At 59.0% G+C, this 56,235-nt stretch carries 56 protein-coding genes (2 of these 56 running past the window's edge); 28 read left to right on the top strand and 28 right to left on the bottom strand.

The window, feature by feature from the left end:
* On the bottom strand, positions 1 to 345 hold the beginning of the coding sequence (locus tag RDA78_RS18965; protein ID WP_434051378.1) for an outer membrane protein. 417 nt of this gene lie to the left of the window's left edge; 345 of the gene's 762 nt are visible here — the first part of the coding sequence; it begins with the start codon at positions 343 to 345; its stop codon lies beyond the left edge, outside the window.
* A 177-nt stretch (positions 346 to 522) separates the two neighbouring features.
* On the opposite strand from RDA78_RS18965, the gene RDA78_RS18960 reads away from it, so the two are divergent.
* Positions 523 to 1,101 (top strand): DUF2975 domain-containing protein, encoded by a 579-nt coding sequence (locus tag RDA78_RS18960; RefSeq protein WP_434051377.1) that lies wholly within the window; start codon positions 523 to 525, stop codon positions 1,099 to 1,101.
* A 32-nt stretch (positions 1,102 to 1,133) separates the two neighbouring features.
* Entirely contained in the window at positions 1,134 to 1,346 is a 213-nt protein-coding gene (locus RDA78_RS18955; RefSeq protein WP_434051376.1) for a helix-turn-helix domain-containing protein, read from the top strand.
* A 63-nt stretch (positions 1,347 to 1,409) separates the two neighbouring features.
* Here the strand turns inward: RDA78_RS18955 and scpA are convergent, their stop codons facing one another.
* Together scpA and RDA78_RS18945 are read right to left on the bottom strand one after the other, a co-directional pair.
* Positions 1,410 to 3,575 carry a methylmalonyl-CoA mutase gene (gene scpA / locus RDA78_RS18950; protein WP_434051375.1) on the bottom strand — a complete coding sequence of 722 codons (2,166 nt, stop codon included), beginning with the start codon at positions 3,573 to 3,575 and terminating at the stop codon, positions 1,410 to 1,412.
* Positions 3,572 to 5,581, bottom strand: a complete 2,010-nt coding sequence (locus RDA78_RS18945; protein ID WP_434051374.1) for a methylmalonyl-CoA mutase family protein — start codon at positions 5,579 to 5,581, stop codon at positions 3,572 to 3,574. The genes scpA and RDA78_RS18945 overlap by 4 nt, the downstream gene beginning before the upstream one ends.
* Positions 5,582 to 6,076: 495 nt before the next feature.
* Between RDA78_RS18945 and RDA78_RS18940 the strand changes: the two genes are divergently transcribed.
* Positions 6,077 to 6,778 carry a LuxR C-terminal-related transcriptional regulator gene (locus tag RDA78_RS18940; protein ID WP_434051373.1) on the top strand — a complete coding sequence of 234 codons (702 nt, stop codon included), beginning with the start codon at positions 6,077 to 6,079 and terminating at the stop codon, positions 6,776 to 6,778.
* A 112-nt stretch (positions 6,779 to 6,890) separates the two neighbouring features.
* Here RDA78_RS18940 and RDA78_RS18935 read toward each other — a convergent pair whose 3' ends face one another.
* Positions 6,891 to 7,298, bottom strand: a complete 408-nt coding sequence (locus RDA78_RS18935; RefSeq protein ID WP_434051372.1) for a DUF4332 domain-containing protein — start codon at positions 7,296 to 7,298, stop codon at positions 6,891 to 6,893.
* Positions 7,299 to 7,342: 44 nt separating this feature from the next.
* Positions 7,343 to 7,735 (bottom strand): DUF2780 domain-containing protein, encoded by a 393-nt coding sequence (locus RDA78_RS18930; RefSeq protein WP_434051371.1) that lies wholly within the window; start codon positions 7,733 to 7,735, stop codon positions 7,343 to 7,345.
* A gap of 168 nt (positions 7,736 to 7,903) precedes the next feature.
* Between RDA78_RS18930 and RDA78_RS18925 the strand changes: the two genes are divergently transcribed.
* The 8 genes from RDA78_RS18925 (at position 7,904) to RDA78_RS18890 (ending at position 16,347) form a co-directional block, all read left to right on the top strand.
* Positions 7,904 to 9,463, top strand: a complete 1,560-nt coding sequence (locus RDA78_RS18925) for a helicase HerA-like domain-containing protein (RefSeq protein WP_434051370.1) — start codon at positions 7,904 to 7,906, stop codon at positions 9,461 to 9,463.
* 6 nt (positions 9,464 to 9,469) lie between these two features.
* Complete coding sequence (locus RDA78_RS18920; RefSeq protein WP_434051369.1) at positions 9,470 to 10,423, top strand: cation transporter; 954 nt, start codon at positions 9,470 to 9,472, stop codon at positions 10,421 to 10,423.
* 98 nt (positions 10,424 to 10,521) lie between these two features.
* A complete protein-coding gene (locus tag RDA78_RS18915) occupies positions 10,522 to 11,910 on the top strand; it encodes a dipeptidase (protein WP_434051368.1) in 1,389 nt (462 codons plus the stop codon).
* 69 nt (positions 11,911 to 11,979) lie between these two features.
* Entirely contained in the window at positions 11,980 to 12,561 is a 582-nt protein-coding gene (locus RDA78_RS18910) for a TIGR00730 family Rossman fold protein (RefSeq protein WP_434051367.1), read from the top strand.
* A 141-nt stretch (positions 12,562 to 12,702) separates the two neighbouring features.
* Complete coding sequence (locus RDA78_RS18905) at positions 12,703 to 13,296, top strand: DUF1131 family protein (protein WP_434051366.1); 594 nt, start codon at positions 12,703 to 12,705, stop codon at positions 13,294 to 13,296.
* A gap of 330 nt (positions 13,297 to 13,626) precedes the next feature.
* Complete coding sequence (locus RDA78_RS18900; protein WP_434051365.1) at positions 13,627 to 14,400, top strand: DUF4886 domain-containing protein; 774 nt, start codon at positions 13,627 to 13,629, stop codon at positions 14,398 to 14,400.
* Between the two features lie 343 nt (positions 14,401 to 14,743).
* A complete protein-coding gene (meaB, locus tag RDA78_RS18895) occupies positions 14,744 to 15,742 on the top strand; it encodes a methylmalonyl Co-A mutase-associated GTPase MeaB (RefSeq protein ID WP_434051364.1) in 999 nt (332 codons plus the stop codon).
* Positions 15,739 to 16,347 carry a peptidase C15 gene (locus tag RDA78_RS18890; protein WP_434051363.1) on the top strand — a complete coding sequence of 203 codons (609 nt, stop codon included), beginning with the start codon at positions 15,739 to 15,741 and terminating at the stop codon, positions 16,345 to 16,347. Before meaB ends, RDA78_RS18890 begins: the two co-directional genes overlap by 4 nt.
* 940 nt (positions 16,348 to 17,287) lie before the next feature.
* On the opposite strand, the gene RDA78_RS18885 is transcribed toward RDA78_RS18890, so the two are convergent.
* Positions 17,288 to 17,875, bottom strand: coding sequence for a TetR/AcrR family transcriptional regulator (locus RDA78_RS18885; RefSeq protein WP_434051362.1), 588 nt, complete (start codon positions 17,873 to 17,875; stop codon positions 17,288 to 17,290).
* A 221-nt stretch (positions 17,876 to 18,096) separates the two neighbouring features.
* Here RDA78_RS18885 and RDA78_RS18880 point away from each other — a divergent pair, with 221 nt between their 5' ends.
* Positions 18,097 to 18,570, top strand: a complete 474-nt coding sequence (locus tag RDA78_RS18880; RefSeq protein WP_434051361.1) for a YHS domain-containing (seleno)protein — start codon at positions 18,097 to 18,099, stop codon at positions 18,568 to 18,570.
* A gap of 265 nt (positions 18,571 to 18,835) precedes the next feature.
* The gene (locus RDA78_RS18875) at positions 18,836 to 20,206 is read left to right on the top strand and encodes a TIGR03808 family TAT-translocated repetitive protein (RefSeq protein WP_434051360.1); all 1,371 of its coding nucleotides are present in this window, start codon (positions 18,836 to 18,838) and stop codon (positions 20,204 to 20,206) included.
* Positions 20,207 to 20,220: 14 nt separating this feature from the next.
* Here RDA78_RS18875 and RDA78_RS18870 read toward each other — a convergent pair whose 3' ends face one another.
* Entirely contained in the window at positions 20,221 to 21,027 is an 807-nt protein-coding gene (locus RDA78_RS18870; RefSeq protein ID WP_434051359.1) for a dimethylarginine dimethylaminohydrolase family protein, read from the bottom strand.
* Between the two features lie 85 nt (positions 21,028 to 21,112).
* Here RDA78_RS18870 and RDA78_RS18865 point away from each other — a divergent pair, with 85 nt between their 5' ends.
* On the top strand, positions 21,113 to 21,490 hold the full coding sequence (locus RDA78_RS18865; RefSeq protein WP_434051358.1) for a GNAT family N-acetyltransferase: 378 nt from the start codon (positions 21,113 to 21,115) through the stop codon (positions 21,488 to 21,490).
* Between the two features lie 19 nt (positions 21,491 to 21,509).
* Here the strand turns inward: RDA78_RS18865 and RDA78_RS18860 are convergent, their stop codons facing one another.
* A complete protein-coding gene (locus RDA78_RS18860; protein ID WP_434056175.1) occupies positions 21,510 to 22,538 on the bottom strand; it encodes an asparaginase in 1,029 nt (342 codons plus the stop codon).
* Between the two features lie 35 nt (positions 22,539 to 22,573).
* Positions 22,574 to 23,752, bottom strand: coding sequence for an aminotransferase (locus tag RDA78_RS18855; RefSeq protein WP_434051357.1), 1,179 nt, complete (start codon positions 23,750 to 23,752; stop codon positions 22,574 to 22,576).
* A gap of 276 nt (positions 23,753 to 24,028) precedes the next feature.
* Between RDA78_RS18855 and RDA78_RS18850 the strand changes: the two genes are divergently transcribed.
* Both RDA78_RS18850 and RDA78_RS18845 read left to right on the top strand, forming a co-directional pair.
* Complete coding sequence (locus RDA78_RS18850; protein ID WP_434051356.1) at positions 24,029 to 25,612, top strand: SulP family inorganic anion transporter; 1,584 nt, start codon at positions 24,029 to 24,031, stop codon at positions 25,610 to 25,612.
* A 154-nt stretch (positions 25,613 to 25,766) separates the two neighbouring features.
* Positions 25,767 to 27,602 carry an adenylate/guanylate cyclase domain-containing protein gene (locus tag RDA78_RS18845; RefSeq protein WP_434056174.1) on the top strand — a complete coding sequence of 612 codons (1,836 nt, stop codon included), beginning with the start codon at positions 25,767 to 25,769 and terminating at the stop codon, positions 27,600 to 27,602.
* Positions 27,603 to 27,626: 24 nt separating this feature from the next.
* On the opposite strand, the gene RDA78_RS18840 is transcribed toward RDA78_RS18845, so the two are convergent.
* Positions 27,627 to 27,911: a phosphopantetheine-binding protein gene (locus tag RDA78_RS18840; protein WP_434051355.1), complete on the bottom strand. Its 285-nt coding sequence runs from the start codon at positions 27,909 to 27,911 to the stop codon at positions 27,627 to 27,629.
* 110 nt (positions 27,912 to 28,021) lie between these two features.
* Positions 28,022 to 28,363, bottom strand: a complete 342-nt coding sequence (locus tag RDA78_RS18835) for a hypothetical protein (protein WP_434051354.1) — start codon at positions 28,361 to 28,363, stop codon at positions 28,022 to 28,024.
* A gap of 416 nt (positions 28,364 to 28,779) precedes the next feature.
* Between RDA78_RS18835 and RDA78_RS18830 the strand changes: the two genes are divergently transcribed.
* Positions 28,780 to 29,169, top strand: coding sequence for a DM13 domain-containing protein (locus tag RDA78_RS18830; protein ID WP_434051353.1), 390 nt, complete (start codon positions 28,780 to 28,782; stop codon positions 29,167 to 29,169).
* A 99-nt stretch (positions 29,170 to 29,268) separates the two neighbouring features.
* Here RDA78_RS18830 and RDA78_RS18825 read toward each other — a convergent pair whose 3' ends face one another.
* Positions 29,269 to 30,654 carry a homospermidine synthase gene (locus RDA78_RS18825; RefSeq protein ID WP_434051352.1) on the bottom strand — a complete coding sequence of 462 codons (1,386 nt, stop codon included), beginning with the start codon at positions 30,652 to 30,654 and terminating at the stop codon, positions 29,269 to 29,271.
* 145 nt (positions 30,655 to 30,799) lie between these two features.
* Between RDA78_RS18825 and RDA78_RS18820 the strand changes: the two genes are divergently transcribed.
* Positions 30,800 to 31,642, top strand: coding sequence for a hypothetical protein (locus RDA78_RS18820; protein WP_434051351.1), 843 nt, complete (start codon positions 30,800 to 30,802; stop codon positions 31,640 to 31,642).
* 150 nt (positions 31,643 to 31,792) lie between these two features.
* On the opposite strand, the gene RDA78_RS18815 is transcribed toward RDA78_RS18820, so the two are convergent.
* The 3 genes from RDA78_RS18815 to RDA78_RS18805 all read right to left on the bottom strand — a co-directional run bounded on the left by RDA78_RS18815 (position 31,793) and on the right by RDA78_RS18805 (position 34,933).
* Positions 31,793 to 32,347 (bottom strand): GNAT family N-acetyltransferase, encoded by a 555-nt coding sequence (locus tag RDA78_RS18815; protein ID WP_434051350.1) that lies wholly within the window; start codon positions 32,345 to 32,347, stop codon positions 31,793 to 31,795.
* A gap of 11 nt (positions 32,348 to 32,358) precedes the next feature.
* Positions 32,359 to 33,489, bottom strand: a complete 1,131-nt coding sequence (locus RDA78_RS18810; protein ID WP_434051349.1) for a type III PLP-dependent enzyme — start codon at positions 33,487 to 33,489, stop codon at positions 32,359 to 32,361.
* 553 nt (positions 33,490 to 34,042) lie between these two features.
* The gene (locus RDA78_RS18805; protein ID WP_434051348.1) at positions 34,043 to 34,933 is read right to left on the bottom strand and encodes a LysR family transcriptional regulator; all 891 of its coding nucleotides are present in this window, start codon (positions 34,931 to 34,933) and stop codon (positions 34,043 to 34,045) included.
* Between the two features lie 97 nt (positions 34,934 to 35,030).
* On the opposite strand from RDA78_RS18805, the gene RDA78_RS18800 reads away from it, so the two are divergent.
* The 5 genes from RDA78_RS18800 (at position 35,031) to RDA78_RS18780 (ending at position 38,094) form a co-directional block, all read left to right on the top strand.
* The gene (locus RDA78_RS18800; protein WP_434051347.1) at positions 35,031 to 35,321 is read left to right on the top strand and encodes a putative quinol monooxygenase; all 291 of its coding nucleotides are present in this window, start codon (positions 35,031 to 35,033) and stop codon (positions 35,319 to 35,321) included.
* Positions 35,322 to 35,392: 71 nt separating this feature from the next.
* A complete protein-coding gene (locus RDA78_RS18795; RefSeq protein WP_434051346.1) occupies positions 35,393 to 36,403 on the top strand; it encodes a zinc-binding alcohol dehydrogenase family protein in 1,011 nt (336 codons plus the stop codon).
* A 72-nt stretch (positions 36,404 to 36,475) separates the two neighbouring features.
* Complete coding sequence (locus RDA78_RS18790; protein ID WP_434051345.1) at positions 36,476 to 37,027, top strand: thioredoxin family protein; 552 nt, start codon at positions 36,476 to 36,478, stop codon at positions 37,025 to 37,027.
* Positions 37,028 to 37,041: 14 nt separating this feature from the next.
* On the top strand, positions 37,042 to 37,422 hold the full coding sequence (locus RDA78_RS18785) for a VOC family protein (RefSeq protein ID WP_434051344.1): 381 nt from the start codon (positions 37,042 to 37,044) through the stop codon (positions 37,420 to 37,422).
* 84 nt (positions 37,423 to 37,506) lie between these two features.
* Entirely contained in the window at positions 37,507 to 38,094 is a 588-nt protein-coding gene (locus RDA78_RS18780; protein WP_434051343.1) for a YceI family protein, read from the top strand.
* A gap of 7 nt (positions 38,095 to 38,101) precedes the next feature.
* Here RDA78_RS18780 and RDA78_RS18775 read toward each other — a convergent pair whose 3' ends face one another.
* Positions 38,102 to 39,100, bottom strand: coding sequence for a hypothetical protein (locus tag RDA78_RS18775; RefSeq protein ID WP_434051342.1), 999 nt, complete (start codon positions 39,098 to 39,100; stop codon positions 38,102 to 38,104).
* A 157-nt stretch (positions 39,101 to 39,257) separates the two neighbouring features.
* Complete coding sequence (locus RDA78_RS18770) at positions 39,258 to 40,229, bottom strand: EF-hand domain-containing protein (RefSeq protein ID WP_434051341.1); 972 nt, start codon at positions 40,227 to 40,229, stop codon at positions 39,258 to 39,260.
* A 225-nt stretch (positions 40,230 to 40,454) separates the two neighbouring features.
* Between RDA78_RS18770 and RDA78_RS18765 the strand changes: the two genes are divergently transcribed.
* Positions 40,455 to 41,210 (top strand): response regulator, encoded by a 756-nt coding sequence (locus RDA78_RS18765; RefSeq protein ID WP_434051340.1) that lies wholly within the window; start codon positions 40,455 to 40,457, stop codon positions 41,208 to 41,210.
* Positions 41,207 to 42,649, top strand: coding sequence for an ATP-binding protein (locus RDA78_RS18760; RefSeq protein ID WP_434051339.1), 1,443 nt, complete (start codon positions 41,207 to 41,209; stop codon positions 42,647 to 42,649). The genes RDA78_RS18765 and RDA78_RS18760 overlap by 4 nt, the downstream gene beginning before the upstream one ends.
* 4 nt (positions 42,650 to 42,653) lie before the next feature.
* On the opposite strand, the gene RDA78_RS18755 is transcribed toward RDA78_RS18760, so the two are convergent.
* The 5 genes from RDA78_RS18755 to RDA78_RS18735 all read right to left on the bottom strand — a co-directional run bounded on the left by RDA78_RS18755 (position 42,654) and on the right by RDA78_RS18735 (position 46,266).
* Positions 42,654 to 43,853: an alpha/beta fold hydrolase gene (locus tag RDA78_RS18755; RefSeq protein WP_434051338.1), complete on the bottom strand. Its 1,200-nt coding sequence runs from the start codon at positions 43,851 to 43,853 to the stop codon at positions 42,654 to 42,656.
* 393 nt (positions 43,854 to 44,246) lie between these two features.
* A complete protein-coding gene (locus RDA78_RS18750; RefSeq protein ID WP_434051337.1) occupies positions 44,247 to 44,654 on the bottom strand; it encodes a (R)-mandelonitrile lyase in 408 nt (135 codons plus the stop codon).
* Positions 44,655 to 44,670: 16 nt separating this feature from the next.
* The gene (locus tag RDA78_RS18745; protein WP_434051336.1) at positions 44,671 to 45,582 is read right to left on the bottom strand and encodes a DMT family transporter; all 912 of its coding nucleotides are present in this window, start codon (positions 45,580 to 45,582) and stop codon (positions 44,671 to 44,673) included.
* A gap of 10 nt (positions 45,583 to 45,592) precedes the next feature.
* Complete coding sequence (locus RDA78_RS18740) at positions 45,593 to 45,937, bottom strand: antibiotic biosynthesis monooxygenase family protein (RefSeq protein WP_434051335.1); 345 nt, start codon at positions 45,935 to 45,937, stop codon at positions 45,593 to 45,595.
* A complete protein-coding gene (locus tag RDA78_RS18735) occupies positions 45,934 to 46,266 on the bottom strand; it encodes an NIPSNAP family protein (protein ID WP_434051334.1) in 333 nt (110 codons plus the stop codon). The genes RDA78_RS18740 and RDA78_RS18735 overlap by 4 nt, the downstream gene beginning before the upstream one ends.
* 79 nt (positions 46,267 to 46,345) lie before the next feature.
* On the opposite strand from RDA78_RS18735, the gene RDA78_RS18730 reads away from it, so the two are divergent.
* Both RDA78_RS18730 and RDA78_RS18725 read left to right on the top strand, forming a co-directional pair.
* Positions 46,346 to 47,050: an ArsR/SmtB family transcription factor gene (locus RDA78_RS18730; protein ID WP_434051333.1), complete on the top strand. Its 705-nt coding sequence runs from the start codon at positions 46,346 to 46,348 to the stop codon at positions 47,048 to 47,050.
* A gap of 105 nt (positions 47,051 to 47,155) precedes the next feature.
* A complete protein-coding gene (locus tag RDA78_RS18725) occupies positions 47,156 to 47,797 on the top strand; it encodes a LysE family translocator (protein WP_434051332.1) in 642 nt (213 codons plus the stop codon).
* 131 nt (positions 47,798 to 47,928) lie between these two features.
* Here RDA78_RS18725 and RDA78_RS18720 read toward each other — a convergent pair whose 3' ends face one another.
* From RDA78_RS18720 to RDA78_RS18705, 4 genes are all read right to left on the bottom strand, one after another.
* A complete protein-coding gene (locus tag RDA78_RS18720; RefSeq protein WP_434051331.1) occupies positions 47,929 to 48,072 on the bottom strand; it encodes a hypothetical protein in 144 nt (47 codons plus the stop codon).
* A gap of 213 nt (positions 48,073 to 48,285) precedes the next feature.
* Positions 48,286 to 52,014, bottom strand: a complete 3,729-nt coding sequence (gene metH, locus RDA78_RS18715) for a methionine synthase (RefSeq protein ID WP_434051330.1) — start codon at positions 52,012 to 52,014, stop codon at positions 48,286 to 48,288.
* A gap of 168 nt (positions 52,015 to 52,182) precedes the next feature.
* On the bottom strand, positions 52,183 to 53,094 hold the full coding sequence (gene metF / locus RDA78_RS18710) for a methylenetetrahydrofolate reductase [NAD(P)H] (RefSeq protein WP_434051329.1): 912 nt from the start codon (positions 53,092 to 53,094) through the stop codon (positions 52,183 to 52,185).
* Position 53,095: 1 nt separating this feature from the next.
* Entirely contained in the window at positions 53,096 to 54,106 is a 1,011-nt protein-coding gene (locus tag RDA78_RS18705) for an ArsR/SmtB family transcription factor (RefSeq protein WP_434051328.1), read from the bottom strand.
* A gap of 285 nt (positions 54,107 to 54,391) precedes the next feature.
* On the opposite strand from RDA78_RS18705, the gene RDA78_RS18700 reads away from it, so the two are divergent.
* Complete coding sequence (locus RDA78_RS18700) at positions 54,392 to 55,030, top strand: VOC family protein (protein WP_434051327.1); 639 nt, start codon at positions 54,392 to 54,394, stop codon at positions 55,028 to 55,030.
* A 38-nt stretch (positions 55,031 to 55,068) separates the two neighbouring features.
* On the opposite strand, the gene RDA78_RS18695 is transcribed toward RDA78_RS18700, so the two are convergent.
* Together RDA78_RS18695 and RDA78_RS18690 are read right to left on the bottom strand one after the other, a co-directional pair.
* Positions 55,069 to 55,932, bottom strand: coding sequence for a hypothetical protein (locus tag RDA78_RS18695; RefSeq protein ID WP_434051326.1), 864 nt, complete (start codon positions 55,930 to 55,932; stop codon positions 55,069 to 55,071).
* A gap of 23 nt (positions 55,933 to 55,955) precedes the next feature.
* Positions 55,956 to 56,235, bottom strand: partial view of a hypothetical protein gene (locus RDA78_RS18690; RefSeq protein WP_434051325.1) — the end only. The gene runs 728 nt beyond the window's last position; the window shows 280 of its 1,008 coding nt (coding positions 729–1,008); the start codon falls outside the window, past its right edge — the gene reads right to left on this strand; its stop codon occupies positions 55,956 to 55,958.

The raw sequence follows: 56,235 nt of genomic DNA, 5'->3' as shown, positions 1-56,235 counted from the left end.
GGCGAACAGCCCGAACGCGGCATCTACCCGGGACAGTTCCTCAGTCCGGTCGTTGGCCTTGACCTCCGTCAGGGTATTCGAAACGCCGCCTTCCAGCCCGAGATACGGCCCGGACCAAAGCTTTTTCGCCGGTTTGGCCGTGACGAAGATCGGTGCGTGACCGGTTCCGAGATCTGCAGCGCGTGCACCTGTTACAAGCACAGCGCTCACGGCACAAAGGAGCAACGGCTTCCAGAGCCAACGCAGAAAGGATCGGCCCGCAGGCTGACCGGCAACGTCAGTCACGCAGGTGCGCAGGCCATCATGGGGCGAAGAGATTCCACAATAGGCAAAGGGACTTGGCATTCGTACACTCACTTCAGGGCTTGGGAAAAAGTCAACTGAGACTCATATATTTATTATCGTAAAACGATAATTTAAAAATTGCCGCCAATAATTTTTTTGTCAATAGCAATATTTTAAATTTGCAAATCCCGATCGATTGGCATAGACATCCTGACGGGCGGGTACCTGGAGTTTGCAATGACCAAGCTGGAAGAAGTTGAGCGCGCAAAGCGCCTGTCGCGCATCCGTCGGCTGTCGACAGCCATGAAATGGTTTGTCACCGTCGTGCTGATACTTGTTGCGGTTTTCGGTGCTCTGCTGATCGCCCTGCTTCTCTTGCCCGTCGCGCTTGAAGCGGTAACCGAAACGCTGGAACTTGCGGACCTTGAACGTCCGCTCGGAGAAATCCCGTTCGGCCAGCGATTGGGCATGGGCGTTGTGATCGGCTGCGCATTCTGCCTCTTGATGGGCATCTGCTGGAACACCAGGCAGCTGTTCGACCAGTTCCGGCAAGCCGCGTTTTTTGCGCCGGAGACACTATCGCGCATCATCAAGATCGGCAGCTGGCTGCTCGCCTACGGTGTCTTCGATATCCTGAGCGATCCGATTCTCTCTGCGCTGCTGACGTGGGACTATCCCAAGGGCGAGGGAGAGATCGAGGTAGCCCTCGACGGCGGAGAGACCTTTTTCCTCATCTTTGGCGCCCTGATGCTTGTCTTCGGCTGGATCATGCGCGAAGCGGCGACTATTGATGAAGAAAACCGACAGTTCGTATGAGAGGCTCAAACACTTGGCAGAGTGGTCCTTAAATGCCGATCATCATTGAACTTGACGTCATGCTTGCCCGCAGGAAGATGCGGTCGAAGGAGCTGGCCGAGAAGATCGGCATTACGGAACAGAACGTTTCCCTGCTGAAATCCGGCAAGGTCAAGGGTGTCCGATTCGACACCCTTGAGAAGATCTGCGAAGCGCTCGACTGCCAGCCGGGCGATATCCTGGTTTTTGAACGAAACGAGGACTGACACTCAGGTTTCCTCGGCCGTGGCTGAAAAACATCAGCACACGGCAACGGATCTGCTCAAGCCTTACTCGGCTGCCTGTGCCGGACCGTACCCGAGTTGCTCGTTGAGTTTTCCGATCAGTCCGACTGCGGCTTCCGCGATCACGGTTCCGGGAGGAAAAATCGCCGACGCGCCGGACTTGTAAAGCGCGTCATAATCCTGCGGAGGAACAACGCCGCCAACGACGATCATGATGTCTTCCCGCCCCTCCTCGGCGAGCGCAGCCTTGAGCGCGGGCACGAGCGTAAGGTGACCGGCAGCGAGCGAAGACACGCCGACGACGTGAACGTCGTTTTCGACCGCCTGACGGGCGGCTTCCTCCGGTGTCTGGAACAGGGGTCCGATATCGACGTCGAACCCAAGATCTGCGAACGCGGATGCAATCACTTTCTGACCGCGGTCGTGACCGTCCTGCCCCATCTTGGCGACAAGTATGCGCGGCCGGCGGCCATCGTTCTCCTCGAATGCCTCCACCAGTTTCTGGACCTTTTCCATGGTTCCGGACATGGCTCCTGCCTCACGTTTATAGACCCCGGCGATCGACTTGATTTCAGCCTTGTGCCGGTCGAACACCTTTTCCATCGCAAGTGAAATCTCGCCAACCGTCGCCTTTGCCCGCGCCGCCTTGACGGAGAGATCCAGGAGATTGCCTTCACCGGTACGCGCGCACAATGTCAGCGCGTCGAGGCAAGCCTGCGTTTCAGTTTCATTGCGCTCTGCGCGCAGGCGCTTCAGTTTGTCGATCTGGGCAGCGCGCACCTGGGCGTTGTCGACCTTGAGAACGTCGATCGCCTCTTCGCTGTCCGGCTTGTACTTGTTAACGCCGACCACGGTCTGCGTGCCGCTGTCTATCCGCGCCTGCGTCTTGGCCGCCGCCTCTTCGATCCTGAGCTTCGGAATGCCCTTTTCAATCGCCTTGGCCATACCGCCGAGTTCTTCCACCTCGCGAATATGCGACATGGCCTTTTCTGCAAGATCGGCGGTCAGTTTCTCAACGTAGTAGGACCCGCCCCACGGGTCGATCACCTGGGTGGTGCCGCTTTCCTGCTGCAGGAACAGCTGCGTGTTCCGGGCGATGCGCGCAGAGAAATCCGTCGGCAAGGCGAGGGCTTCGTCAAGCGCGTTCGTGTGAAGCGACTGGGTATGCCCCTGCGTCGCGGCCATCGCCTCAACACAGGTCCGGATGACGTTGTTGAAGACGTCCTGCGCGGTCAACGACCACCCGGACGTCTGGGAATGCGTCCTGAGCGAAAGGGATTTCGGATTCTTGGGCTGAAAATTCTCCTGCATGAGCGTCGCCCAGATCAGGCGGGCCGCTCTCAGCTTGGCCACTTCCATGAAGAAGTTCATGCCGATTGCCCAGAAGAACGACAGGCGCGGCGCGAACTGGTCGATATCCATGCCGGCCGCAACCCCGGCGCGTGCGTACTCGATGCCGTCGGCGATCGTGTAGGCCAGTTCCAGGTCGGCCGTCGCGCCGGCCTCCTGCATGTGATAGCCGGAAATCGAAATGGAGTTGAACCGCGGCATGTTCTGCGAGGTGAACTTGAAGATGTCGGATATGATCCGCATTGAGTGCTGGGGCGGGTAGATGTAGGTGTTCCGGACCATGAACTCCTTCAGAATGTCATTCTGGATGGTTCCCGACAGGTCCTTCTGGGCAACACCCTGTTCTTCAGCCGCAACAATATACAGCGCGAGAACCGGCAGCACGGCGCCATTCATGGTCATCGAGACGCTCATCTGGTCGAGCGGAATGCCTGAGAAGAGCGTACGCATGTCATAGATGGAATCGATGGCAACACCTGCCATGCCGACATCGCCTGAAACACGCGGATGATCGCTGTCATAACCGCGGTGCGTTGCAAGGTCGAAGGCAACAGAAAGCCCTTTCTGGCCCGCCGCCAGATTGCGCCGGTAGAACGCGTTCGAGTCCTCGGCTGTCGAAAAGCCGGCATATTGCCGAACGGTCCAGGGTCGCTGAACATACATTGTCGGGTATGGTCCGCGCAGAAACGGCGGCAATCCGGGCCATGTTTCAAGATGAGTGAGATCCTCAAGGTCCTTTGCACCGAAGACACCGGGAACGGCAATGTCTTCCGGCGTCTGCCAAACCTGCGCGCCTCCGCTCTTGGCTTCGTTCAGGCAATTGCGGAACGGCTTTTGCGAAAAATCAGGGATCCTGCTCATGATCGGACCTCACGGTCTGTTTGCTCAAGGCCCTCCGCCTCGGCCAGTTTGCTATGGGCGTCGCTGAGCAAGTCCAGAAGATTGCCCCCGGCGAACAGAAAACTGTCGACGCCTGCATTCTTCAATTCGGGTTCGCGCTCTCCCGGCCGCCCCGCCATATAGAGATGGCTGACACCAGCCGCCTTCAGCGCTCCGGCGGCTTCAATCGCCATTGTCTCGTAAACACCATCCGATGATACCAGACATGCCAGCTTTGCGCCGCTCTTTGTGTATAAGGCAACAAGATCGTCGATGGACGACACCTCACCGGCTTCAACCGTTTCGAAACCGCCCGCCGCAAAGGCATTGGAACTCCAGGTCGCACGCGCCGAGAACTGCGCGAGAGTTCCGAGCGTTGCCAGGAACACGGACGGCTGTCTTCCGGTCTCCTGCGCAATTCGGACGGCCACGTCGCGCAGGGCCTCGTAGGGTTCGGACAGGCGAGCCGTGCTCAGATCACCTTTTTGCGGAGGAGCCGCGCTGCTCAGACCGGGCGCGGCCTTGCCCTCCAGTATCGCCTGTTTCAAAGCCTCGGCCCAAAGGCCGGATCCGGCTTCAGGCAATTCTGTCATTTCAACGAAACGGCCCTCGGGCTGCACCGTGTCACCGATACTCAGGACAGAGACCGGTTTCTCCGCGACATTGGGAAATTCACTGACACCCGTAACGGGTCGCTTCCTGCGTGCAATGTCTTTGGAGCGCTCGCCCCGCGCCTTGGCAATGTTCGCCTGGACCAGGCCCTGATCGAGCGCAGCAGCCAGACCGCCCACCGCCTCGATTTCCTGGAAGAAGCTCCACGCGGTTTCGGAAAGCTGTTCGGTTCGATCCTCGATTGCACCGGCGCCGGCGGATGGATCCATGACTTTCGCCAGACTGCTTTCTTCCAGCAGAATGGCCTGCGTGTTCCGAGCAAGCCTGCGGGCAGCCGCATCGGGAAGCCCGACGGCCAGCGTATGCGGCAGAACACAGACACTGTCTGCGCCGCCGATCCCCGCGGCAAAAGCTGCAACCGTGTTGCGCAGAAGATTGACCCAGGGATCGTTGCGCGTCAGCATCCGGTATGAACTGGCCATGTGCACATGGGCGGATGTCTGTGGAAGATCAGCACCATCCAGGACGCTGGACCACAATGCCCGGATCGCACGCGCTTTGGCGATCGTGCCGAATTGATCCGCCTCAGCAGCCAGCGTCAGGGAGACAAACGCCGCCCAGCTCTCAGGCGGCAGAGCTGTTTCGCTCAAGGCCCTCATTTGAGCTGTCGCGGACGCCAGGACAAGACCGAGTTCCTGCGCCTGCGTTGCTCCGGCATCGTGCCACATTGCGCCGTCCGCGTTCATCGGCCTGAACGATCCGCCTGTCGCGCCACCTCCCGCATACATGACGGCAAGGTCGGCGCATTGGCGGAGCATCGACTCCGGTACACCGGAACCGGTCTCTCTGCCCGCACTCCACGCGGACGGGTCATTTCCGGACGAAATGCTGATATTCGAAAGATCGGTTCCAAGCGAGCCGGCATACGCAAGAAGCAGCGCCAACGCCTGTGGTGTTCCCTCGCCCGCATTCACGCGAACATCAATGAGATCAAGCTGGACGTCTTTCAAAAGAGTACCCAGACGGTTCATGTCCGCCGCCACAATCCCCGCGCCGCCAGGCTCCGCTACAGAGGAGAAGACAAGCTCCAGGCCACCCGCACCACCTTGCAGGTCTTCCAGGATCTGGACATTCGCTCCAGACGGGTCCGGAATGTCGATCCGCTGCATGATGGTCCAGCCGTCGCTGTCAGAGCGCAAGCTGCGCGCGGGACTGTCGGTGCGGCGCTCATAGATCGGGGCGATCTCCAGACCGTCCTCGGTTGTTCCGAAAAGCTTTTGCCTCGGCACACCCTTCAGGGCCTTGTCAACCGAATCCCACCAGCTTTCCTCGCTGGCGGAAGTGAAGTATTCGGGTCCGGTAAAGCTGAGCGGCATGGCTATGGTCTCCCTCGCGCAACGTTTTAGTCCTCACGCAGGAAGCTTGGCAACTCAGCACAAAGGGTAAGCAAACGGTTTTGCCGACTGGAATACACCAATGAAGTCACCCGAAAAAGCCGAACAAGTGTGACTATGGCCGAATTATGTTGAGCGCTCTACAAACCATGTCAAAAAACGTCCAAGCGCTTACCTAAAGGTAATTTTGAAGGCATTTGCGCATACATTAGGCACTTATCACCGGTTAAATGCCAAATTTCTGGCGTAATTAGTCAATTCTCCGAATTTTCCCTATTGGTACGATCGTCAATTGTATTGTAGCGTGAAGACGCTGACGCATGGGAATTAATACCGCCTCACAAAACGCGCAGCGTCAGGTGTCGTCTCTTTCACATGGATCTGACGAAACCTGAGTTTAACCCATCTACGGTCTGAACCGGCGCACCCGGAATGACCGGAAAGCAGCGGTGTGTTAGGCCGCGAAGGATGTGCACAATGCTTGACCAAGCTGAACTGAAGAGCAAACTGAGGGCAATATCGGAAGCAAACGCAGCCCATCATGTTCTCGACATACTGGAATCAAATCTCCGGCGCCTGGGCGCCACCAATATTCTTATTACCGGTCTGCCGATGCCAAACCGGCCGATCGACAATCTTGTGCAGCGGTTCCGCTGGCCCGACCAGCGAAATGACGGCATCGAGAGCACGTCTCTGTCTGCAAACGACAGCGCCCTCATGCTCGGCCTCGGCTCGAACCGGGCGCGCGTCTGGACGATCACGGCAGGCGACATGGAACACTCAGACCTTCTGGCATCTGCCGGTGAAGGCAGCCAGATCGTCATCGTGCCGGTAACCGAGCTCTACCCCTTCCAGGCTTTCGTATTTGCCAGCGGCCCGTCTCTGCAGGTCAACAAGTACGACCTTGCAAATCTTGAAGCCATCTCGGCAGCCGCCTTTTCCCGCCTGCGCGAACTCGGCGTCGTCTCCGGTCAGCGTCCCGGCGCGCTTTCGAGCCGCGAACGCCGGGTCCTGGAACTGACCGCCTACGGCAAGACCGCGGGCGAGATCGCAGACGTTCTGGACATATCGCAGAGAACGGTTCACGCACATCTTCAGAACGCCAGCGTCAAGCTGAACGCATCGAACAAGACACATACCGTGGTCGAAGCTCTGCGTTACGGACAGATCAGCGTCTGACCAGCCGTCCCGGCGCTAGCAGCGGAGCGGGAGCACATCCGGTTGGATCTCATAAGAAAGGCGCGCCACCGGCGCGCCTTTTCAATTTTGTTTCAATGCCCTGAATTGTTGGTCAGTAGGTCATCATCGGCGGAAGTTCTTTCGCCTGCTCCACCCACTTCGTGACCTGGCTTTCGCTCGGCACCTGGCGGACGAGGCTTTTCTCGTCGTTTACTTCCTTCATCTTGGCGGCAAGGTTGGCGGCATTGCGATGCTTCAGTTCCTTCACCGTGTCGACGCCGGCCGCTTCAAGCAGCTCCGAATACTCTTCACCGACCCCGCTGATACGCATCAGATCTGCCATGTTGGCCCACTTCAGGATGCGTTTTCCCTCGATACCGGTTTCTTCTTCGAGGGCCTTGCGTCCCTTCGGATCCTTCGCACGCTCAAGATAGGCCTCGGTCGTCTTGATCCCCGCTTCACCCAGTTTCGCAGCGTAAGTCGGGCCAATGCCCTCGATTTCGTCTATCGAATAAGACATGCGCAATGAACTCCCTTTAAGACCGTAGCCGAACCCTGGGGCAGCTAGACGACTTGGTTCAACCCCGGAATTTGTGAAATTACTTCATCCACAACGTCGTCCCCTGCTTTTTCCTTAGCATAGGAAACCAGTTCTTTGACAACACTTTGAACGCCGCCCATGTCGAGGCCTGCACTGTTCAGTTCGCTCAAGGCTCCCATCGCCCCCATGCTGCCACCCATCATGCTGCCGAGACCGCCCAGAAGCCCGCCTCCGGAACCGGCGCTTTCCCTCGCGCTGACAAGTTCGGAAGCCCCTGGAAGCGCGTCGAATATGAGCTGCATCTTGTCTTCCGGCCCTTCCTTGTTGAGGAAGCTCAGAATAATCCCGACGGCGTTTGTCGCCAGTTCCTGATCGATACCGGCGGCGGCCATGATTCGGTTGATGAGTTCTTCCATAAGGATCTCCGGAAATGAATTTTGGTGCGGGGCCGGTTATTGAGCCCGATTCGCCGCTTATCTAACCGTTTTGAGCACCGCCCGTCGACCGAAACACGAACGACAGGCGCGCATTTTCGACAGGCCTTTGTTAGGTTCGACAAAAGCCAGCGAGATTCGGGGGGCACAGTGAAGGGATCAGACAGCATTTTCATCGGCGCGAGTGAGAAGGACGAGACGCTGGCCTTGAAGCTCGCCAACCGCCATGGATTGATTGCGGGGGCCACCGGAACAGGCAAGACGGTGTCGCTTCAGATCCTTGCGGAAGGGTTCTCCAAAGCCGGAGTCCCGGTCTTCTGCGCAGACATCAAGGGCGACCTGTCCGGGCTGGCGGCCGAGGGCGTTTCCAAGGATTTTCTTGAAAAACGGGCAAGCGATGTCGGCATCGCTGACACTTACGAGTATCAGGCTTTTCCAACCGTCTTCTGGGACCTGCTCGGCAAGCAGGGACACCCGATCCGCACCACGGTGTCGGAAATCGGTCCCCTGTTGCTGTCCTCCCTGCTCGAACTGAACGACACCCAGGAAGGTGTTCTCAACGTGCTGTTCGAGTTGGCGGATGACGAGGGGTTGCTGCTGCTCGACCTGAAGGATCTGCGCGCGATGCTTGCCCACGTGGCTGAACGCGCCTCCGAGCTCTCCACGCTTTACGGGAACGTATCCAAGGCATCCATCGGCGCGATCCAGCGCAGGCTCCTGGTTCTGGAGCGCCAGGGCGGCGAGAATTTCTTCGGCGAACCGGCCCTCGACATCCGCGACTTCATCAGAACCGCGCCTGACGGACGGGGCGTCGTCAATATCCTGGCAGCAGACAAGCTTATGACGTCTCCCAGGCTCTACGCGGTTTTTCTCCTGTGGCTGCTGTCGGAACTCTTTGAAGAACTTCCCGAGATCGGCGACCCCAAGAAACCCAAGCTGGTGTTTTTCTTCGACGAGGCCCACCTTCTGTTCAGCGGCGCGCCGAAAGCCCTCGTCGAGAAAGTCGAACAGGTTGTCCGCCTGATCCGCTCGAAAGGCGTCGGCGTTTATTTCGTGACCCAGAACCCGCTCGACATCCCCGAAACCGTCCTGGCGCAGCTCGGCAACCGTGTCCAGCATGCCCTGCGGGCGTTCACGCCCCGGGACCAAAAGGCTGTCAGAGCGGCCGCTGAAACCTTCAGGCCCAATCCGGATCTGAACACCGAGCGGGTCATCACCGAACTCGGTGTCGGAGAAGCGCTTGTGTCGACTCTCGAAGGCAAGGGCATCCCCTCGGTGGTCCAGCGGACCCTGATCAGGCCTCCGTGTTCGCGCCTGGGCCCGCTCAAACAGGCCGAGCGTAGGGCGCTGATCCAGTCGAGTGCTGTCTTCGGCCTTTACGAGCGCGCGAAGGACCGCAAGTCGGCTTACGAGATCCTGATGAACCGGGCAGACGAAGAACACCGGCAGGAACAGCGCAGCCGCGAACGGGAGGAAAAGCATGCCCACAAGCATGGCGAGCCGCGCCGCTCCCGTTCCGGCTTTCAATTGCCCGATTTCGGCCGGGATGATCGCCCCAAAAAGGAAAGCATCGAACGGCGCTCCAGGCGCAAGAGCCAGCGGGACACCGTCCTCGAAGCGGGTTTGAAGTCAGCGGCCAGAAGCCTTGGCACATCTCTCGGACGTGCGCTCGTGCGCGGTTTGATGGGATCTCTCAAACGCGGAAACTGATCTCCGATGGACGACAGCCGTGAGATAGAACGACGGGCATTGGCCGTTGGCAAATGGTCCAATCTGTTCATGGCGTTCGCCGGTATTCTGACGGCCTGGCTCTCTCGCTCGGACGCCATGCTGGTGGATGGCCTTTATTCCGCGGTCAATTTTGTTTCCGCCATTGCTGCGGCGCGCATCGGCGCGCGCGTCGGATTGCCGCCGACCAAAAGTCGGCCCTGGGGGCATGACTTCGACGAGGTTCTCTATGTCACCTTTCGCAGCCTCGTCCTGATCGGCATTCTGGTCTTCGCCGCCGTCGTGGCCGGCATCAAGATATGGACATTCTTCTCCGGCGGTGACGTGCCGGAACTGGTTTTCGGACCGATCGTCTTCTATTCGGTCACCATCGTGGCGATCTGCCTCGCACTTGCGTTCAACTATCACCGCGCCTTCCGGAAAACCGGAAAACGAAGCGCGCTCTTGAAGACCGAGGCCCGCGCTGCCCTGATCGACGGCGCTTTGAGCGTCGGTGCCGGAGCCGCCCTGCTCTCCCTGCCCTTCCTGGAAGATACCCCGCTTGGACCATATGTGCCGATCGGCGATGCGGTCATTGTCCTTGTCCTGATCCTGGCGATCATCTGGCAACCGCTCGCAGCCTTTCGCACCACGCTCGCCGATCTGGCAGGGGTCAGCGCTCCCGGCAGCACACATGCAAAAGTACTGCGTGCCGCTCGTGACCTGTGCCGCAGCCATGGATACACACTCCATCGCGTGGCCGTCTTGCAGGCAGGACGCATGCACTACGCGGCAATCTATCTGGACCCTGAAAAAGCCGTGCTTGCAGAGGAAATTGACGGCTTTCAGAGCGAATTGTCCGAGCGTCTTGAAAATTCGCTCGGTCCTACGCGCATCGAGATCATCGTAACCGCCCGAGGCGGTTTACCCGCTTCCCCCCCGCTCCTTCCACAGAAGGGATAAATCCATTTGCGCTTCTGTCACGCTTGTGGCCTGTTAGGGGCTCCTGACAGGCATGTTGTGCCGGCTTATCCAATCAGTTTCAAATTCGAGGATCCGTCATGAGTTCCATCGACAAGGTGTTGTCACGTATCGAAACCAATTTCGAAACCAGCCTCGACCGCCTGTTCGAGCTGCTCAAGATCAAGAGCATCTCCACCGACCCGGCTTTTGCAGCCCCGTGCAAGGAAGCGGCAGCCTGGCTGGCGGCAGAACTGAATTCGATCGGCGTGGAAGCGTCTGTCCGCGAAACCGCTGGTCACCCCATGGTTGTCGGTCATCGCAAATCCGGCAAAGCCGGACCGCACGTCCTGTTCTACGGTCACTATGATGTGCAGCCGGTCGACCCGCTCGAGCTTTGGGAGAACGACCCCTTCGAACCGGGCATCAAGACCCGGGAAGACGGCAGCAAGGTCATAACGGCACGCGGGTCCTCGGACGACAAGGGCCAGTTGATGACGTTTGTCGAGGCAGCACGTGCCTATATCGAGGAAACGGGCGACCTGCCCGTCGATGTCACGATCCTCTTCGAGGGCGAAGAGGAGTCCGGTTCACCATCCCTCCAACCGTTTCTGGAAGCACACAAGGACGAGCTCAGCTGCGACCTGGCCCTGGTCTGCGACACAGGGATGTGGGATGCCGAAACGCCGGCTATCGGCGTGATGCTGCGCGGAATGGTCGGTGACGAAATTGTCGTCAAGGCCGCGAGCCGCGACCTGCATTCCGGTCTCTATGGCGGCTCCGCCCAGAACCCGAACCATATCGTTGCCGGCATCATCGCCGGTCTGCATGACGAAAACGGCAAGGTCACGCTGCCCGGGTTTTATGACGGTGTTCTGGAACTGCCCGAAGACGTGAGCGCCATGTGGGACAATCTCGGCTTTTCCGTGGAAGAATTCCTCGGCGACGTCGGCCTGAAGTACCCGCGTGGAGAGAAGGATCGGAACCCGCTTGAACATCTCTGGTCCAGGCCGACCGTGGAAGTGAACGGCATGTGGGGCGGCTACCAGGGCGCCGGTTCAAAGACAGTCATCCCGGCTCAAGCCCACGCCAAATTCACGTTCCGGCTGGTCGGCGATCAGGATCCCGACAAAATTCAGGAAGCTTTCCGGGCCTATGTCCGATCCAGGGTTCCCGCTGACTGCTCAGTCGAGTTTACCGCCAAGGAGGGCAGCCCCGCTCTTCGGCTGGATCTCAAAATGCCCGCGCTTGAAAAAGGCGAGATCGCACTCAAGAAGGAATGGGGCAAGGAAGCCGCCCTTGTCGGCATGGGCGGTTCCATTCCGATCGTCGGCGATTTCAAGCGGTTTCTCGGCATGGATACTTTGCTGATCGGCTTCGGCCTTGAAGATGATCAGATCCATTCACCAAATGAGAAATACAATCTCACCAGCTTTCACAAGGGAATTCGCTCCTGGGCACGTGTCCTGGACGAATTGTCGAAAAACTAGACCGGAAAGAAAGTCTCCGGCGACGCAGTCGGCAGCAACAGACGGCGATGCCGCAGAGCGGGAGTAAACATGAAATCCATTTGTGTCTTTTGCGGCTCGAGCTTCGGCACGCGCACCGGCTACGCCGAAACCGCGACGGAAACCGGTCGTCTGATTGCCGAACAGGGATACCGGCTGGTTTATGGCGGTGCCAAGGTTGGTCTCATGGGCACGGTTGCCGATGCTGCTCTCAACGCCGGCGGTGAGGTTGTCGGCGTCCTGCCGCGCGCGCTTGAAGAAAAGGAACTCGCTCACGAAGGCCTGAACGAACTTCATCTCGTGAGCTCGATGCACGAGCGCAAGGCTCTGATGGCTGACCTCTCTGACGCCTTCATCGCCCTGCCGGGTGGTGCCGGCACCCTGGAAGAGATCTTTGAAGTCTGGACATGGGGACAATTGGGCTACCACCGGAAGCCCTGCGGTTTCCTGAATGTTGAAGGTTACTACGATCAGCTGATCGCCTTCCTGGACCATCAGACACAGGAGGCTTTCACCAAGAAGGCAATGCGGGACATGGTTCAGATTGCCAGCACCCCGCAGGCATTGATCGATCTGTTCAACAGCTACGAGGCGCCGGAGACCCCCAAATGGATCGACAGGGACCAGACCTGACGCCCCGGTTCACGGACCGCGTTCTTCGCGAACTTTCCACAGCCCCGGTCTTGCGCAATTGCAAAATTATCCTGAGTTGCTAAACCCTTGTCAGAACTGCGCGTAAGGTGCAGCACCGAAAAGAACTTACGTGTTTGGACCATGGGCATCAAAACTCCGACCGCCGCCGCCATTCTGACCGCCTGTGCCGTGAGTGCATGTTCGCCAACAGGTGACTATGCCGGGACGTCCGGGCGGCTCGCCCAGACATCCAACGTGACGCTGGTTCAGATCACCGAAGACAATGTCGGCGGCATCACGCCGGAAACCAGGTACGGCTCCAAGTCCATCGAAAGCGCCCTGCCGGGCTTCACGACCGAGGGCGTCCAGACTGCGGTTGAAAACAAGACGGAATGGGCCCTTGCCGCGTTCAACACAGACGGCTTTCAGGTGCTTCAGGTGTTCAAGGGGTCGAAAGGCAAGATCGGTTCGGTTCACGGCGTGACGCATCATCTGCAGGGACCGAACGGCGAGCGGATCGGCATGACTTTCTCCGCCATCGGAACCGCCAGGTCCGATTGCAGAGCAGGGAAAAACCTGTGGCGCGGCATGGCCATATGCGAATCAACCGGCCACCCGAATGTCGAACTCGTCTACGCCATTCCCGGATACCAGGGCCCGTTCGATCGCCTTCCGCCTTCCAAGGAACTCTTCGACGCCGAACTGCAGAGAATTCTCTGGACGCCGAAAGGCTGAACTGCTTAGCGAAACCGTAACTGACCGCCTTCTGACTGTGATACTGGTCACTGAATCACAATTGCGTCTCCCGTAAGCTCATCCTCATCAGGACGAGCGAGGATGGAGCGATGATGCGATACGGTGAAAAACGCACGGACCATATCACGATGGTCTGCCCGTCCCTGTTGCCGCTTCCAAGCGAACCGGAGCAAGAGCAATCCAAAACGACACGGAAACAGGCTTCGGATTCACCGATCGCCTTAAAACAGTCTTAGGGCAGGCAGGATAGATTGCCTGCGAAGGGATCAATCAGATCCTCCCGAATAGTAACTGTGCAGTTTCCGGCCAATGCTCAAGATTGCTTACATTTCCCTGATTTGCATCCTGCCGGCAGCGTATGCCGCCTTCGAACTCGCCAGCGTCTCGGCACCTTCGGAAAACGACACCAAAATCCTTTTCGTTGGCAATAGCCTGACCCTGCGAAACAACCTTCCGTCCATGGTGCAAAAAATCGCGGCGTCGAAGGATATCAAGGTCTTCACGACGATGCACGCCAAGGGCGGGGCTCAACTTTCAGACCATGCGCGCGACAAGAACGTCAAGCAGACGCTGGACGAAATGGCCTGGGATTACGTAATCCTGCAGGAGCAAAGCCAATTGCCGGCGCTTCGCAACCAGACCCTTGCGCAAAAGACCTTACCTTATGCCGGCAAGCTGGCGGACCGCGCCCGCGAGGTATCTCCCGAAACAAAAGTCGTGTTTTACATGGCCATGGCGCACAAGGACGGAGACCAGTTCAACAAGGAGCGTTTCCCGGAAATCGGCACCTATCGTGGAATGCAGTCTCGGATAAACGCAGCATATCGGACCATGGCCCGCCAGAACAGGGCCACCGTTGCCCCTGTTGGAGAAGTCTGGGCGAAGATGCGTGCAAGACATCCTAACATCATGCTTTACGTCGACGAAAGACATCCGAGTGTCGCGGGAACCTATCTGGCCGCCTGCGTTTTCTTCACCACACTTTTCTCCCAGGGCTGCTCAGCAGCCTACCACCCCCAATCTCTGGACGATGAAACGGCCTCCATCATTCAACAGGTCTCGGACGCCGCGATGCTCCCGTGAGCAGACCCCATGCCGGACCGCCGCTATTCCCCCAAAAGGGACCGTGACCTTTGCCCTGTCCCGGTTTAGGGTCAGGCCCCATTAACTTGGTTGAATTGGCGCAACAAACGGCGATGAGTTGCAAGGAAAAGTGCGACAAGCGGGTTCCCGCCCGGTCGAGCGGTTTGACGCCACGGGGTGAAGCCATTTCCATGTCTTTCGGATTTGACTGGCTTGCTTCTCCTCGGCGTTGCGAAAGGCTTGAAAATGAGGGACATTTCCTGCGCTTCCGCGCCTTGACGAGAAGCAAGCCGCCTCAAACCATTCCGGCCTCATTTATGAGTCCATCACCTAAGGCCTGGGCATGACGCTGAAGACCAACGTGCTCGACCCGCATCAACTTGCGACCGACTTGAAGGCCGGGAAACGCGCCGCCCTGGCACGGGCGATCACGCTCGTGGAATCGAAAAAGGCGGAACACCGCCACATGGCACACCAGCTGATCCAGTCAGTACTGCCATCCACCGGCAAGGCGTTACGTGTCGGGATTACCGGAGTGCCGGGTGTCGGGAAGTCGACCACCATCGACACGCTCGGTTCCAATTTGACGGCAGCAGGTCACAAGGTCGCCGTGCTTGCGGTCGATCCCTCCTCCACCCGAACGGGAGGATCCATTCTCGGCGACAAGACACGTATGGCGCGGCTTGCAATTGACCAAAACGCCTATATCCGGCCTTCGCCGTCTGCCGGGACCCTGGGCGGCGTTGCCGCGAAGACCCGTGAAACAATGCTGTTGTGTGAATCGGCAGGCTTCGATGTCATCCTCGTTGAGACCGTGGGCATAGGCCAGTCTGAGACAACGGTCGCCGACATGGTGGATTTCTTTCTCGTGCTGATGCTTCCGGGCGCCGGCGACGAATTGCAGGGGATCAAGAAAGGCGTCCTGGAAATCGCCGACATGATCGCCGTCAACAAGGCCGACGGCGACGGCGACCTGCGCGCACGCTCCGCTGCCTCCGACTACCGGGCCGCGCTGCACATTCTGGCGCCGAAATCTCCAAACTGGACGCCCCCGGTGATCACCGTTTCAGGGCTCGCCAATGAAGGCCTCGACAAGCTTTGGCAGCAGGTCGAACTTTACGGCGACCGCATGCGGGCAAGTGGCGAGTGGCAGGAAAAACGGAGCCGGCAACAGGTTGCGTGGATGTGGGACATGCTCCAGCAGCGGATGATGGAAGCACTCAGAACCGGCAGCAAGACCGCCGATCGCCTGAAAACGCTTGAAGACAACGTACGAAACGGCACCACCGCAGTGTCTCTCGCGGTTGACGAATTGTCTGCATTGATGGGGCTGAAGGAATGAAAAACACCAGCAAGACTATTCTGGTAACGGGTTTTTCTCCCTTTCCGGGCGCACCGGTGAACCCGACCCGGCACCTCATGATGCGCCTCCCGAAGCGGCTCGGCCCGCATCAGTTCGGTGTCGAGTTCGTGTTTCAGGTGCTGCCGACGACATGGGCCGGCCGCAACGAGGTCACCGCCAGGTTACGCGGAGAGATCAACCCTGATGCCATCGTCCATTTCGGTGTCGACGGCACGCGGCGGACGATGAATATCGAAACCCGCGCCGTCAATCGAGGGACCCGCGTGCGCCCCGATGCCGCCGGCGTTTCCTTGGCAAGGCCGGAGCTTGGCGAACGCAGCGAACGGACAAGACTTTCCGGCTTGCCCGCCCGGGCCCTTCGCGATGCGGCCAGGACCGCAGGCGCACCGGCCAACCTGTCGACGGACGCCGGCACCTACCTTTGCAACGCCACCCTGTGGGACTCCATCGGCTCCGGCATCCCGAGCATTTTCATCCATGTCCCGTCACTGCCCCGAGGAAAATCAGATCGCAGGCCATCCTATCCGGTCATCGAAGAAGCTGCCGTCAGATTGCTGCAGGAAATGGCGCGGCGGCTGAAATAGATGGATGTCACGCAGATGGCTTGGCATCATCAACTCACTGACCTTGGAGCAAAAGAGCATCTCTTGAGCTTCTTTTCGCATCCTGCCGAACCGGAAAAGGCGCAGCGCGCTGTCTCGAAGGAACGAGGTGCTTACAAGTTGTCGTCAACTCATTGTCGCGATTTCAACTCTTGCTCTTGCGTTCCCACTTGGCAGGGCGTGCGTTGCCGAAGCGCCAGGGCATGAATTGCAGGGTCGAGCCCTGCAATGACGGACGGCGGGTGACGTTTTGCGGGGTCAACCCAACCCGCACTGGTCATGCCATGGTTTGACCATGGCATCCATGCCGTTTCGTTTCCGCTCGGCACGGCGTGCATTGACGAGGCGTCAGGGCATGAATTGCCGGATCAACTCGGGCAACCGGGGCCGGAGCTCTTTCAAGACGGGTCATGACGCTGGTATCCCGTTCACGCTTCGGATTGTTTGTGGGCGTGCTGTCACCACAGGCTGACCAATTTTCCAAGCGGGAAAAGGACGTCGCAGGGAACATTGACGACAACGTGTGAAAAACCCGATCCCGGCACGGTCGCCTGCCGCTGGCCATCTGGCTGTTGCTCAGCAAGATGGCCACCTACAAAAAACACAAACAATCCCGGCTTACCCCGTTAGCGGCAAGGCCGGCAACCAGTAACCCCGGTAGAGGATCAGACCTGCAAGCGTCAGCGATTACTGGATCCCTGCCTTCGTAGGGATGACAATAAGATAGGTTGTTCCGGAGGAAGTGACGCACAGGTTTCGGCCTCACGCACTTTCTTGACACGCCTGACTTGACGCCTGAGTCCCCACTCCACCTGAACATCATCTAGTCCTCGGACCTCATCCTGAGGAAGGCCAAAGGCCTGTCTCGAAGGATGGGTCGCAAACACCGGCCGCAACTGGCCCCCGCCAAAGTCGGCTTGACCTATCGGCTCCCTCGCTCCAGCAGCCATTCCACCTGCCGGATACAGTCCGACGCCATGTCACGGGAAAGACCTGCGCGTCCCAGCACCCTCAGACCGAAATAGGCGGACAGAATGCCCCGTGCCGTCTCCCGGGCGTCTCTTTCGTGGAGCTGGCCGTCATCCTGAAGCGCCCGAAAGAAAGCGTTTTCCAGGCGATGCACCATGGCTTGAAGCTTGCCTTCCGCTTTTCCGCCTTCCGCCGCCTTGTCGATCAGCGCGTTGCAGAGAAAACAGCCGAGCCGATCACCATCCTGCTCCACCGCCTGTGCCACCTTTGCGAAGAGACCGAGGATACGTGTCCGCCCGGATCCCTCCGCAGGATTGGTGAGATAGCCGACCGTACCGCTGATGACCTTGTCATTATACCGGTCGAGGGCGGCCAGGTAGATCGACTGCTTGTCCTGAAAGGCCTTGTAGAACGATCCCTTCGTGATCTCCATGGCCGCGAGCAGTTCTGCAAGCGAGGCTTCTTCGTACCCGACATCCCAGAACAGGCCCATCGCCTTGTCCATGGCCTCGTCAGCATCAAATTCACGCGGTCTTGCCAATTGTCATCCTCGCCCGGCGCTCACGAATACTTCACCGGGACCTCACACGCTTGTGTTTTGTACCGATCGGTTCCTAACCTTATCTTCTGGTTACCGGCACGGCGTTGGGCAACTCTGCCATATTAGGAACCGAATGGTACCGAAAACATCCCTTCAGAGCAAACGCGTCTTGCCGGTCCAAATTCAATGCCTGTTTCGGGCTGATCCCTGGGAGTTTTGATATGCTAAAGAACCTCATCCGCGGCTCCGTCGCTGCGCTCGTCGTCGTCTCCGGTCTCGTCTCCAGCGCCTTTGCAGCCGGTTTCGATGTCAACGCTACGGTGACCGGCCTCGCTTTGCGCGGCGTCGACCCCGTCTCCTACTTCACCAATGGCGCTCCGCAGGATGGCGACTTCTCCATAACCGAAGTCCACAACGGCGCAACCTACCGGTTCGTTTCCGAAGAAAACCGCGACCTCTTCAAGAAGGACCCGGCAAAGTATCTCCCGGCTTATGGCGGCTTCTGCGCATTCGGAACGGCCATGGGCGTCAAGGTCGACGGTGACCCTGATCTCTGGAAGATCGTCGACGGCAAACTCTACCTGAACCTTTCCCAGAGCATCCAGGAGCGCTGGAACAAGGACATTCCGGGTTTCGTAAAGTCCGCTGACGACAACTGGACCCAGATCGAAAATACCGACCCGAGCGAACTCTGATCGGTCTTCTGCCCCTCAAAGATCGATCAACGCCGGCCGGGAACCATCCCGGCCGGTTTTTTGTTGCCTTTGCCATCGGAGCGGATGTCGCCACGCAAGACAATCGAACCTCTGCTCCCACGCCGGATCTGCGCAGGTAAGCGCGAGCGTCGGAACCTGCTGAATTCGCCGGATTTGGCACAATCCGGCACGGCCCTTGCTGATTATCGGTTGAACCAACGATCCGCATCCCATCGCGGGACGCTTTCAGCAGGTAGCAGTGCAAATGAAACGCGACATAATAAATCCGAGCCGCAGGATGTTTCTTGCCGGGACAGCCCTGTGCCTTTCCGGGACAGCCGCGGCGGCACAGATGAATATCGCCGATTTGCGCGGATCGATCGATTCTGTCGATCTCGGCCTCGTTCCAAACGCATCGGACGATCAGACAGCACAGTTCCAGAACGCCGTGAACCGGGCGGTCGAGCGTGGCAGGGCCCTGTTTCTGCCGGCTGGTACCTATCCTGTTGCCAATCTCAGGCTGCCCTCCGGGACGCTGATCGTCGGAGTTCCGGGAAGAACCCGCCTCGTCTACCAGGGCGGAGGCGGACAACTCATCAAGGCGGAAGGCGTCAGCAACATCGGCCTCCAGGGGCTCACTTTCGACGGAGCGAACCGGTCGATCGGCGACTTCACCGAAGGACTGCTGCACTTCGTCGGTATCCGCAATCTCGGGATAGACAACTGCGACATCGCCGGATCCTCGAAAATGGGTCTCGTTCTCGACAGATGTTCCGGGCGGGTTGAAAACTCGCGCATTTACGGCGCTGCAGAAGCGGGCATCCGTTCCAACGAGGCCGACGGCCTTGCGATTACCGGCAACACTGTCACCGATTGTGCCAATGGCGGTATCTGGATCCATCGCTGGCGCGAAGGCGAAGATGGAACGATTGTCTCCGGCAACCGGATCGAACGTATTGGAGCGCGTTACGGCGGCACGGGTCAGTTCGGAAACGGCATCAACGTGTTTCGCGCAAGCGGCGTTCTGATCTCCAACAACCGCATCACCGACTGTGCCTTCTCAGCGATCAGGTCGAACACCGGTTCGAATGTTCAGATCCAGGGCAATTCGTGCCTCAGATCCGGCGAATGCGCGATCTATTCGGAATTCAATTTCCAGGGCGCGATCATCGCCAACAACATTGTCGATGGTGGAACGACCGGCATCTCGATCGCCAATTTCATGGATGGCGGCCGTTTATCCGTCTGTTCCGGCAATCTCATAAGGAATATTTCCGAAGTTGGACCCTACCCGCCGGAGGTTTCCGGCTTCGGCATCGGCATCGCGGCGGAGGCTGACACCACCCTGACCGGCAACGTCATTGAAGGCGCGCCGCGCTTCGGGATGCTGCTCGGCTGGGGCCCCTATATGCGCAACATCGCAGCTTCCCAGAACATCCTGCGCGACTGCGGCACCGGGATCGCGGTTACCGTGGTGGACGGAGCCGGGTCAGCCGCCATCACCAACAACATCGTGCAGGGCTCGAAACTCGGCGCCATCAAGGGTTACCGCTGGCTTGAACCGGCGACCGGCGAACTCAACGACGCCTCCCGTTTCGCCAATCTCACGGTGACAGGCAACCAGGTCAGCGCCTGACGACCCGTCTCCGTTCAGTCCGTGCTTAGGGCAAAGCGGAGCGACAGACAGGAAAGCCCGCCGTCGATCTTGCGCGCCTCGTGGGTCGGCAACAGCACGGTCTGGAAACCGACGGCCTCGATAGCTGCGAGCGTTTGCGGATACCCTTCCGGCACAAGAACAACATCGTTCACGCGGATCACGTTGGCGGCGTAGTCCTCGCCATCCGCGACAACCACCGTTTTCCGGTTGCCGAAGAAACCGCTGTCCGCCATGACCTTCGTCGCCAGGATGACATCGTCGCCGAGCGTCGAACAAGCGGTCTTGAAGTGAAGCACGCCATCAGGCGTCTCGCAGACCTCTGCCTCATATCCCCATTCAGCGAGAACACCTGCAAAGGCATCTGCCCCGGCGCGGTCGGTGCGGGCGGAAAGGCCGATCAGAATGACATCGTCCAGCATCAGGACATCGCCGCCATCCACGCATCCGTGCCCGGGCAAGTCGACGACCCTTTCGAACCGGGTTTCTAGAGCCGGCTTGATGGCGGTTCCCTCACCTTCCCGGCTCGTGGTGCCCGGACGCAACCGGATTGCCCCTTCCGGAAGACAAAACGCAGGGTCCTCGACAAAACAGCTGTCCGGGAAGTCTTCCAACGGAGGCAGCACATCGACCGTCAGACCCGACTCTTGCAGCGCCTCGACATAAAGGCCATGTTCCTCGCGGAACTTTTCGGCATCCGGGTCACCACTGTCGACCGCGCGGATCCCATTTGAAACGCTATTGGACGGCGTGCGCGTGATCGCGTGCGTGAAGCGATGAGACAGCCCGGGCCGATGCGCCATGAATTTACTCCGGTGAAGTATGAGCGGATCTGAAACAGTTATCAGACAGGCGAATTTAGCTGACGTTGCGCAGCTAAAACAGTGCGTGGACAGGGCCTATGCACCCCTAAAAGCGCGACTGCCGGATCTTCCCGATGTCTCAGGTGGACTTGAGCGGGAAATCGAGGACCGGATCGTTCTCGTCGCCGAGATGAATGATGGAGTTGCCGGGTGCGCCGTCATGAGCATCGACGGCTCAAGAGCCCATCTTGTCAACATCGCCGTCGATCCGGATTTCAAGGGCAAGGGTATCGGCAGAGCCTTGCTGGAAGCTGTTGAAAGCCGGGCCCTCAGGGACGGTGCAACCGGCATCGCCCTGGCAACTCATGTCGGCATCCCCGAAAACGTCAAGCTCTACCGGCATCTTGGCTGGAGTGAAACTTCAAGAAATGGAAATAAAGTTCTAATGAACAAGAAACTTTAGCCTTCAAGGTACGTCTAGTTCAAGGGAGCGCCGCCTTCAGTGCCTCAAGGAAATCGGTTCTGGGCTTGATGTGCCCCGCCTGCGCGCCGCGCCGGGTCAGCACGGGCGGATTGACGAGACCGTCAAGCAAAACGGCTTCGTCCTCGTTCAGGTCCAGCAGCGCTTCCAGAACGGTGGCCATCATGACCTCGGCTGCCCTGGTCGCACCATCGTCGCATTTGAGTGAAACCCCGAAACCGAGTTCCGGAAGGGCCGCGCAGAACACGCCCTCGGCGCCGGTCTTGACGAAGACCCGGCCCCTGAAGCCTTCCATCACCCTGGTGCAGAAGCGCTCCGCCCCGGCCACCATGTAGGGCTCGTTGATACAGGCATCGTAAATCTGCCGCGCTGCGTCTGCGCGCAACGGTTCCAGGCCCTCACCGGTCCCGAAAGACGCAAAAGCCTTGGCAAAGCTTCTCAGCGGAGACGCATAGGTCGGAATGGAACAGCCGTCCACGCCGCACACGTCTTCCGTGAGCGTTTCCCCCGTCATCTGCTCCATGGCAAGACGGACTTCGCGCTGCACGGGATGAGACGGGTCGATATAGCCCTGCGTCTCAACGCCCATGATCCTGGCGAGCCCGAGAAATCCAGCATGCTTGCCTGAACAGTTGTTGTGAAGCCCGCACGGTGTTTCGTCTGAAAGGATCAGTTTCGCCGCGTCTTCCATGCGCTTTGGCCACTGCGGACCGCATTCCAGGTCATCTTCGGTCAATCCGGCCTTAAAAAGCATGACGCGGGCGGCATTGGCGTGAACTTCCTCGCCATTATGCGAGGCGCAGGCAAGCGACAGCTCGGCATCGGTAAGGTCCAGGGCTTCGGCAGCCCCGGATTCCACAAGCGGCAACGCCTGCAGTGCCTTGATCGCCGATCGCGGGTAGACCCGTGCGTCGATATCACCGATCCCGCACACAAGCTTCCCCTGCGTGTCGGCAATCGCAACAGAACCGCGATGAATGCTCTCCGTGAGGCTGCCGCGCGTCACGTCCACAAGAGCCGGATTTTCCATGGAGTTTCTCATGCTGATCTTCTGATCGTTTTAGGCTATGCGGATTCGCTTCGGGCCGCAGTGAAAAATGCTGAAAGCCGCGCCAAAGCTTCGTCGATGACCCAATCCTGCTTGCAGAAGCAGAACCGGACAAACCCGGTCGGCGCATTGCCTCCGTAAAATGCCGAAACCGGCACTGCGGCAACCCCAGCCTCCGTCACAAGCCTCTGGCAGACCTCGACATCTGTGGTGCCAAGCCCGAGTTTTTCGAAGCCGCAGGTCAGGAAATACGTCGCCGCGCAGGGCAGAACGGAAAAGCCGATCGCTTCAAGTCCCCTGGCCATCCGGTCGCGTTTTTGCGCCAGATCGAGGGCGAGTTCCTGATAGTAGCTGTCATCCTTGCGCAAACCATAAGCGACAGCACGCTGCAGGTTGGGCGGGGTTGTGAAGGTCACCCACTGGTGTGCCTTGCCGATCGGATCGAGCAGTTCAGCGGGTCCCGTGATGTATCCGACCTTCCAGCCTGTAAGCGAAAATGTCTTTCCGGCCGAACCGATGCGGACCGTTCGTTCGCGCATGCCCTTAAACGTCATCAGCGGGCGATGCAAGGCACCATCAAAGACAAGGTGTTCATAGACTTCATCGCAGATCGCAAAGGCATCATGCGCCTTGCAGAGATCGCATATGAGCTGCAATTCCGCTTCGGAAAACACCTTCGCCGTCGGGTTCATCGGGTTGTTGATGAGGATCGCCTTGGTCTTGTCCGAAAATGCGGAGCGGAGCGCCTGTTCATCGAGCGTCCACGAAGGCGGACTGACACGAACCCGCACGGGAACACCACCCGCGCGCCGGACCATCGGCAGGTAACAGTCGTAAAGCGGCTCGATCAGAACCACTTCGTCCCCTGGAGACACAAGGGCCATGATGCAGTCCGCAAGCGCTTCCGTTGCTCCGGAGGTCACGATCACTTCTCTCTTGGGATCGATGTCCAGCCCGTAAAAGCGCTTGTTGGCCTCCGCGACCGCTTCCCGCAGTTCCGGCAACCCCAGCATTGGCGGATACTGGTTCGGTCCTTCGACAAGCGACCTGGCTGCCTCTTCACGGATGTCCTGCGGTCCATCGACATCCGGAAACCCCTGGCCCAGGTTGACGGCATTATGCGCCATTGCAAGCCGGGACATGGTTTCAAAGATGGTGGTTTCGATGCCGGTGAAAACCGGATTGGTCGATTTCATGACGTCTCCAGACCCTGTTTCGGTCGGTTCTAGTCCTCCATCGAACAACAGTCGAGCAGTTTTGTCCCGCGATAGGCACCGCATCCCTGACCGCTTTTCGGTGAAGAACGCGGAAATTCGGATGTTCCCGCCGTTTCCTGCATGGCAGCCATTCATCGCCACCCTTGCTGCATTGCAACAAATCGATTAGAAAGGCTCTAATTGATTTAGGTCAGAAATTGTGTCCCAGTCCGGCTGGGCGACCGTCTCACCGAACAAAACAGACTGGAGCCCGTCTTGACAGCACGTGCCGGGGCCGTTGCGCCTGTACAATCGACAAAACTGGATGCGTCGCGCATCAGGATCGAACTGCTCGCGGGCTTGACGGTCGCGCTGGCACTGGTCCCCGAAGCTGTCGCCTTCGCGTTTGTGGCTGGCGTCAATCCGCTTGTCGGTCTTTACGCGGCCTTCTTTGTCGGGCTGATCACAGCCTGTATCGGCGGCCGTCCGGGCATGATTTCCGGAGCCACAGGTGCGCTTGCGGTGGTCATGGTTTCACTCGTCGCACAGCATGGCGTCGAATACCTCTTTGCGACGGTTGTTCTCATGGGCATCCTGCAGATCGGCGTCGGCGTTTTGAGATGGGGCAAGTTCATCCGGATGGTCCCGCATCCGGTTATGCTCGGCTTCGTAAACGGTCTCGCGATTGTCATTTTTCTCGCCCAGCTCGGACAGTTCAAGGTGCCCGACGGCGCCGGTGGCCTGACATGGATGGGTGGTTCCCAGCTCTACCTGATGCTCGGCCTCGTTGCTCTGACCATGGTGGTGATCTGGCTGCTGCCGAAGATTACCACCGCGTTCCCGGCTCCACTTGCCGGCATTCTTGTCGTTTCGGGCCTTGCGCTCGGTTTCAACCTCGACACGCGCTCGGTCGGCGACCTTGCGTCCATCGCCGGCGGGCTGCCCGAATTCCACATTCCGATGGTCCCGCTGACACTTGAGACGTTGCAGATCATTCTTCCCTATGCGGTGATCCTGGCCGCGATCGGCCTCATCGAGTCGCTTCTGACGTTGAACCTTGTCGCCGATCTCACCAACACCAAGGGCGGGGCGTCCAAGGAATGCCTCGCCCAGGGGTCGGCCAATATCGTCACCGGTTTCTTCGGCGGCATGGGCGGCTGCGCGATGATCGGGCAATCGATGATCAACGTGAAATCCGGTGCGCGCACCCGCATATCGGGCATCGCAGCGGCCCTGTTCCTGTTGTCGTTCATCGTCATTGCCTCACCGCTCATCGAACAGATTCCGGTCGCGGCCCTTGTTGGCGTGATGTTCATGGTCGTTATCGGCACATTCGCATGGGCAAGCCTGAAGATCGTCCACAAGATCCCGCTGACGGACGCGCTTGTGATGGTCATCGTGACCGGAGTAACCGTCTATGCCGACCTTGCGGTCGCGGTTGTCGTCGGCGTCATCATTTCGGCGCTGGCTTATGCCTGGAACGCGGCCAGCCGCATCAGCGCACGCATCGGTACGAGCAAAGAGGGTTGGAAGGTCTATCGCCTGTCAGGTCCGCTTTTCTTCGGCTCGACAACCGGTTTCGTCGACCTGTTCAACCCGCAGAACGATCCGGATGATGTCGTCGTTGATTTCATGGACAGCCGCGTTGTCGACCACTCAGGGCTTGAAGCAATCGACGCCTTGGCATCGAAATACGAAGCGGCCGGCAAGCGCCTGCACCTGCGCCACCTGTCGCCCGACTGCCAGAAGCTTCTGGCCAAGGCCGGCAACCTCGTCGAGGTGTCTGTTCTTGAAGATCCGGACTACGAGATTGCAGTCGACTACGGGCAGAAGTTCGAAGAGCCTGCCAAGCAGGCCTGACGGATTTAGCCTTCAAAGACCAAGTGAATAAGCCCCGACGGTAGACAACCTTCGGGGCTTTTTCTGTCTTTCGGCGCACAATACCACCGGATAACACCTCTGCGGGCGAACACGCGCGCAATTTTGCGGTATTAATTCTGGAGAACACTTGGATGTGTACCGGGAAATCACCGTGCTCTTGCGCAACAAACTCTTCATTACGCCGACGCTGGCGACCGTCATCGGGACATTCGTGGTCATAACGGCCGCCGCAATCCTGATCATTCAGGCCATGACGTCCGAGCGTGTCATCCGGCAGCTGGGCGGCAGCCTGGTGGATCTGGGCATGGACACGTCGGAAGCCGCCTTCGCCGAACAGCTGCATGCGGTAACCGAGACGGCAAACTATACGCGCGCCAGCTGGGAAAGCAGCGAACTCTCCTTCGACGACCCGGATCATCTGGTGGGATACATCTACGGTGCCCTTGCCCCTCAGGACCGCGTCTCGTTCATGGTCATGGTCAACAGCGAAGGAAAGGGTGTCGACGTCGATCGCGGAGACGCCGACGGTGACATTCTGGGTGGCGACGTGGACCTGGCTGCCGACATTCCCAGCCTGACGCCAATCCTGGAACAGGCAGCAGGCAGACGGGATCCCTTCTGGAGCGAACCGCTCTACATGCCAACGCGGAAACACACCTATTTCATCTATACACATCCGCTTTACTCCGAAGACACGTATCGGGGCAGCTTCCTGATCGGAATGTCGCTGGAACGGATTTCTGACATCACCTGGTCGATCTCGACCGACGACATCACGGTGTTCCTGATGAAGGAAAAGTCGGAAGAGGTTGTCGCCCACCCCATGCTCGAAGATCACTTCGAGGAGTTGAACGCCGAAGCGCCACTTCTGCATGTCAGCCAGATATCGGATTTTTTCCTGTCGGATTTCTCCAGCCTGCAAATCGTCGACAACGAGGATTACAACATTCCCGAAGGCATGGAGCTGCGTGCGGGGCTGGACAATGACGGCTCCAAGCGCTTCATCATCATCGAGCACGAGAACGACAACCTGAAGGGTCTGCCGGCGCGCATCGGCATTCATTTTCCGGCCGAGTTTCTCGACCAGCCGCTTCAGCAGCTTCTGATCGCGATCGTTGTCGGCCTTGTGCTGCTCGTGGTTTCTCTTCTCGGCGCAATCATGCTCGCGCGCCGGATTGCAAAGCCCATTCGCAGGGCTGCCGCTGCGGCGACAGACGTTGCCGATCTGAACCTCGAAAGCGTGGAACCGCTGCCCTCTTCGATCATCCGGGAGCTTGATGACCTGTCCAGCGGATTTAACTCCATGGTCGGCGGTTTGAAGGCGTTCAATCGCTACGTACCGCGCACCCTGGTTCAAAAACTCCTAAGCGAAGGGCGCGCGGATGTCCTGCCCGAAGAACGCGAAGTTGCCGTTCTCTTCACTGATATCGCCGGCTTCACATCGGTATCCGAGGGCATGTCGGCGAGTGAGACCGCGGCCTTCGTCAACCACCATCTGTCCCTGCTGGGCGCGGAAATCACCAAGCTCGATGGCACCATCGACAAGTATGTCGGTGACAGCGTGATGGCTTTCTGGGGAGCCCCTGATCACCTGGACAATCCCGCGCAACCAGCTGCGCGCGCGGCGCTGGCCATGGCGGCTGCAATCCGCGCCGACAACGTGGAACGGACGAAGCGAAACGAGCCACCGGTACGCGTCCGCATCGGCCTGCACATGGGGCCCCTCATCGTCGGTGACATCGGTGCCCCCGCACGCGTCAACTACACGGTCATCGGCGACACGGTGAACGCCGCCGCGCGGCTGGAGAATCTCGGCAAGGAGATCGACCCGGACGCAGACGTCATCATTCTCGCATCGGGCGAGATCGCCCGCGGCCTAGACGCCAAAATCCGTCAGCAGCCGATCGGTCCGCAGATGGTGAAAGGCAAGAGCGAACCGATCGATGTCGTGCGTTTATTGCCTGACTAGGTGTGCGCTGTGCGGAACGCGGCCCTAACCAAGACCGGCCCGGGACGGGGCCTGCGCATAACCGATCGACTTTTCAATCGCACCTGCAAACGCTCCGAAAGTCCATTCACCGTCCTGATTTTCGATCCCGGAAAATGTGTCCTGAGGCAAACAGCAGCCGAATTCGCGTTCAATCGCCATGATCAGCCCGATGGCATCCAGGCTGTCCGCCCCAAGTTTGCTTAATGTGATTTCCGGCGTAATAACCCAATCGGCGAGTTTGAGATCCCTTGCGATCACCGCCTTAACTTTCTCAGAAATTTCCGACATTTAGACCCTAATGAATATTTTTGTGCGTACATTAAAAAAGAGACACGCAAAAATAGCATCGAGGTTGCAACGGGGCAATCTTCGTTGCAGTAAATTCTCGGCGATTGGGCTTATTTCGGGGCGACTGCACCTTTCGCAAGCCGTGCTTTCGACAGCCTGGTTGCCAGAAGATGGGCAAGGGTCGAGGCAAGAAAGACAGCCGACAACCCGATCCCGAGATCGATAGTTGCCGGATAGGGAAGCCGGAACGCGAATTCGAAGATTTCGATGAAACTTGCCGTGAACGCGACGAACAGACCGCCGGCAGCCAGGAACGCGGCGCTGTCCCGCGCGAGGATGCCCCGGCGCCGTTTGGACTGAAACAGCCGGGAGACCAGGAAATAGCCGAGCACGGTCAAGAAGAACGCTGTCAGGGCTGCAAGCAGCAGCCCGAGGTCAAGAATGTAGGTCATGATTCCAATTCCGCCTGGATTCAAAGGAAGTGCTTTTGCGCGGCATCCCGCCGCGACAGACCTTTCACCGACGAAATCGGGCTGTCGTGATGCGGAAGCTGCCAGTGCCGCGTGCGCTTAGGATCAGGCCTCATTCATTTGGATGGGGCCTGGTCCTAGGTAGGAACGCACGGCCGCACAATCCAGAAACTTGTAGGAGATTTAATCCTTAATGGCGCTTGTTTGCGCCACAGACCGGACAACCGTCCAGTGGGCCTGCGCCGGTACCGGTAACTTGTCCCTCCCCGTCTTGTGAGATTTCTGGAGGGGAATGTGCGTTTCAAAAAAGGGATCGCGGAACAATCTTGAGTCCTGCGGCCGCATGGCCCCGAAATCAACGAACCGTTCCGAACACCCCGACAGGTCAGGACAACATGATGAAGAACCGCAGACAATTCCTCGCCCTCGCCACAGGCCTGGCCGCCACTTCGATGGCTGTCACAACAGTGCCCGCGTTCGCAGGCAGCAGCCGTTCGGGCAATTTCTCAGGCCGCAGCAACCATGTCACGACCGGGAAAACGGAACTCAGCAGCAACAACGTTGTCCTTCAGAGCAACTTCAGCCTTGATGGCGCACCCGACCCGCGTGTCGGTCTCGGCAAGAACGGCAAATATGACCCGAAGGCGGATCTCGGCGCATTGAAAAAACTCACCGGCAAGCAAAGCTACCGGATCGGAAAGGGGATCAAGGCTTCTGACTACAACGAGGTCTATATCTGGTGCCGCAAATTCAATGTTCCCCTCGGCGTCGCCAAGCTCGGCAACTGATGCCGTCAGCACAAGGAGAAGCCCCGGCCTTGAGCCGGGGCCAATGATCTGAAGAGATCCCGGATCATGACCGGGATTCCTGAGATTCATGACCTGCTGCTAGCGCACCAGTATATTCTTGAACTGCCAGGGGTCTTTCTTGTCGATGTCCTCCGGGAAAAAGCCCGGACGTCCGTCAAGCGGTGTCCAGTCGGTATAGTAGCCCTTGACCGGTCCGAGATACGGCATCTGGATTTCAAGGCAGCGCTTGTAGTCCATCTCGTCGGTTTCCACGATGCCCGCTTCCGGGTTTTCAAGCGCCCAGACCATTCCGGCGATGACCGCCGAAGTCACCTGCAGTCCGGTGGCATTCTGGTAGGGTGCCAGCTTGCGTGTCTCTTCGACCGAAAGCTGGGATCCGTACCAGTAGGCGTTCTTCTTGTGGCCGTAGAGCAGCACGCCAAGTTCGTCGATCCCGTCCTGGATCTCGTTTTCTTCCAGAACATGCAGCTTGTCCTGCACCTTTCCGGCTCCGCCGAACAGTTCGTGAAGGGAGAGAACCGCGTCATTTGCAGGATGATAAGCATAGTGACAGGTCGGTCGGTAATTGACCTTCTTGCCGTCTTCCAGCGTGAAATAGTCGGCGATTGATATCGACTCGTTGTGCGTCACCAGGAAACCGAATTGCGGTCCGGGTGTCGGGCACCATGTCCGGACCCGTGTATTCGCGCCAGGCTGTTCCAGATAGATTGCCGCGTTGCAGCCCTTTTTGTGGCTTTTGGCATTGGCCGGTTTCCATTTCTCGTGGGTGCCCCAGCCGAGTTCGGACGGCTGGAAGCCCTCCGACAGGAAGCCTTCGACAGACCATGTGTTCCAGAACGTGTTCGGAGGCTTTGCTGCCTTGGCGCGCTGCGTGTCCCGTTCGGCGATGTGGATACCCTTGACGCCGGCTTTCTTCATCAGCTTCGCCCAGCCCTTGCGATCCTGGGGCTCCTTGAACTTGACGCCGGTTTCGGTCGCAACATCGACGAGCGCCTTCTTCACGAACCAGGACACCATGCCGGGATTGGCTCCACAGCAGGAGACCGCGGTCGTGCCGCCGGGCTTCTTCTTCTTTTCCTTGCGCACGGTTTCGCGCAGCGCGTAGTTCGTGCGATCGGCAGCCGGAGCATTTTCATCGAAGTAGAAACCCAGCCAGGGTTCAACGACTGTATCGATGTAAAGCACGCCGAGTTTCCGGCAGAGTTTCATCAGATCGAGCGATGACGTGTCGACCGAGAGATTGACGACAAAGCCCTGCCCGTCTCCTTCGCTCAGAAGCGGGGTCAGGATGTCTTTGTAGTTGTCCGGCGTGAGCGCCACCTTCTGGAAATTGTAGCCCTTGCCGGTCACAAGCCTGGCGTCGGTATCGACCGGATCGATCACCGTGAAGCGGGATTTGTCGAAGTTGAAATGGCGCTCGATCAGCGGAAGCGTCCCCTTGCCGATCGATCCGAGACCGATCATCACCAGCGGCCCGGTTATGGTGCCGTGAACCGGATACGCGCTGGAAGCAACTGAGGCTTTGGGGGCCGCTTTCCGTGCCGGTGTTTTGCGAGGTGCAGCAGGTTTCGAAGCTGTGGTCCTTGGGGCCGCCTTCCGTGCGGCAGGCTTGGCAACTGCCGGTTTTGCTGCCGCGCTCTTTGGTGCAGCCTTGCTTGCAGCCGGTTTCGAAGCGGCACTTTTCGGAACGGCTTTGGCTGCAGCTGGTTTTGCCGTTGCACTCTTCGGAGCGGTCTTGGTTGCGGCCGGTTTTGCTGTTGCTCTCTTCGGTGCGGTCTTGGTTGCGGCCGGTTTTGCCGCTGCGCTCTTCGGAGCGGCTTTGGCTGCGGCCGGTTTCGCGGCTGAGCTCTTCGGAGCGGTTTTGCTTGTGGCCGGTTTTGCCGCTGCATTCTTCGGAGCGGTCTTTGATGCTGCCGGTTTCGCCGCTGCGCTCTTCGGAGCGGCCTTGGCTGTTGCCGGTTTCGCAGCTGCGCTCTTCGGAGCGGCCTTGGCTGCGGCCGGTTTCGCAGCTGCGCTCTTCGGAGCGGCCTTGGCTGCGGCCGGTTTCGCAGCTGCGCTTTTCGGTGCAACCTTGGTCGCTGCGGGCTTTGCCGTTGTGCTCTTTGATGCGGCCTTGCTTGCGGCGGGTTTTGCCGCTGCGCTCTTCGGAGCGGCCTTGGCGGCTGCCGGTTTCGCTGCCGCGTTCTTCGGAGCGGCCTTGGCGGCTGCCGGTTTCGCTGCCGCGTTCTTCGGAGCGGTTTTGCTTGCTGCCGGTTTTGCTGCCGTACCTTTCGCTGTCGCTGCAGAAGGCTTGGAAGGAGCTTGCTTGGATGTCGCTCCTTTGGCACGGGTTGTCTTGGAAGATGAGGCTCTCGATCCTGAAGATTTCGTTGCCGCTGGTTTGCGTGCTGCCCGCGCGCTGGACGCGGCCTTTTTCGGCGTGTTGCCGCTGGATTCATCGGTCAAGTTCTGAACTCCAATTGTTCCCGGCTCTGCTTGTATCCAAGGGTTCAGCCGTCTCCATCCCCAAAATGGAAGCGCACTTATTGCGCTTTGGTTAACCTCTGACGGGTTTTCGGCCGGATTTCAAGACCAGACTGCCTATTTTCCGAACGAAGCGACCTCAACGACGGGTCAACGTAACGTCATGAGCGCCCTTGCCTGCTGCGGCCGGCATCATCAAACCGGCATCTTCGGAGGGTTTCAGCATTCCATCGAGCGAAGAAATCTGTTCGGGCAATAGATCGAGTCCGAGAAACCGGCAACGCTCGAACGGTCCGGGTAAAGACACGGCATCGAGTTTGCCTGACGCGAAACCGAACCGTGCGTAATACGACAAGTCCCCGACAAGCACCACGGAACCGTGGCCATGCATGGCAGCTTGGTTGAGTGCGTGACGCATCAATCGGTCGCCGAGACCCGCCCCTCTGCAGCAAGGGGCGACGGCAAGCGGACCGAGAAGCAGGCACGCCCGGCCGCACGCATCCTTCACCGGCCAGAGCCGCACCGTTCCCGCGACATTGCCCTGCTCATCAAGCGCCACGAAAGCGAACACCGGCAGTCGGCCCGCGCGCAACTGCTCGCAGGTCTTCAGGCGGCGGTCTTCCCTAAAACTCTGGTCAAGCAGAGCCTCGCGGGCGCTGAAATGCTCCAGCGCCTCGTCCCGGATCATGATCATGGCGGCCGGCCCTAAATGACGTGGGAGGCGAGCGGTGCAAAACCGTTGAAACCCACGGACGAATAGGTGGTCGTGTAGGCGCCGCAGGCTTCGATCAGAACCTTGTCTCCGATGGACAGGCTAACCGGCAGTTCGTAAGGCGTCTTCTCGTAAAGAACATCAACGCTGTCGCAGGTCGGCCCGGCCAGGACACAAGGTGTTGTTCTGTCACCGTCACGTGGGGTGCGGATCGGGTAGCGGATCGCTTCATCCATGGTTTCGGCAAGACCATGAAATTTGCCGATGTCGAGATAGACCCAGCGAATTTCTTCCTGTGCGGATTTCTTGGAAATCAGAACCACTTCGGCCTCGATCATGCCGGCGTTGCCGACCATGCCGCGGCCCGGCTCGATGATTGTGGAGGGAAGACGATTGCCGAAATGCTTCGAAAGGGCCTGGAAAATCGCCTCGCCATAGCGCGGTACGCCCGGCACGTCCTTCAGGTAGCGGGTCGGGAAACCGCCACCCATATTGACCATCTTCAGCTCGATACCGCGCAGCGCCATTTCCCGGAAGACGCCTGCCGCCATGGCGAGAGCGAAATCCCAGGCTTCGAGATTGGCCTGCTGGGAGCCGACGTGGAAAGAGACGCCATAGGCCTCAAGGCCGAGCCGGTGGGCATGTTCCAGGACGTCAGGTGCCATGTCGGGGTCGCATCCGAATTTCCGGGAGAGCGGCCATTCGGCGCCGACACCGTCGCACAGGACCCGGCAGAAGACTTTCGAGCCGGGAGCGACACGGCCGATTTTTTCGACTTCTTCGATACAGTCGACCGCAAAGAGCCGGACGCCAAGGTCAAAGGCACGCGCAATGTCCCTCTCCTTCTTGATGGTGTTGCCGTAGGAAATCCGGTCCGGCGCGGCACCGGTTGCGAGCACCATTTCAATCTCACCGACCGATGCGCAGTCAAAGCACGAGCCGAGACTTTCCAGCAGCGAAAGGACTTCCGGTGCGGGATTGGCTTTCACGGCGTAATAGACGGATGTGTCCGGCAGGGATCTGGCAAAGGCCTGGAAATTGTCGCGGACGATGTCGAGGTCGACAACAACGCAGGGTCCGTCGTCGTCGCGTCGTCGCAGGAAGTCACGGATGCGCTCGCTCATGGGGATCACCCTTTTCAAATCTGGCTGCAAACGCGCGAATTCCGGTTGGCGCGCCACAGTTCTCGTCGCAGGGTGCTGCAATACGCACCGGGCCTCCCCCGGGATGGAACCGGAGGCCGGGTTGACTGCAGCGACGGTTGGGCGATTGCAGCATCATTGATGCGCACAAACGCTTTCCCGCGTCGGGAATGCCGTTGATTGGATCGGAGATACCGAGCCGCACGTCGGGCAAGGATGTAACAAGTGCCTCTTCAGTGACGCCGGAGGTTGGATACCCCGGCAGAGACCAAAAAAGCCCTCTTACGTCGTTGCTTTAAGTCATCCGGATCTGCTGCCCGCCCCTTGGCGGTTTTTGTGGCAGCGGCCCCTTAAGAGATGTTTTTCGAAACACCCCATGAACGACCTCGGGCACGTGCGAATTTGGGCAGGCGTTATATGCGCTTGTTTGGCGCACCGCGCAAGCGGAAACTGAAGGCTGACGCAGATTTTTTGAGATTGATTTAAACGGGCCTGAAAACAGAAGCACAGGTGTGAGAACAGGCTCGTTGTGCACTCAATGAAGAGCCCTGATCGTCTTGATGAGGTGGTCTGCAAAGGCACGGACCCGGCGGGGCTGCGCGCGGCCTGGCGGAAACAGGATCTGCAAGGGTGAATTCGGCGGCTCATGGTCAGGTAAAAGCGCGATCAAGCGCTCCTCGCGGATGTCATCAGCTGAATCGAATTCCGACTTCAGCGCAATCCCGCGTCCTTCCAGCGCCCATTCGCGCACAAGGGCACCGTCATTGGCAATGAGGTTTCCGGAAACGGTGACGATATGCTTCACGCCGCCCTGCACGAACTCCCATGTGTTGTCGATATTCTGTCCGAACCGCATCAACAGGCAATTGTGGTCTTTCAGGTCCGCCGGCACTTCCGGCGCGCGATGTCTTTGAAGATACCCGGGCGACGCACACAGGATGCGCTTGCGCGAGCCGACGTGTTTGACCCTGAGGGAACTGTCGCTGATTGAGCCGAAACGAACCGCGAGATCAATGCCAAGACCGACGATATCGACGTAGCCATCGGAAAGATGCAGATCGACCGAAATCAGGGGATGTTCGGCCTGAAATCCTGCAATCGCCCAGGAAACGACATGACGTCCCAGGTCTTCGGGTGCGCTCACCCGGATGAGCCCGGAAAGCGTGGTCGCGCCGGTCCGAATCCGGCTGTCGAGTTCCTCGACTTCACTGAGCACGGTACGCGCACCTTCGAAGAGCGCGCGGCCCTCTTCCGTGAGACTGATGGACCGTGTCGTGCGGTTGAGCAGAACGACCTCATAGTGCGCTTCCAGCGCTGCCAGTCTCTCCGACACCGTTGTCGGTGACAGTCCGGCCTCGCGTGCCGCCGCGGCCAGGCTTCCTTTTTCCACGATCAGCAGGAACAGGGAAATGTTGTCTATGAGCATTATACGGATTTCCCGGATTGTATCTGCGCACTCTGCCTGTTTATCCGATCAGGTCAAGGAATTAGGTTGGGGGAACACACCAAACGGAGACACTGACATGACCCAACTCACCATCGTCGCCAATATCAAGGCCAACCCGGACAAGATCGACCTCGTAAAAGCCGAACTGCTCAAGCTGATTGAGACAACCCGCAGCGAAAACGGCTGCATCAACTACGACCTGCACCAGGACAACGAAAACCCGGCGCATTTCATGTTCTATGAAAACTGGGAGAGCCGCGAACTCTGGCAGATCCACATGAATGCACCACATCTGGCCGCTTACATGACGGCCACCGAAGGCGCAGTTGCAGAGTTCACGCTGAACGAAATGACGGTGATCGGCTGATCCGGCGCTGCGCTCCAGTCCGCTCAACCGGAAAACCGACTACTCCCTTGAATCACTTTGAGAACAAGACAATGAAAGCCGTTGCACTGACTCGCTATTTGCCGATCGAAAACCCGGAGAGTTTCGTGGATGTCGATCTTCCGAAACCGGAGCCCGAAGGACGCGACCTGCTGGTCGCGGTCAGGGCTGTTTCCGTCAACCCGGTCGACACCAAGATACGTGCCCCCAAGGACACCGTGGAAGAGACGCCACGTGTTCTTGGATGGGACGCGGCCGGCATTGTCGAAGCGGTCGGCCCGGACGTGACGCTGTTCAAACCCGGAGACCAGGTCTATTACGCCGGTGATATCACCCGTGCCGGCTCGAACTCCGAATACCAGCTCATCGACGAGCGGATCGTCGGTGCGAAACCGAAAACGCTCGGCTTTGCCGAGGCTGCCGCGTTGCCGCTGACAACCCTGACGGCCTACGAATCCTTTTTTGACCGTCTCGGTATCGATCGCGACGGCGGCAATTCGGGCGAAAGCATCCTGATCATCGGCGCGGGCGGCGGTGTCGGGTCGATCGGCATCCAGCTCGCCAAAGCCGCCGGGCTGAAAATCATTGCCACCGCATCACGCCCCGAGACGTCCGCATGGGTAAGGGAACTGGGAGCGGATCACGTGGTCAACCACCGGGAAGACATGGTTGCGCAGGTCCGTGCCCTCGGCCTTGAGACTGTCGACCACATCGCCATCTTCAACGACATGCGCCACTGGGAAACGGCCGTGGAACTGATCCGGCCGCAGGGAGCTATCGTCACCATCGACGACACCAACCTGCCGATGCCGATGGACAAGATGAAAATGAAGGCGGCCAGCCTTCATTGGGAGTTCATGTTCGCGCGCGCCATGTTCCAGACACCCGACATGATCGAGCAGCACAAACTGCTGACCTATGTCGCAGGCGAGATCGACGCAGGCCGGATCCGCACGACGCTTGATACGGTTCTCTCCCCGATCAATGCGGAAAACATGCGCAAGGCGCATGCACTCATTGAAACGGGAACCGCAAAGGGCAAGATAGTGCTTGAAGGATACTGAGGATCGGGTGCAGCCGGGCGACCGGCTTGCACCTTTCCATCAAGCGCCTGCCACCAGAACAGGAACATTCACATGGCCGCACTGCAACCGCCCGTCTGCGATTTCGATTGGCAGGCCCCCGATTTTACACTGATGGGCACCGATGGCAGGCATCACAGCCTGAGCGACGTGGCCGGCGAGAATGGCACGCTGGTCATGTTCATCTGCAACCACTGCCCCTTCGTGCTGGCGATACTCGACAAGATCGTTCGCGACGCGCACGAATTGACAGAACACGGCATCGGCGTTGCGGCCATCTGCTCCAACGACCCGGTCTCCTACCCGGCGGACAGCTACGAGAACATGCAACGGATAGCTGAAAGACACGCGTTCCCGTTTCGCTATCTGCACGATGCCGATCAGGCAGTCGCAATGACCTATGATGCGGTGTGCACCCCGGATTTCTTTGGTTTCAACAAGGACCTTGGCCTGCAATATCGCGGCAGGCTCGATGCAACGCGTATGGGTTCTTCGTCTACGGACTTGCGCCGCGATCTCTTTGAGGCCATGAAACAGATAGCTGAAACCGGTCGCGGCCCTGAAGATCAGATTCCCTCGATCGGCTGCTCAATCAAGTGGAAATAGAATCGGGCTCAAAGATGCAGATCCACCAACTCAATCACGTCAACCTGCGCACGACGCAGCTTGATACCATGATTTCCTGGTACGAGGACGTCCTGGGCCTTGCCTCCGGTCCCCGGCCGGACTTCCCGTTTCCGGGCGCCTGGCTTTACGCCGGAGACACGGCCTATGTGCATCTTGTTGGGCTGGATGGAGACGCCGGCACGGGATCGGAAGTGGAATTGAAACTGGAACACTTCGCCTTTTCCGCGACCGGGTCGGAGGAATTTGAAGACAGGCTGCGCCAGCGCGGCGAAAACTACCGAAAGTCAGAAATCGCAGCGCTCAACCTTGTTGCGATCAATGTCTGGGACCCGGACGGCAATCACATTCACGTTGATTTTAGAACCAACGATTGATCACCCTGTGAAACACTGTTGCTTCCTGGAAGGACCGCGCTAGCTACAAATCGGTCTTTTGAACCAGCTGGACGGAGGCCGGACATGATCCGAACCCTTGCAGGCACTGCTGCCCTTGCGCTCGTCGCCACACACGCCGCTGCCGAGCCGCACCGGTACGAACTCGACCCGACCCATACGACCATCGCGTTCATGGTGGACCATATCGGCTATGCCGACACGCTGGGTGTGTTTCTCGAGTTCGAAGGCGGTTTCACCTACGACATGGACACGCAGGAACTGTCAGATCTTGAGATCACGGTAAAGACCGCCAGCGTGGAATCCTTCAACGAAGCCCGGGACAACCATGTCCGCAACAAGGATTTCCTGGACGTTGAACAGTTCCCCGTGATGACGTTCACAGCCGAAGCCGGAACGCCAGCAAGCGACACGACCGGAACCGTTACGGGCAATCTGACTCTGCTGGGCAAAACGCAGCCGCTGACACTCGATGTCACGCTGAAAAAGGCTGCCGACTATCCGTTCGCACACAAGCGCTTCACGCTTGGAATCAGCGCCAGAGGCACCGTCCAGCGCAGTGCCTACGGCATGAATTACGCGGTCGACAACGGTTTTGTCGGCGACGATGTTCAGTTGATCATCGAGACAGAGGCCATGCGCGTCGACGGCTGACCAGAATTCAGACGGCCTTGTCCATGAGCGGCCGCAGGGCCGGATGAATGTTCGGGCTTTCCTCGCGGATGAACCGCAGCAGGGCCTTTTCGTTCTCGTGAAGAACACCGTCGCGCCCGATGCGCTCAACCAGCCAGGACGCCTCGCCTTCGCTCACGGTCTCATTCGCGGCGATTTCAGCTTCCATGGAAGCCCCCCTTGCCGCGAACGGATCGTTGACCGCATAAGAATCGCGGATACCGCTGACGCCGCCACTGATCATCTTGCGAAAGAAGCCGCCAAGTCCGCGCTCATAGCCGCCAGGCTGGTTCAACCAGTCCTCTCGGGCAAGTGCAACATCGCGCGATGGCGGCGTGAACCCGGACATGGCCATCAGGTGATTGGCAACCGCCTTGGAGAAAAGTTCCGACCAGGCAGGCGCGTTTTCAGATTCGATGGTGGCATCGTTCAGATCGAACAGCAGCTCCGCCTCGGCCTTTGAAATCGCAACGCCGCCGCAGCCTGCTCCGGCATAAAGAACCCGCCGCAGTATCTCCACTTCACCGTCCGAAATGACACCGGGCTGCAGATCATTGCCTGCCCGCGTCGCGCCTTTTCCGGAAATGACGGATGTGCTGACCGTCCTGAGGGCGAACTGCTCCAGGCTCTCAGGGGCTTCGCGGGCCTTCTCGAGCACGTGCAGCACCGCATCGAGTTCGGTTCGGCTGCAAACGTGGCCATCCGCCTCTATTTGGCCGATCAGCCATGCCGCGTTTTCATTCGAAACATAACCTTCCGGCCTCGCCTGATTGACCAGGATGTCGGCAATGGCCTCGGGAAAAAGCTCGTACCACGTGCCCGCATAGGTCAGCTCCGCATCATTCAACCGGAACAGGGCGGCCCCTTCATCCAGGGAGACGGCCATGTCGCCGTAAATGAAACGGCGCAGAGTGATGACATCATCCTCATTCACCTGTCCCGAGGCGATCTTTGCGGTGACAAATTCATTCAAATCAGGCTTGGCCATGGTTTCCCCCTTGGAGACTCTGACAGGCACTTTCTCGCGAAAACCTTGATATTCCGGTAACAAAAAAGGGAGCCACAAAGGTGGCTCCCTTATCGTCTTCCCGCACTTGGGGGCATTTAAACGCGGGAAGACAGATCGGTTTCAATCGGCGGAGAAATCAGCTGCGGTGCTTCTTGCCCTTGCCGCCTTTCTTGCCGCCCTTGAAGTCGGCCTTGGTAATCACGCCATCCTTGTTCCGGTCGGCACGTTTCATCAGATTGTCGAGGCGCTTGCCGGCTTCTTCCTGGGTGATGCCGAGACTGCCGTCTTCATCGGCACGCTGGAACATGTCGACAATCCGGTTTTCGTTCACCGCAAGCCACAGCGGACCGAAGTCCTCCAGCGTGAAAGAACCGCTGGAATTCGTGTCGGCCAGCGCGAACAGTTCGGCGCGCCGTGCATCGAAGTCTTCCCGGGTCACGGAACCGCTGCCGTCGGTGTCGAACAGCGCCATGAACATGCGGCCATGACCGCCGCGGCCACGTCGCTCGCCGCGCTCACCGCGTCCACCACGTTCAGCGCGTTCAGCGCGCTGCTGGCGTTCGCCGTTTTCCGCAGCTGCCTGGTTGCGCTGGCCGCGAACACGCTCAACGGTTCCGTTGCCGTCACGGTCGAGCCGGTTGAACATCCGGTTCGCTACAACATCGATCTCTTCCTGCGTCACGGTGCCATCACCGTCGCTGTCCAGGAACTGGAATGCGCGGACCATCCGGTCACTTGAGCGATCACGAAACTGGGCCTTGAATTCCTCCAGGCTGATCTCGCCGTTTCCGTCGGCATCCGCAGTGGTGAAATCACTTGCCCTGACTTCTGCAATTTCGGCTTCAGTGATCACGCCGTCCTTGTTCACGTCAAAACGTTCGAACAGGTGCTCGGCGCGCTGCTTGTGGCCGCCGCGGCCATGCCCGCGGCCCCATTTGCCGCGTTCACCCTTGTGCGCGACCTGCTCGCCCTGCACCTGCTGTATCTGTTGGCCCCCGTTCCCTGCAGCATCGCCACTTTGTGCGAATGCGGGCAGGCCGGCCGTCAGCGCGGTTCCCGCGACACTCGCAGCCAAAGCGGTGATTGCAATTTTCTTGAACGGTTTCATTCAAACAACTCCTTGGTTCGTCGATGAACACAAGGTAGGAGGCGTTTGTCGCAGAAATACCCGCTGCAATGACCATAAGTGTCGCCATGTGTCCCCATACGGCCCGGCGACACACTTTGTTACAAGTTCCGCTCGAAAACTGTGCTGCCTGTTATTATTTTTGCAGTAGAAACAGACACCTTGCCGGCCGGGACACAGCTTTTGACGATTTCCGGCACAGGGTACATGGCAACCGCAAGACAGGAGAGACGCGTGAGCGACCCCAGTCCGCATATCCTGGTGGTGGACGATCACCGCGACATTCGAGAAACGCTGGCCCGCTATCTCGTCAAGAACGGATTGCGCGCCACGGCTGCCGAAAACGCCGCCCACGCGCGCAAGGCCCTAAAGGCCGCATCCATAGACCTTGTCGTGCTCGACATCATGATGCCCGGCGAAGACGGCCTGTCCCTGTGCCGCCATCTTGTCGAAACCGGTTCGATGCCCGTTATTCTCCTGACGGCAATGGCCGACGACACCGACCGGGTCATCGGCCTGGAAATCGGCGCAGACGACTATGTGACCAAGCCGTTCAATCCGCGCGAACTGCTTGCAAGAATCAGGGCCGTCCTCCGACGCACGTCCCTCGTTCCCAAGGAGCGTGATCCGATCGAACACGAGATGCTGCACTTCGACGACTGGGCACTCAACGTTTCGAGGCGCGAACTCGCGGATCCGCAAGGAAATACCGTGCCGTTGTCCAGTGGTGAATTCCAGCTGCTCTGCGCCTTTTTGAAGCGTCCAAAAATGGTTCTCAATCGAGACCAGCTTCTGGATCTGACGACGGGAAGAACACCGGGCGTGTTCGATCGGTCGATCGACAACCAGGTTTCACGGCTGCGCCGCAAGATCGAGGCAGACCCAAAGGACCCCAGGATGATCAAAACCGTCTGGGGCGGCGGCTACATGTTTACCGCCGAGGTCAGAGACCAGGTGGAATGAACTTGCCAGTTGCCGTCACCAGAATAATGCATGCGCTGTGGCCGAAGTCCCTGGCCTCTCAGCTGATTCTGCTGCTGCTTGCCGCAATCTTCGCGGCGCAGGCATTGAGCATCCTGATTTTCCATGACGAGCGCCGTATTGCCCTCGTTGCGGCGGCACGAGACAACCTGCTTGCCCGGTCCGTGTCGGTCGCCGAATTGCTGGAAGACACGCCGCCCGGCCTGCAGGATCGCATTCTGGAAGCAAGCAGCAGCCGCTTCGCCGTTTTCTGGCTGGGCGATACCCCCCTTGCGCCGGCCCCCGGGAAATCCGGTTTTGAAAAGCGCCTGCAGGGATACATGTCCAGCCGCCTGCAGCACGGTCAGGCCGTTCATCTCAACATTCTCGCCGACGAAAAGCGGGGCCCCAAGGCCAGAAGGGAAAGGGACGGCACTCAGGACGAGGCAAGCTGGCGGTCCGTGCCCAAGCGGGAGCGCCCCCACAATCTCCGCAAGATCATGAACAAGCCGGAAGACCTGTCGCTGTCCATCCGGATGACCGACGGACGATGGCTGAATGTTGCAACGAGCTACCGCCCGCCCCCGGGTGCCTATATCCCCCTGCTGGTGCAGCTCGGGATCACCTCTGTCCTTACGGTACTCATCATCGGCTTCGCGGTGCGCCGGGTCACGAGACCGCTGAAGACCCTGTCCGCATCCGCTGAAAAGTTCGGCCGCGGCGAGGAATTGGAACCGCTCGATCCGAGCGGTCCGCGGGAAGTCCGGGCACTGACGTCATCCTTCAACGACATGCAGGACAGGCTGACCCGTTTCGTAAAGGACCGCACGCGCATGCTGGCCGCAATCAGCCATGACTTGAGAACGCCGATCACCTCGCTCAGGATCAGGGCCGAATTCATCGACGATGACGAAAACCGCGAGAAGATGATCGAAACGCTGGACGAAATGGCTGCCATGACGGAAGCGACCCTTCGGTTTGCCAAGGATGAAGCCCACGCGGAGGGTGCGGAAGAAACGGATCTCGGGGCCATGCTGGAGAGCCTGGCGGGTGACCAGCAGGATCTCGGACACGTCTGCAGCGTGACGCTCGATCACCCGATCAAGCTGAGCTGCCGGCCCATCGCCCTGAAGCGCGCCTTGCGAAACCTGATCGAGAACGGCATCCGCTACGGCGGCAACGTCGCGATCGATGCAGGAACACAAGACGGCGAAATCACTATCCAGGTATCCGACACTGGCCCCGGCATTCCAGAGGACCGGCTGAACGACGTTTTCGAACCTTTTGTGCGGCTGGAGGAATCCAGGAGCGAGGAAACCGGCGGCATCGGCCTCGGTCTCGCGATCTCGCGCTCCATCATTCATGCGCATGGGGGCACGATCACGCTGCAGAACGGCGAGGACGCAGGGCTTGTGGCCGAGGTGAAGCTGCCGACCCGGTAGGACGCTATGCAGCGGGTTGGTCCCGCTCCAGAAAATCCAGTTGTGCATCAACGATCTGCCGCCAGGCAGGATCGGAGGGCAAATAGACGTGGTTGTTGCTTTCGACCTGAAGAAACTCCGCGCCTGCGATCCCGGAGGCAAGAAGACGGCCCTGCGCGACCGGATGAACGGCATCCGCATTTGCGTGAATGATCAGGGTTGGCACGCCCACCCTTGGCAGAAAACCTGAGACGTCGAACTGGTCGAAGGCGTTTCTGATTGCAGCCGCATTTTCTGCCGAGGTCGAGGCAAGCTGTATCTCGACCATGTTGTCCATCTCCTCTCTTGAGGCTCCAGGACAAAAGACCGTTGTGAATGCCACCATGAACGGACTGTCTGGTTTCCCCCACCCGGAACGGATCAGGGCCATCAGCGCGTTGGCTTCTTCGTTCGCATATTGATGATCACGCCGTGCGCGGCCCTGAACGAACCCTCCGTAGAGAATGAGCCGGCTGACGCGCTCAGGGTAGGTCGCCGCAAATGCGATTGAAATAGGAACACCCTGAGATGCCGCGATAAGCGGAAAGGTTTCCAGGCCTGCCGCGTCGACGACCGCCTTGAGATCGGCGACATAGTTTTCGATCTCCGTCCCCTTCAATGTCGCATCGGACAGTCCGGTTCCCCGCTGATCGTAGCGCACGAGGCTGTAGCGCGAGCTAAGCTCCTGAAGGTAGGGACCCCAGACCGGACTGGTCCAGTCCTTTTCAAGATGGGTCAGAAAGTGCCCGGCCCTCACGACGGCAGGACCTGCGCCCGATCGCGCATAGGCAATCGAGGTACCGTCCTCCGATCGCGCAAAATGAATGGTCTGCATGCGTTTCGCAGCCATGTTGACGTAAGGCTTTTGGATTGCGGCATTTGTGCTGACCGGAGCAACCAGTTCCAGACCCCGGCGCTGCACTGTCCGGATGACCGCCTGTGTCTTGCCGTTGTCGCCAACTGCGGTTCTCGCCGCATTGATCCTGGCGCTGATTGTGGCCTCCGATACGATCCGGCCATTCCACACACGCTCAATGAGCGCGTCTTTCGAAACGAGTTTCCCGGCATTTTCGGCAAGCAGGCACAGCAGTTCGAACACCTGCGGTTCGACCGGAACTGCCACTCCGAGTCGCTGCAGTTGATAGCTTTCCGTATCAAGGACGCAATCTGCAAATTCGTAGCGCACGCAGTCCCCCAGCGGCGATATTCATGCCCTGAAACAGTACTGGAAGTGTAATTCCGGCGCAATTTCCAGAATGAAAATGAAGGAAAACACAAGGCATTCTAAAGGTTCTCTTCAAGCGCCTGCCGTCCTGTTCGCGCATGCTCCATTCATCAGATCACGGAGCAAAACAATGACCGACAATATTACCCGGTACCGCGCACTTGAGAACGGATCGATCGACTTTGCCTATTACGACAATCGCGCCAGAACCCTTCGCAGCGAGGATGTATTCAAGGCTAGCCGGCTGTGCGTGGTCGCACTGAGAACTCTAACCGATCGCCTGATGGCGGTTATCACGGCGGCTTTCAGTGGACCCGCCAGCGTGACGAAGCGTGCCGCTAAGCCGGTCGCACTTCACGCCTTGGCGTACGTCGCCTCGTCCACCGGTTCGAGCCAGTCAGCCACTGCGCCGTCAAGGCCTTCCTGAATGGCAAGATGGACCAGCGCGGTCTGCGGGCCGGCGCCGTGCCAGTGCTTGACCGCTGGCGGAATCCAGATGACGTCTCCGGGAAGGATCGGCAGCTTGTCCTGTCCCCAGAGCTGAACGAAGCCGGCGCCGTCCAGAACCTGAAGCGTCTGTCCGAGCGGGTGCGTATGCCAGTTGGTTCTGGCTCCCGGTTCGAAGGTGACTTTCAGCGCCCTCACCCGCGCCGGTGCCGGAGCTTCGATCACCGGTTCCTGCCAGACCGTGCCGGTGAAATAGTCGGAACTCGCGCGCTTGCTCGGCCGGGATCCGGCCTTATAGACGGTCAAAAAGCTCATCAATCCACCTCGCCCGTTAGGTCGCTTTCTTCTTCGGCTCTGAAGCCCGCCCGCTTCCGGGCCAGTTGATCAGAACAACACCTGAGATGGCAAGGCATATCCCGGCCAGCGTTTCCCCATCCAGTCTTTCCGACAGGAATGCCACGCCGAGCAGAACGCCGACCCCGGCGCGGAGATAGGCCTGACTGGCCGTCCCCATCGCACCCAGCGTGACGAGAAGCCGGAAATAGATCAGGAACGCCAACGCAGTGCAGATTGTCCCGAGAATGATGGCCGAGGTCCAGCCGGTGACGCCTGGCTGCAACGTCCAGGGAGCTTCGGTCAAAAGACTGAGAGGCACAAGAACCGCAGAAGAGCAGATGAGCATGCCCGTGGCCGGAACGATCGGTGGAACGCCCTTGAAAAGCTGGCCACGCAGCGCCGCCACGCCATAAAGCGCAGCGCTCAGGAACACAGCCAGCTGGGGAACGATATTCTGTCCAAGATCCCGCAGCGCTCCGACCCCGATGATCAGGACGACGCCGCCAAAGCCGAGCAGCGCCCCGGCAAGCTGACGCCCGCCAACGGGCTGGGACCGTTTCAGAACGAAGAAGGAGATTGCAAACACCCAGAGCGGCGACGTGGAATTGAGCACGCTGGAAACGGCAGTCCCCGCATATTGCTGGCCCCAGGCAAGAAGCAGCCACGGCCCCGTGCCGTTCAGGAGAGACTGGACAAAGAAGAGCCGCCAGCTGTTCCGGTCCAGGGGCAGCCGGATCCCTCGAAGCGTCATGACCAGCAAAAGGATGGCGGAGGCCAGCGTGACCCGCAGCGCCATCAGGGTTGCCGGCGGGATCGTGTCCAGCGCAAGCCCGATCCACATATAGGAGGAGCCCCACAAGAGCGCGAGGAACCCCAGCAGCGCATAGTCGAATGAGCGGTTTTGCATGAAAGCGAATTCAGCCGTGCAAGGCGCGGCTATCTTCGGGGGCTTCGGCGCGTTCCTCCATGCCGTAGTCCCGCAGCACATGGGCGACACGCAAGCGGTAGTCCCTGAAATAACTCGTCCGGCCGGCCTTCTGGGCCTGCCGGTGTTCGGTCAAACGGCGCCACTCGTTGAGCGCATCCTCATCACGGAAAAAGGAAATGGACAGCAGCTTGTCGGGATCGGTCAGGCTCTGAAACCTTTCAACGGACAGAAACCCGTCGATCTGGTCGACCAGCGGACGCATCCTGGCGGCCATGTCGAGATAGTTCTGTTTCTTGTCGGCATGCGGAACCACCTCGAAAATGACGGCAATCATTCGGACCTCTCCCCTATCCCATGCGGTGCGGAGGCCAGTTTCAGGAAGGTGCGGTCTTCCCGCAAGATGAATTTTTCCTTTTGCGCAAACGCGTAGTTCATTTGTCCGAGAGGATCCGCCGCGAGCCGTTCCCGGTAGGCCTCGTAGGCCGCAAGGCTGTCGATCGAGTAGACACCATAGGCCAGGGTTGTCGAGCCTTCGTGGGGCGCGAAGTAACCGATGAGATTTGCGCCACAGCAGGGAATCGCCTGTCCCCAGTTGCGCGCGTATTCTTCGAATGCCGACCTCTTTGTCGGGTCGATGTGATAGCGGATGAAACATGTGATCATTCCGTCGTCCTTTCAGGTTGGCGAGGCAAGAGCTTTGTGCCATCTTTCCTGACAGCAATGCTTCGACGGAGATCGAACCATGAAAGACGGACCTGACATCGCACGCATCGGCTCCCTTATCGGCGACCCGGCCAGGGCCAACATCCTGGGCGCGCTACTAAGCGGCAAGGCGCTGACTGCCACGGAATTGGCCGGCGAAGCCGGCATCACCGGGCAGACGGCCAGTTCGCATTTGAAAAAACTGGTCGAAGGCGGTCTTCTGGCGCAGGCCAAGCAGGGCCGGCACCGGTATTACCAGCTTGCAGGGCCGGAGGTTGCCTCGGTTCTGGAAGCGGTGATGGGGCTGGCCGCCCGCAAGGGGCACCTGCGCGTGCGCACCGGGCCAAGGGACCCGGCGATGCGGGCGGCACGTGTCTGTTACGATCACCTTGCCGGAGACATGGCAGTGCGCATCTTCGACAGCATGCAAGCGCGCGGATTTCTGCAAGTCACCAATGACAAGGGCGGCCTTGGTCTGACGGATCGCGGCGAGACGTTCATCTGCGATGCCGGGATCAACCTCGCCACCTTGAAATCCACCCGCCGTCCGCTCTGCCGGGCGTGCCTGGACTGGAGCGAAAGACGCAGTCACCTTGCCGGATCTCTCGGCGCTGCGCTGCTGGATCGCTTTCAGCACAACGGCTGGGTGCGCCGTGCCAAGTCAGGGCGCACGGTTCACATTTCGCCGAAGGGGGATGCGGAATTGCGGAAACTGTTTCCTGTTGAGAACCCTGTACAGAGCTGAGGCCGGAACCATCACCCTGTTGCAGTCATGCTTCGACCACGGCCGAAGCATAGGCCCATAGGTTCCCTCTAAGCTGCGGTATCGCAATTCATAGAGGGGCTCCGGATGGAACAGGTTTCAACATATCTGCCTGGAATATTACTCGCCTATTCCGCATTCCTGCTCGGGATCATCAGTCCGGGTCCGAACATCCTTGCGGTCATGGGGACATCCCTGAGTTCAGGACGCAAGGAAGGCGTTGCCCTTGCCTCCGGCGTCGCGTTCGGATCACTCACCTGGGCGACGCTTACCGTGCTCGGACTGTCGGCTGTGCTCGCCACATACGCGTCCGCGCTCACCGCGATCAAGATCGCCGGTGGGTTCTACCTTCTCTGGCTGGCCTACAAATCCTTTAAGGCCGCAAGAGCCGACAATTCCATTGCAGCGGTTGAACCGCAAGGAGAGCGGATCAGCCGATCGGGCTATGCCCTGCGAGGATACGTCATTCAGATGACCAACCCGAAGGCTGCCCTTGCCTGGATCGCAATTGTCTCCCTAGGCATGCAGCAGGAGGCTCCGCTTTGGGTTGGCGCCGTTATCGTCGCCGGCACATTCGCACTGTCGCTGCTCATCCACGTCTTGTATGCCTTCCTTTTTTCCAGCCCCGCCGCGATCCGGACCTACGCAAAAGCGAGACGAACCATACAGACGGTGTTGGGCTGTTTCTTCGCGTTTGCCGGAGCAAAACTGATCTTTAGCCGCACCTGAAACGCTTTCCGGAAGACAAAAAACCCGGCTTTCGCCGGGTTTTTTATAGGTGGGCGGACGCTAGGGGCAAAGCAGCGCCCGATTTCCGAATTTGTCGTTCTTTTTGGGGCCAATTCGGGATTGGCCCGATTTCAGGAGACGCGCACCGGCTCCCGAAACTTCGGTGATGCTTCCCGCCAGGTGCGGTAAAGCCCGTTGGGTAGCCAAGCGAGGCGATCCCGGTTGTAGTCCTGGCGGTGCTTTACCAGGATCGCCCTGGCGACGTGCACAGTCATTTTCTTCTCCTTGAAGGATCCTGTTTTGTTCGAATCCATTTGATGGCTCAAATATTAGCGCACTGTGTGCACATTTCAAGAGCGCACTGTGTGCATAATTCAAGAATCTGAAAATAGAACCGGTAAACCGCTCAATTCGTTCAATAAAAAAGTTCACCCCCTGTGGATGGACCACAGGGGGTGAACGATCTCCAGCTGTTCCTTTGCAGAAACCTACTCAGCGGCAACCATCTGTGCCGGTTCGTAATTGAGAATCGGGGCGAGCCAGCGTTCCGCCAGCGCCACATCCCATCCCTTTCGCGCCGCGTAGTCTTCGACCTGGTCCCTCTCGATCTTGCCGACACCGAAATAGTGACTGTCGGCATGCGCGAAATAGAGACCCGATACGGATGAACCCGGTAGCATCGCCCTGCTTTCGGTCAGTTGAATGCCGGTAAGACGCTCCGCATCGAGAAGACGGAACAGGGTGTCTTTTTCCGTATGATCCGGCTGCGCCGGATAACCTGGAGCCGGACGAATGCCGTGGTACTTCTCCGCGATGATATCGTCGGTGCTGAGAGTTTCGTCGGCAGCATAGCCCCAAAGGTCCTTGCGCACGATCTCGTGCAGCTTCTCGGCAAAGGCTTCCGCGAGCCGGTCTGCGAGCGCCTGTGACAGGATCTTGTTGTAATCGTCGCTTTCGCGGGCATAGCGGGCCGCAAGCTCATCCTCACCATGGCCCGATGTGACCGCAAAACCGCCGACCCAGTCCTCAATACCGCTTTCAAGAGGCGCGACGAAATCGCTGAGCGCAACATTCGCACGCCCTCCGGCGTTGCGTGCCATCTGCTGGCGCAGTGTATGGAAAGTTGCGATTTCTTCGCTGCGGCTTTCGTCAGCATAAAGACGAATGTCGTCGCCAACCGCATTGGCCGGCCACAGACTGGCAACACCACGCGCGGTCAACAGCTTCTTCTCGACAATCTCGTCCAGCATCCGCCGCGCGTCGTCATAAAGCGCTTTCGCAGCCGGACCGTAGCGGTTGTCCGTCAGAACTCCGGGAAACCGTCCCTTGATTTCCCAGGTTGCGAAAAACGGCGTCCAGTCGATCATCGGCACCAGATCTTCGAGCGGAAAATCGTCGAAAACCGTTTGGCCTGGCTCTTTCGGCGCGACCGGCGGCTTGCCGGCAAAATCACTTTGGAACGCGTTTTCGCGTGCCTTCGCAATCGAGGTTCGCTTCTGGTTTCCGCGGCTTGCAGCATGTTTTTCCGCAATGTCGGCATACTCGGTGCGGACATCCGCAAAGTAGGGCTCCCGAGCGCCTTCGCTCATCAGTTTGGTGGCGACGCCGACCGCACGGCCTGCATCGGTCACGTAGATGGCCTGCCCAAGCTCATAATTCGGGTGGATCTTGACCGCGGTATGAATCTTCGAGGTCGTCGCGCCGCCGATCAGAAGCGGCAGGTTCATGTTCTCGCGCTCAAGCTCAGCCGCGACATGGCACATCTCGTCGAGAGACGGGGTGATCAGCCCGCTGAGGCCGATCATGTCAACCTTTTCGGCCTTCGCAGTCTCCAGGATCTTCGCGGCCGGAACCATGACGCCCAGATCCAGCACTTCGAAATTGTTGCACTGAAGCACGACGCCGACAATATTCTTGCCGATGTCATGGACATCGCCCTTCACCGTTGCCATGAGGATCTTGCCCGCGGACGACTGTCCGGTCAGCCCGAGCTCCGCTTTTTCCTTCTCCATGAACGGCATCAGATAAGCGACTGCCTTTTTCATGACACGCGCGGATTTCACCACCTGCGGCAGGAACATCTGGCCGGACCCGAAGAGGTCACCCACCACATTCATGCCGTCCATCAGCGGCCCTTCGATCACGTGGAGCGGACGATCGAACGCCTGGCGGGCCTCTTCTGTGTCTTCAACGACAAAGTCATCGATCCCGTGAACAAGGGCATGTTCCAGGCGTTTTGCGACACCCCAACTGCGCCAGGTCAGATCGGCTTCCCGTTTCTTGCCGCCCTCGCCTTTCCAGCGTTCGGCCGCGTCCAGCATCCGGTCGGTCGCATCGTCGCGGCGGTTGAGCACCACATCTTCACAATGGTCACGCAGGTCGGCGTCAAGATCGTTGTAGACCGCAAGCTGACCGGCGTTGACGATGGCCATGTCCATGCCGCGCTGAATGGCATGATAGAGGAATACGGAGTGCATCGCCTCGCGCACCGCCTCGTTGCCGCGGAACGAGAAGGAAAGGTTCGAAACGCCGCCTGACACATGCGCATGCGGCAGATTCTCGCGTATCCAGCCCGTCGCCTCGATGAAGTCGACACCGTAATTGTTGTGCTCTTCGATGCCGGTTGCCACCGCGAAGATGTTCGGATCGAAAATGATGTCTTCCGGCGGAAAGCCAACCTGTTCCGTCAGCACCTTGTAGGACCGGGCACAGATTTCCGTCTTGCGTGCCTGCGTGTCCGCCTGCCCCGTTTCGTCGAACGCCATCACGACGACGGCCGCACCGTAACGGCGGATCAGGCGAGCCTGTTCTATGAAGGCCTCCTCTCCCTCTTTGAGGGAAATGGAATTGACCACGCCCTTGCCCTGGATGCACTTGAGCCCCGCCTCGATGACGCTCCACTTGGAGCTGTCGATCATGACCGGAACCCGGGCGATGTCCGGTTCGGCGGCGACCAGGTTCAGGAAAGTCACCATGGCTTCTTCGGAATCGAGCAGGCCCTCATCCATGTTCACGTCGATGATCTGCGCGCCGTTCTCGACTTGCTGGCGGGCAACATCCAGCGCGGTCGCATAGTCGCCCTCCTTGATCAGGCGGCGGAACCGCGCGGACCCGGTGACGTTTGTCCGTTCGCCGATGTTGACGAAGTTTGTTTCCTTGGTCAGCACGAACGGCTCCAGGCCGGACAGGCGCATGTGCCGGTCGATCTCCGGGATCACACGGGGCTGCTTGTCCGCGACCGCATCCGCGATGGCTTTGATATGGGCGGGCGTTGTTCCGCAGCAGCCGCCGACGACATTGACGAGACCGGCGGATGCAAACTCCTCGATCAGGCCCGCCATATGCTCCGGGCTCTCGTCATATTCACCGAATTCGTTGGGCAATCCCGCATTCGGATAGGCGCACACAAGCGTGTCGGCAACACGGCCGAGTTCATCGACATGCGCGCGCATCTCCTTGGCGCCCAGCGCGCAGTTGAGACCGACGGTGAGCGGTGCGGCATGGCTAACCGAATTCCAGAAGGCTTCCGGCGTCTGTCCGGACAGCGTGCGGCCGGAAAGATCCGTGATCGTTCCGGAAATCATCACCGGCAGGATCTTGCCGGTTTCCACGAACACTTCGTCGATGGCGAAAAGGGCTGCCTTCGCGTTGAGCGTATCGAAGATCGTCTCCACCAGGAGAATGTCCGCCCCACCCTTGATGAGACCCCGGACTGCATCCGCATAGGATATTCTGAGATCGTCGAACGACACGGCCCGGTATCCGGGATTGTTGACATCAGGTGAAATCGAAGCAGTCCGGTTGGTCGGACCAAGCGCTCCTGCAACGAAGCACTGGCGTGCCGGATCCGACTTCATCACCTGATCGCAAGCTTCACGCGCGAGCCGCGCACTCTCCAGGTTGAGCTCATGGGCGAGCTCTTCCATGCCATAGTCGGCCTGCGCGATCGTCGTCGATGAAAACGTGTTGGTCTCGATGATGTCCGCCCCGGCCTCGAGGTAGTCGATATGGATCTTCCGGATCGCGTCCGGCTGGGTCAGGCTCAGAAGATCATTGTTGCCTTTTACATCGCTCGGCCAGTCTGCGAACCGCTCGCCGCGATAGCCTGCCTCGTCGAGTTTGAGGTCCTGGATTTCGGTCCCCATTGCGCCGTCAAGCACGAGAATACGGGTCTTGGCGAGGTCACGAAGGCGCTCAAAGGCGTCGGACTTGATCACGGGTTCTTCCTTCCGGAGTGTCTAAGTCGAATCGTTTGGACACCTGCTGTTCAGGTGCTTCCTGTTCGTTTGGTGCACGTTGCGGCGGCGCTTCGGGTACGGCTGATAGACCGGCCGAACGGTTACCAGCTTCGCGCTGGCTCCTCGACCCGGCCCGTGCGGCTCCGATCAGGCCGCGATGGTTTCCGGTGCCTGTTGTCCCATGCCCAACATGTGGCAGATCGCGTAGGTCAGGTCGGCCCTGTTCATGGTGTAGAAGTGGAAATCGTTGATGCCACGATCGACGAGATCCATGACCTGTTCACAGGCAATCGACACGCCGACAAGCTTGCGGGTGTCCGGATCGCTGTGCAGCCCTGCGAAGCGGCGCGCGAGCCATTGCGGAATGCTGGTGCCGCACTTGGCGGAGAAGACCATGGTCTGTTCGAAGTTATGGATCGGCAGGATTCCCGGAACGACCGGGATGTTGATCCCGGCAGCCGCGATCCGGTCGAGGTAGTCGTCGAAAAGATCATTGTCGAAGAAATACTGCGTGATGATCCGGTCCGCCCCGGCATCCACCTTGCGCTTCAGGTTGTCGATCTCGCTCTGCCAGCTTCCGCTTTCCGGGTGCTTTTCCGGGTAGCCGGAAACGGAAATGTCGAAATCGGCGATTTTCTTGATGCCGGCAACCAGGTCGGACGCGTAGGGATAGCCGTCTTCGTGCGGCCTGTATCGCGATCCGATCCCTTCCAGCGGGTCGCCGCGAAGCGCAACCAGATGGCGCACACCAAGATCCCAGTAGTCCTGGACGATCTCGTCAACTTCCGTTCGGGACGCGCCGACACATGTCAGGTGCGCGGCCGGCAGCAGGTCCGTTTCATTCAGGATCCGCTCAACGGTCTTGTGTGTCCGCTCACGCGTCGAGCCACCAGCACCGTATGTTACGGAAACAAAGGACGGATTGAGCGTTTCCAGCCGTTTGACGGTACCCCAGAGGGTCTCGGCCATCTTGTCGGACTTCGGCGGAAAGAACTCGAAAGATGCCGTGATCGGCGACAGTGCAGCCTGGTGAGAACGGCGGGCGGAAAAATCAGACATGTCAGGCGACCTCTCGGGACGTGTCGCGCGCGGGCAAATCGGTGACGACGCGTCGATCACGGGCAAGCCAAAGCGTAACGGTAAGGTTGTTTTCGGTATCATCTCCCGGAACAAGGTCCGTGACCTGCTCCAGATCGAGTTCCAGTTCTTCCAGCCAACGCTCCATCTGATCGTGAGCGAAGCCAAGCCGGCGGTGCGCGTGGTTTTCACGCAGAAATTCAAGCGCGTGGGGGGCGAAATCCACGATCAGCAAGCGTCCTCCAGGACGCAGGGCCCGGGTCGCCTCGGTCAGCGCACGTGCAGGCTCATCCAGGAAGTGGAGAACCTGGTGGATCGCGACAACATCAAAGGATCGGGGCGGAACGTTCAAGGCATAGACATCGCCGTGCCGCACTTGCGCGTTCGTCAGATTTGCCCGGGCGAGATTGGCGCGTGCAACTGCGAGCATGTCATGAGATGTGTCAATGCCAAGCGCCGAGGTATACTGATCGGAAAAGACTTCAAGAAGGCGGCCGGTGCCGGTTCCAAGATCGAGAAAGGACTGGAACGGCGCACCGCCGAGTGCAGCGCGCATCGTGGTCTCGACGTCTTCTTCTGAAACATGCAACGACCGCTCCCTGTCCCAGGTGAGAGCGCGCGCGGCGAAGTAGGAGGCAGCTTCGTCGGCCTTTGCCTTGCGGATTGCCTTGAAGCGCTCCTGATCGGCGGCCAGTACCGGATCCTCTTTCGAGATTCTCTCGACCAAACCCCTGGCGAGTTGCCCTTCCGGACCATCTGCAAGCCGGTAATACACCCAGGATCCTTCCGGGAACCTTTGGATAAGGTCGGCCTCGGCAAGAAGTTTCAGATGCCGGGAGATACGCGGCTGGCTTTGCCCCAGGATCGCAGTCGCATCTTTTACGGTCAGCTCGCTTTCGGCGAGCAACGCGATCAGGCGAAGCCGGGTCGCTTCCCCGACAGCACGCACCGCTGCAAGAGTGTCTTCCACGGAAAGGATTGCTTCTTCGGTCATTCGGTCGCCTTGCACCCGCGAGGTATCAATGTCGATATAAAGATATCTTTATATCAATCTGATTTCAGATGCAAGCAAAGGAACCAAATACGACGCGATTTTGTCCGTTTTCGACCAAATGCACGGACTTTCCTCTTCTTTGAGCCCATTTGAGTAACGCAGAACGGATTGCCGACCCGCCCGCAATAGTGAACTATCGCTCTGAAACGTCCCGGCTATTGAATCCCCTTGTGGCCGTCCAGCCCACCATCTGCTCCCCCCGGCCGTCAACGGAGACTTTCCCGCATGCTCAAGCTCGACCACCTCACTGTTATCGCTCCGACCCTGTCCGAAGGGGTGGCACATGTGCAGGCGTGTCTCGATCTGGACGTCCCTTTCGGCACGCGGCATCTCTACATGGGCACCCATAATCACAGGCTGCAGCTTGGCAGGAACGTTTATCTCGAGATCGTCGCGCTCGATCCTGAGGGCGCGGCCCCGCCCCGGGCACGCTGGTTCGGCCTCGATGACCAGAAGAAGGTCAGAGAAGACTGGGACAATGGCCGCCGGCTCCGGGGGTGGGTGGCAAGCAGCAAATCGTTTGACCTTGTCGCTTCAGGAGACCGGCAGATCTTCGGAGACGAAGTCGCGCTTCCGTTTGATGCGCCCTCATTTTCTTTTTCGATTCCCTCAAACGGCAGTCTTGCTCTGAACGGCGCTGCCCCGTCACTGATCAATCATCGGGACGAATCGAGATCAATCGCTCACATTCCCGATCTCGGCGCGGAACTCTTGTCGTTCACGCTGGAACATACCGAACTGGAGATGGTGAATGCGCTCTACGAAAGGCTTTCCATCGATCGCCCGCCTCTTGTGGTCCACGGGCCGCAACTGAAGTATCGAGCGTCCGTTGCAACGCCGTCAGGGCCAAGGGAACTGACCTGACCGGCAGTACCAGACAGTCTCATCTCAGATGGCGTTGTTCATGATCCGGTCTGCGCCAGCATGTGGTCGAACTTGCCATCCTGCACGCAGGCCGGAAGACTTCCGGACGGGATGAGTTCCGTTCCGACAAGTTCGTGTTCGTAAAGCCTCTCAATGTCGCTCGTGTCGACCGTCTGACCGTGTACGACGGACTCCAGTTTGGTTCTGAACGACTCGATCCCTCCCATGGAGGAAAAATGCCATCCGGCATCGGCTATGATCTTCACCGGCCTGTTGATCCCCGAAAGGTTGTTGTTCCGAATTCTCAAAAGCGGCTGAGCCAGAAAACCGGGAACATAGCGCTTTTTCGTCATGCGTGCCTTGGTCCGGCGAAGCTGCTGCGGCGTTGTCAGATACTTCTTTTCGATCATGCGTGACCCGAGCAACCATGTCTTGCCCGGAACGATCCGGTTCAAATGGTGCTTGTGGAGACTTTGGTCGAAGACCAGCAGCCTGCCCCTGTAAAGCCGTTCGCAAAGCACGCGCTCAAGCACGGATGCACGCACGATCTCGTCGACATCCGACAGCAGGACGAGATCGTCCGGGGCGCAGTCTTCCAGACCCTGGGCAATACAGTTGCGCTGATAGTTCTCGCGTTTCCAATCCTCCTCGCGGCGGTTCTTGTAAACCCCGAGCGCAGGTGGCAGTTCATCGGGAAACCTGACCTGCAAGTCGATGATCTTGTCTTTCCAGGCAGAAAACCGCTCCCGGTTCTCGTCAAAGAAAAAGGGTTTGGGAGACCCGCGCTGGGTCTGGTCCGCTTCAACAAGGACGAACCGGTCAACCAGATCTCCCATCTCCCGCAAGCGGATTTCGAGGAGATCGAATTCGTTGTGAAAGACAAAACAGTCGTAGAGCATCATCACCAATGTTGTCCGGCATTTTCCTAAAGGCTCTTCCAGAGCCTGAATTTCGCTCTGAGGAGCTTTTCCTGCACAAATCGCCTTGCTTTGAAGGTCCCCGTCAGATGCAAGTCCTTCGATGCATATCTTCCTGACAAAAATGCATCATCAAACCGTTTCATGACGCCTTGAGGCCGGTAGCACTCGACAGAGCTTCTGGCGAGATCGCTGTCCGGCTGATTGGGAACATAGTCGGTAAGTAGCCGCAAAAGGTCTCGCCTTGTGCGGTAGTTCCATTCCCGTTTCGGGGTGAGGCAGACATGG

Source organism: Roseibium sp., from assembly GCF_051016195.1.
Classification (GTDB): domain Bacteria; phylum Pseudomonadota; class Alphaproteobacteria; order Rhizobiales; family Stappiaceae; genus Roseibium.
This window is presented reverse-complemented; position numbering and strand designations above follow the sequence as displayed.

Excerpts from the sequence above, each read along its gene's own strand:
- RDA78_RS18910 (WP_434051367.1), top strand. The coding sequence starts at position 11,980 with ATGAAATCCATTTGTGTCTTTTGCGGCTCGAGCTTCGGCACGCGCACC.
- metF (WP_434051329.1), bottom strand. The coding sequence starts at position 53,094 with ATGTCTGATTTTTCCGCCCGCCGTTCTCACCAGGCTGCACTGTCGCCG.
- RDA78_RS18800 (WP_434051347.1), top strand. The coding sequence starts at position 35,031 with ATGACCCAACTCACCATCGTCGCCAATATCAAGGCCAACCCGGACAAG.
- RDA78_RS18740 (WP_434051335.1), bottom strand. The coding sequence starts at position 45,937 with ATGATTGCCGTCATTTTCGAGGTGGTTCCGCATGCCGACAAGAAACAG.
- RDA78_RS18875 (WP_434051360.1), top strand. The coding sequence starts at position 18,836 with ATGAAACGCGACATAATAAATCCGAGCCGCAGGATGTTTCTTGCCGGG.
- RDA78_RS18900 (WP_434051365.1), top strand. The coding sequence starts at position 13,627 with ATGCTCAAGATTGCTTACATTTCCCTGATTTGCATCCTGCCGGCAGCG.
- RDA78_RS18915 (WP_434051368.1), top strand. The coding sequence starts at position 10,522 with ATGAGTTCCATCGACAAGGTGTTGTCACGTATCGAAACCAATTTCGAA.
- RDA78_RS18935 (WP_434051372.1), bottom strand. The coding sequence starts at position 7,298 with ATGTCTTATTCGATAGACGAAATCGAGGGCATTGGCCCGACTTACGCT.
- RDA78_RS18720 (WP_434051331.1), bottom strand. The coding sequence starts at position 48,072 with ATGACTGTGCACGTCGCCAGGGCGATCCTGGTAAAGCACCGCCAGGAC.
- RDA78_RS18905 (WP_434051366.1), top strand. The coding sequence starts at position 12,703 with ATGGGCATCAAAACTCCGACCGCCGCCGCCATTCTGACCGCCTGTGCC.
- RDA78_RS18730 (WP_434051333.1), top strand. The coding sequence starts at position 46,346 with ATGAAAGACGGACCTGACATCGCACGCATCGGCTCCCTTATCGGCGAC.
- RDA78_RS18955 (WP_434051376.1), top strand. The coding sequence starts at position 1,134 with ATGCCGATCATCATTGAACTTGACGTCATGCTTGCCCGCAGGAAGATG.
- RDA78_RS18960 (WP_434051377.1), top strand. The coding sequence starts at position 523 with ATGACCAAGCTGGAAGAAGTTGAGCGCGCAAAGCGCCTGTCGCGCATC.
- RDA78_RS18805 (WP_434051348.1), bottom strand. The coding sequence starts at position 34,933 with ATGCTCATAGACAACATTTCCCTGTTCCTGCTGATCGTGGAAAAAGGA.
- RDA78_RS18870 (WP_434051359.1), bottom strand. The coding sequence starts at position 21,027 with ATGGCGCATCGGCCCGGGCTGTCTCATCGCTTCACGCACGCGATCACG.
- RDA78_RS18855 (WP_434051357.1), bottom strand. The coding sequence starts at position 23,752 with ATGAAATCGACCAATCCGGTTTTCACCGGCATCGAAACCACCATCTTT.
- RDA78_RS18835 (WP_434051354.1), bottom strand. The coding sequence starts at position 28,363 with ATGACCTACATTCTTGACCTCGGGCTGCTGCTTGCAGCCCTGACAGCG.
- RDA78_RS18735 (WP_434051334.1), bottom strand. The coding sequence starts at position 46,266 with ATGATCACATGTTTCATCCGCTATCACATCGACCCGACAAAGAGGTCG.
- RDA78_RS18945 (WP_434051374.1), bottom strand. The coding sequence starts at position 5,581 with ATGCCGCTCAGCTTTACCGGACCCGAATACTTCACTTCCGCCAGCGAG.
- RDA78_RS18780 (WP_434051343.1), top strand. The coding sequence starts at position 37,507 with ATGATCCGAACCCTTGCAGGCACTGCTGCCCTTGCGCTCGTCGCCACA.
- RDA78_RS18725 (WP_434051332.1), top strand. The coding sequence starts at position 47,156 with ATGGAACAGGTTTCAACATATCTGCCTGGAATATTACTCGCCTATTCC.
- RDA78_RS18795 (WP_434051346.1), top strand. The coding sequence starts at position 35,393 with ATGAAAGCCGTTGCACTGACTCGCTATTTGCCGATCGAAAACCCGGAG.
- RDA78_RS18920 (WP_434051369.1), top strand. The coding sequence starts at position 9,470 with ATGGACGACAGCCGTGAGATAGAACGACGGGCATTGGCCGTTGGCAAA.
- RDA78_RS18790 (WP_434051345.1), top strand. The coding sequence starts at position 36,476 with ATGGCCGCACTGCAACCGCCCGTCTGCGATTTCGATTGGCAGGCCCCC.
- scpA (WP_434051375.1), bottom strand. The coding sequence starts at position 3,575 with ATGAGCAGGATCCCTGATTTTTCGCAAAAGCCGTTCCGCAATTGCCTG.
- RDA78_RS18700 (WP_434051327.1), top strand. The coding sequence starts at position 54,392 with ATGCTCAAGCTCGACCACCTCACTGTTATCGCTCCGACCCTGTCCGAA.
- RDA78_RS18810 (WP_434051349.1), bottom strand. The coding sequence starts at position 33,489 with ATGAGCGAGCGCATCCGTGACTTCCTGCGACGACGCGACGACGACGGA.
- RDA78_RS18695 (WP_434051326.1), bottom strand. The coding sequence starts at position 55,932 with ATGATGCTCTACGACTGTTTTGTCTTTCACAACGAATTCGATCTCCTC.
- RDA78_RS18775 (WP_434051342.1), bottom strand. The coding sequence starts at position 39,100 with ATGGCCAAGCCTGATTTGAATGAATTTGTCACCGCAAAGATCGCCTCG.
- RDA78_RS18860 (WP_434056175.1), bottom strand. The coding sequence starts at position 22,538 with ATGGAAAATCCGGCTCTTGTGGACGTGACGCGCGGCAGCCTCACGGAG.
- RDA78_RS18705 (WP_434051328.1), bottom strand. The coding sequence starts at position 54,106 with ATGACCGAAGAAGCAATCCTTTCCGTGGAAGACACTCTTGCAGCGGTG.
- meaB (WP_434051364.1), top strand. The coding sequence starts at position 14,744 with ATGACGCTGAAGACCAACGTGCTCGACCCGCATCAACTTGCGACCGAC.
- RDA78_RS18785 (WP_434051344.1), top strand. The coding sequence starts at position 37,042 with ATGCAGATCCACCAACTCAATCACGTCAACCTGCGCACGACGCAGCTT.
- RDA78_RS18760 (WP_434051339.1), top strand. The coding sequence starts at position 41,207 with ATGAACTTGCCAGTTGCCGTCACCAGAATAATGCATGCGCTGTGGCCG.
- RDA78_RS18745 (WP_434051336.1), bottom strand. The coding sequence starts at position 45,582 with ATGCAAAACCGCTCATTCGACTATGCGCTGCTGGGGTTCCTCGCGCTC.
- RDA78_RS18830 (WP_434051353.1), top strand. The coding sequence starts at position 28,780 with ATGAAGAACCGCAGACAATTCCTCGCCCTCGCCACAGGCCTGGCCGCC.
- RDA78_RS18770 (WP_434051341.1), bottom strand. The coding sequence starts at position 40,229 with ATGAAACCGTTCAAGAAAATTGCAATCACCGCTTTGGCTGCGAGTGTC.
- RDA78_RS18750 (WP_434051337.1), bottom strand. The coding sequence starts at position 44,654 with ATGAGCTTTTTGACCGTCTATAAGGCCGGATCCCGGCCGAGCAAGCGC.
- RDA78_RS18825 (WP_434051352.1), bottom strand. The coding sequence starts at position 30,654 with ATGATCGGTCTCGGATCGATCGGCAAGGGGACGCTTCCGCTGATCGAG.
- RDA78_RS18765 (WP_434051340.1), top strand. The coding sequence starts at position 40,455 with ATGGCAACCGCAAGACAGGAGAGACGCGTGAGCGACCCCAGTCCGCAT.
- RDA78_RS18815 (WP_434051350.1), bottom strand. The coding sequence starts at position 32,347 with ATGATCATGATCCGGGACGAGGCGCTGGAGCATTTCAGCGCCCGCGAG.
- RDA78_RS18880 (WP_434051361.1), top strand. The coding sequence starts at position 18,097 with ATGCTAAAGAACCTCATCCGCGGCTCCGTCGCTGCGCTCGTCGTCGTC.
- RDA78_RS18840 (WP_434051355.1), bottom strand. The coding sequence starts at position 27,911 with ATGTCGGAAATTTCTGAGAAAGTTAAGGCGGTGATCGCAAGGGATCTC.
- RDA78_RS18890 (WP_434051363.1), top strand. The coding sequence starts at position 15,739 with ATGAAAAACACCAGCAAGACTATTCTGGTAACGGGTTTTTCTCCCTTT.
- RDA78_RS18940 (WP_434051373.1), top strand. The coding sequence starts at position 6,077 with ATGCTTGACCAAGCTGAACTGAAGAGCAAACTGAGGGCAATATCGGAA.
- RDA78_RS18930 (WP_434051371.1), bottom strand. The coding sequence starts at position 7,735 with ATGGAAGAACTCATCAACCGAATCATGGCCGCCGCCGGTATCGATCAG.